We start from the raw sequence: 57,671 nt of genomic DNA on the forward strand, positions 1-57,671 counted from the left end.
CATAGGTTTATTAGTTTGCAGAACCAGGAGTGATTATGTGAAGATATTTGAGGATTATTTTTCAGAATTAGAAACTGATATGGTGGCTATTTGTTTAGAGTATGTAGATAATAAAGCGGAAGAAATCTTTATTTATTGTTCATATGAACCCAATATGTATGTTTTTGATTTTTTCTATAGAATTAATGGAGAGATTGTCCATAAACATCAACTAAATGAGGCTTCGATAGAATTGAAAAGTCAACATAATCCAATTTACGATGTTTCGAGAGAAAGACAGAAGGCTGCACTAAGAATTGGTAATCAAAATTTAAAGCTTATTCATGAAAAATGTAAAGAGTTTAATAAAGAAATGCCTACAGAAATGAAATTACATTATAATGTAAAACAAAACAGTTTAAAAGGGAAATATAGATATGATTTAGTTTATTCGAATAATGATGAACTGTTACCTGATGATATTTTTGATCTTTGGTTTGAAGAAATGAAAAAATCTAATTCTTAAATATATACCTTGATTGGCTAAATGCCTTTCAAGGATTTTTAGTAATTTACATTGTTTTACTATAAAAGATAAAAGTTGGCTACTTCGATAATTGAACCAAACCCGCGACAATTATATAATGAAAGGGGATACAAAGGAGGGGTGTACATGAGTTTGGAGATTCGGCAAACGTGGGAGAAGTACATACATGAAAATAAACTGGATCCGACTAATATTGATAAGATCATTCTTGATTCTTGGAAGCTAAGTAAAAAGTTTAATGTAAACCCGAATAAAGGAATTGGCAACCGAATTCTTACGGCAAGTGATTTTAAAACGAGATTAAGAGAAAATGAGACGTTGATTTCATTGGCTAAAAGAAGTTTGGACCGCTTTAGTATGCTGTTTAAAAATATAGAGTTTATCCTCGTCCTAACGGATGCTGACGGGTATATTTTATGGCAATCAGGCCATGAGGGATTGAAGGAAATTGCGAGAGATATTGGGTTTTGGCAAGGTTCCCAGTGGACGGAGTCTGTTGTTGGTACGAATGCAATTGGAGTGGCATTGCGAACAAAAGAGGCCAATATCATCCATGGGTACGAGCATTTTGCTAAAGCCTCTCAAAGGTGGAGCTGTGTGTCTTCACCGATATTTGGAGTTGATGAGCAAGTGAAAGGGGTAGTAGACTTATCGATGCCTGCCCATTATCCAAAGGAAATTGATTTTCTCGTAAGGGTTCAGCTGATTGCAGACTATATCTCTGAAGCATTACAAAGAAAGGCATATGAAGAGCAAAAGTATATGTTGCAATATTACTCTAGTAGAAAACAACCTGGTATTTTGTGCGACTCCTCAATGACGATTCTACATTTATCCTCTGAACTAATAGACGAGCCTGATTTATATATAGGAAAAAAACTCCATGATATAACAAAGAATGAGTGGGTTATAGGAAAGCAGGAACCAATTTTGAAAGAAGGTGCCTGTATCGGCTACTTTGTACATGGCTTGAAACAAAGAGTAGCAGATCAAACGTTTGAATTTCCATATGTAGCTGGGCGAAGTAAAACATTTCATGAATTATTAGAAGAAGTAAAAATCGTGGCTCCTACTTCAGCACCTATCCATTTGTTTGGTGAAACTGGGACAGGGAAAGAAGTGTTGGCAAAAACGATCCATGCTAACAGTCCGTTTTCGAAAGGGAAACTCGTTAGTGTTAATTGTGGTTCCATACCGGAGAATTTGATGGAAAGTGAATTGTTCGGTTACGAAAAGGGTGCTTTTACAGGTGCAAACGCTAATGGCTATCAAGGAAAAATTGAGCAAGCCAATCATGGAACCTTGTTTCTCGATGAAATTGAAGATATGCCGGTTTCAATGCAGTCTGACCTGTTGCGCGTTCTTCAAGAAAAGAAGCTGACTCGAATAGGTGGTACCCAAGAAATCCAACTGAATTTTAGACTCATCACAGCAAGCAATCAAGATTTAAAATCCCTGGTCATGAATGGGAAATTTCGAGAAGATTTGTTTTATCGTGTTTATGTTTGTCCACTTCATATTCCACCTTTAAGAGAGCGGAAAGAGGATATCCGGGAGTTCATAAAGTCATTTGAAGCCACGAACAATTGGTATCCTGTATGGGAAAAAGAGTTAATTGAAGTAGCAGAACAGAACCAATGGAATGGAAATATACGTGAATTGAATAACTTTTTGGAAAGGTGTCATGTGTACTACAGAGAAAGGACACCAACTAGGGAACAGTTAGTGCAGCTGATTCATAAAGGCGGGTTATTTACACCGCTTCAAGAGACTAGCAGCAAAAACATCAATTTTAAGGAACAGCTAGAAAAAGAAAATATTATGAATGCCTTAATTCAAAACAATGGCAATATCCCTTTAACCGCCAAACAACTCTCCATGTCAAAAAGCACTCTTTATCGTAAAATCAATAAATATAAGTTGAATTAAAATGATCCAAAATGCGACGATTTGAAACGATTGTCGCATTTTTTATTTTTCCTTTTATAAAATCCCCTTTAGAAGTGGGTGTTGAAATTGGCACGATAATTGCAAGTATAGTTAATGAGATCATCAATAAACAGTTATTGATGTCTTCAATCCAAAACATATTGTAAAAGTCGTATTTTAAGTGATAGGAGGGAAGGAATCTTGCAGCACTTTGATTTAATTGTCATTGGCGCCGGACCAGGCGGGTATGTCGCAGCAATCAGAGCAGCACAAAAAGGGAAGAAAGTTGCGATCATCGAAAAATCGTCTTTAGGTGGCACATGTTTAAATGTTGGCTGTATTCCATCTAAGACATTTTTGCAGCACAGTGAATGGATTGCCAACATAAAAAAAGCGAATCGTTATGGCATATCAGCTGAAGTACAACATATTGACTATGAAAGACTTGTTGGACGCAAAGATAAAGTAGTCGGGACATTGGTTCATGGCATCGAATATTTGTTGCAAAAAAACAATATCACCTTGATTAAAGGGGAAGCAACTGTATTAGAAAGCTTGGTTGTTGTGGTAAATAATCAACAGTTCAAGGGAAGAGATATCATCCTTGCTACTGGAAGCAGACCTTTTGTTCCACCGATCAAGGGGCTAGACCAAGTCTCGTACCATACGACAGATAGCTTTTTTAATCTGAAAGAACAACCTAAAGATCTAATCATTATTGGCGGCGGCGTAATTGGAATTGAATTAGCGTTTGCGATGGCTCCTCTTGGCACAAAGGTGACTGTAGTTGAAGTAGCAGATGACATACTTTTAACAGAAGATGCCGATGCTCGTGAACAAATAAAAAAGAAAATGGACCAACTTGAAATCGCTTACTATACAAAGGCTAACATTCTTGAAGTAACACCTGATGATGTAGATTTAGAAGATCAAAAGATTCCTTATACAACTCTGCTTGTGGCAGCAGGTAGAAGAGCCAATATCGAAATTGCTCATAACTTACATTTAGAATTAGATGATAACAAGAAATTTATAAAAGTAAATCGCAACTATTTAACGAGTAAAAATCATGTATATGCAATCGGTGATGTCATAGGAGGATATCAGCTTGCACATGCGGCAAGTCAAGAAGGATTAGCAGCTGTCTCAGCCATTCTCCATGAACAACATCCAACATTACATCAAGATGAAATTCCTAGATGTGTGTACACACACCCTGAAATTGCTTCCTTTGGCCTTAATGAGGAGCAGGCGAAGGCAAAAGGATATGATGTAATCACGAAGAAAATGTCTTTCCATTCAAATGGTAGAGCAATCGCAATGGATGAAACTGACGGCTTTGTCAAAATCATTTCCGAAAAGAATGATCATGAAATTTTGGGGGCCGTTGTGGTAGGGGCAAATGCAAGCGAGTTACTGAATCAAATACTAGCTGTGAAGCATTCAGAAGGCAGAATTGAGGAACTGAGCACCCTTATTTATGGACACCCAAACCTGTCTGAAACGATTGGAGAAACAACTGAAAGTATGTTGTTTAAAGCCATTCACGAATAAAAAAGAGGAGGAAATACGATGAAAAAGCAGGATGCAATATGGATCTACCAAAAAATGAATGAAATTCGTCAATTTGAAGACAAAGTCCACGATATATTTGCGAGAGGTGAAATACCTGGATTTGTGCACTTATATGCCGGTGAGGAAGCTGTTGCAACAGGTTTTTGTGCACATTTAAGTGACAGCGATTACATTACAAGTACACATCGAGGACATGGACATTGTATTGCCAAGGGCTGCGATCTAGATGGAATGATGGCAGAAATTTATGGGAAAGAAACCGGACTTTGTAAAGGGAAAGGCGGTTCCATGCATATTGCTGATATTGATAAAGGCATGCTCGGTGCAAATGGAATGGTTGGCGGAGGGATTCCGCTCGCTGTAGGAGCAGGACTTAGGAATAAGTATTTAAAAACTGATTCTGTCGTTGTTTGCTTCTTCGGAGATGGAGCGGCCAATGAGGGAACATTCCACGAAGGACTTAATTTAGCGTCCATTTGGAAACTGCCTGTTATCTTCGTTTGTGAAAATAATTTGTTTGCAGAAGCCACACCACAATCCTATGCTTCAGGTTCAAAAACAATTGCTGAACGAAGCGCAGCGTATAACATGCCTGGAGTTAGAGTGGATGGAAAAGACTTGTTTGAAGTTTATGAGGAAGCGGAAAAAGCGATAAAACGTGCCAGAAACGGGGAAGGACCTACGTTAATTGAATGTGTCACATATCGTAACTATGGTCATTTTGAGGGAGATGAACAAAAATATAAAGCTTTGGATGGAGCAGAAAAAGAGCTTGCTGAAAAAGATTGTATTACCCTTTTCCGCAAGCAGGCGATTGAACGAAATCTCATGACAGAGATCGAAGCAGATGAAATTGAAAAAGTATCGGAAGAAAAGATCATTGAAGCGATAAAATTTGCAGAGAAAAGTCCGGAGCCAAGACCAGAATCTTTATATGAAGATGTATTTGCTTAATAAATACAAAGGGAGTGTTGGGAAATGGAAAGAAAAATCACAATGATGCAAGCAATTAATGAGGCGTTAGATATCTCAATGGCTCAAGATGAACGAGTGATCCTGCTTGGAGAAGATATAGCAGGTGGTGCGACCGTTGAGCACTTAAATGAAACAGGAGCTTGGGGAGGTGTATTCGGCTTAACGAAAGGGCTCGTAGAAAAGTACGGAACAGAACGCGTAATCGATACACCAATTTCTGAAATGGGTTATATGGGCGCAGCAGTAGGGGCTGCAGCAACAGGCTTAAGACCTGTCCCGGAATTAATGTTTAATGACTTTCTGGGGTTCTGCTTTGACACTATCCTTGGACAAGGTTCGAAAATGCGTTATATGTTTGGGGGCAAAGCTACGATTCCAATGACAGTCCGAACAAATCATGGTGCTGGTGCTTCAGCTGCAGCACAGCATTCAGGGTGTTATTACGGGATTCTTGGTTCTATTCCAGGAGTCAAAGTTGTTGTTCCTTCCAATCCATACGATGCAAAAGGATTGCTTCTTGCTTCTATTGAGGATGATAACATCGTTGTATTCTCAGAAGATAAAACCATATATGGTCTCAAAGGTGAAGTGCCTGAAGGACATTATACGGTTGAAATTGGAAAAGCAAAAGTGAAAAGAGAAGGTACGGACTTAACGATCGTTTCAATCGGAAAAATGTTATATGTAGCAGAGGAGGTAGCAGATCGTTTAGCAGAGCAAGGTGTCTCAGTCGAAGTCATTGATTTGTTAACAGTGGCACCATGGGATCAAGAGACTGTAATCAATTCTGTTAAGAAGACCAACCGATTAATTGTCATTGATGAATCGAATCCACACAATAATACAGCTACTGATATTGCAAGTGTTGTTTCAGATAAAGCGTTTGATTATTTAGATGCCCCAGTTAAATGTGTATGTGCACCGAACACACCTGTGCCATTTGCAAAAAATCTTGAGGATCTGTACATTCCAAATGCAGATAAGGTGTTAAAAGTAGCGGATGAACTGATCTTTGATTTAAAAAAGACAATCTTAGTCTAAGGTGGTGATTAATTATGGCAACAGATGTTTTAATGCCTAAGTTAGGGTTAACGATGACGAGTGGAAATGTGGATGAATGGTACAAAAAAGAAGGCGAACCTGTTAAAAAGGGAGAGCCGATCTGCACGATTAGTTCTGAAAAATTAACGATGGATGTAGAAGCACCAGCAGATGGGGTGTTAGTAAAAGTCATTGCCCATCAGGGGGCTGAAGTACCAGTTAAAGAAGTAATTGGCATTGTGGCTCAAGAAGGTGAAACAACCCAATCTCAACCTGTCGAACAAGCCCCGGAAGCCAAATTACAAAGAAAAGAAAAGGAACAGAAGAATCTGATTCCGGCCGAAAAACCAATCGAATCGCACACTGGACGTATTTTTGCAAGTCCACTTGCTAGGAAATTAGCAATAGAGAAGAATATTAATCTTGCTTTGGTTAAAGGTACAGGTGGAAATAATCGGATTACTAGAAGAGATATAGAGGCTTACGAAATTTCTTCTTCTAAGGAAGTAGCCCCTGCGGTGGAAATCCATTCTTTCCCGGTCAACCCAGCTGACCGAAATCTTGGTACTGGACTCACGGGAATGCGTAAGGTTATTGCCAAAAGAATGAGAAATAGTTTAGCTCAATCGGCCCAATTAACGATCCATCGAAAAGCTGATTTAACTGCATTTATGATGTTTAAAGAGAATATAAAAAATCATCTTACCGAAACAGAAATCGCTGGTAGTCTTAGTTTAACTGTTTGTGTTGCCAAAGCAACGATTCTAGCATTAAGAGAATATCCTGATATGAATAGCTGGTATGAACCGGATACAAATGGCTTCCAAACCTTTGAAGAAGTTCATCTTGGAATGGCAACGGCCATATCTGATGGCCTGATGGTACCCGTTATTCGGAATGCTCACCAAATGAGCTTAAAGGAGTTAAGCGGAAACATCACAAAGACTACACAAGCTGCACGAGAAGGAAGCCTTGCAAACGATCTAGTAACCGGGTCAACATTTACCATTACGAATCTAGGCCATAGCGGTGTCGAATACTTTACTCCAATTTTAAATTCTCCTGAATCTGGTATTTTAGGAGTAGGAAGTCTTCAAGACAAACTTACCTTGGATAAAGAAGGCCAAGTGGTTCAGAGCAAAGAACTCCCATTAAGCTTAACATTTGACCATCAAATCATTGATGGAGCACCAGCCGCTGAATTTCTGGCAAGAGTTATCTATTATTTAGAAAACCCATATTCGCTTATTTTATAGGATAATGAGCTATCTTTTTCTAAAGGAAAGTGACTGGAAATAGGTAAGAAAAAAAGTACAAACAAAAAGCCGTTTTCTTAAAGGGAACGGCTTTTAGTAGTCAGGACACAGCTAAGTAAGAAGTGAGAAAAATCAGTAGAAAAGGATAATACAAGGTTTACTCCATCGCGCGAAATTTGACGGATTTTGTAAAATAGTCGATAAATGACAATAATCGAAGATAAATTTGCTCAAATCGAAGATAAAATGAAATTATCGTTGATAAATCCTTATAATCGAAGATAACGGAAAAATTCTTCGCCTAAAGTTGTAGAAAAATAGCCCTTTATACATCATAAAAAGACTAGAACAATCATGTTCTAGCCCTTTTTATGATCTTCCTAATGATCAATCATCGTTTCGTTACGAACTAAAGAAACATTAGCATCCCTTTTCCGATCTAAATTCCGATAAAGAAGGGCAAATAGCATGGATGGGATTGTACATAAAATCATCCCGATAAAAGCATATCTTGGCTCAATTTCGTATAAATAACCACCCAAAATCGTAAATACTGCCGTGCTCCAGCTGAGTGCCAGTGCAGAATATATGCCTTGCGCTTTAGGAATCTGTGATTGTGGAATATGTTTGATTAAGTATTTCATAAAGGCATAATGTCCCATTGCAAATGAGCAGGCATGTAATGTTTGGGCGATACTAAAGACAATGACATTTGGAAAAGCAAAAATGAGAATCCAACGTACCGTTGAACCTAGTGCAGCCAATGCTAATAAGGAACCAACAGAAAATTTCTGAAAGTGTTTGTCTGCAATTAAGAAGAATATGATTTCAGCGATCACGGCAATATTGATAATGACGCCGATTAAATATTTTGGTGCATGAATTTCTTGTAAATAAATGTAGCCATAGTTGTAATAAGAGGCGTGTGCTGCTTGCAGTAAAATGACAATGGTCAACACTAAACCAAAATGCTTGACTCGAAATAATTCCAGCATACCGCCTTTTTTTGTTCGATCTTTTTGCGGTTTTTCAGATAAAAGCACCGGTGCACGTAAACAAATTAGAAAAATGAACACCGATATACCTAGTAGCAGTGCCCATAAAATGGCTTGATCTCCAAATGCCCCCGTTAAGACCGTTAAGATCGTACCAGCCACTACGAATCCGATGGACCCCCATGAACGGCTTTTTCCGTAATGCTTTAATTGTTTCCTTTGAACTAGATATCCAGCCGCACTGTCTAAAGCAGGCATCAAGGTTGGATAAAATATATGGAGTAAAAGCGTTACAACAAGTAAGCTCGTAAAGGAATTAGCTGGAATATAGCATAGAATGGCTATAAGTGTACCGATCCCCATTCCATTTAATAGGGTCTTGCTGCTAAATTTTCCTGATAAATAAGGAAATGCAAATAATGTAGAAAGCCCTCTTACTACTAAACCCAGACTCATAATGAAGCTAGCTTGTGAGACTGTAATTCCCTTTTCAATAATCATCCATCCCGTCCAGTAAGGAAGAAAAATGCCCCAAGTCATATAAAAACTAAAAAAACGTTTACTCATCCAGCTGTGTGTATTCATTTTGTTTCCCTCCATCGTTTACATGATTGTATGATATCATGGAGATACGAACTATAATATGAGAAATCTCATATTTTGAGGTGAAGGATGAAAATTTATAAACAAGAGCAAAGACAACACTATTTGGAGAAATATTCTATTAGACATTTATTTTCTTTTCCTATAGAAGAGTTTGTACAAGTCCGTGAATATAAACGCGGTGAATGGATGATTCAAGAAGGAAAGAGACCTGATTTTTTATTTTATGTCATAGAAGGTAAAGCGAAAATTTATGTAACACATCAAAATGGGAAAGTTTCCTTACTTAATTTTATCAATGAGAATGATTACATCGGGGAAATGGAATTATTACACGAAGTCTACTATACAAAGGGGATTCAAACCTCAACGAAGACGATTTGCTTTGCGATTCCTTTTCACCACTGCCGTTCACAAATGCTGGAAGATGCAACATTCTTACGTGAATTAACCAAGTTCCTAAGTTCCAAAGCAACAAAAATGGCTGCAAAGTACTCACAAAGCCTTGCATTCCCGCTAGAAAACAGATTAGCAGATTTTATTTTGCAAACGGCCGATGAAGAGATTTATAAAGAAAAGCACGTTACGGTTTGTGATTTTTTAGGCGTATCCTATCGCCATCTATTGCATGTCCTTTCACAATTTTGCGAAAAAGGCTACTTACAAAAGGAAGGCCGGCACTATCGTATACAGCAGCGCAAGCAGCTAGAAGAGCTTGCTGAGAAGCTTAGAACTTTAGAATGAGATATAGATTGGCAATCTATTGAAATAAATCCGCTTTAGGATTAAAAATTCAGCGCTGACGGCCCTTAATGTAAATGCCGATTTAATCTCTATAATGAATACGTCAATAGCCTTAGGGTTTTTTATTCAAAAGAAAACCCCAGGCTAGAACAATGGTTCTAAAAAACCAAATCTAGTACTATTTTTGATTCATCTGATGAGAAAGTCTATATTGGTGTGGAGTAGTTCCCACCATCTTTTTAAATAATTGGATAAAATATGATACACTCCCGAAGCCCACGCTTTCTCCAATTAATTCTATCGGTTTATTGGTCATCTGTAGTAATTGGCAAGCTTCCTTGATTCTTCGAATCGTAAGATATTCTGTTAAGCTGCTCCCCGTTTCACGTTTGAATACTCTTGAGACATAAGCCTTTGATAAATGAAGCTCATCCGATAATTGTCCCAAGTCAAAGTGCTCCATATAATTCTCTTCGATCCATTGCATGATCCTTTCTGAATAGTAAAGCGAACGAAAGTTTTTATTAGCTGCTGTATCTAGCTCAACATTGTGAATATTTGAACGAATACAAGATAGCAATTGCATGAGAAAAAGCTGACTATCCTCTTCCCAGTGGCTTGTTTGTAACGATTTATTAAAGATCTCACATGTTTCGTATATGTATTGATAGGCATCTTCTAAATCAAATGCTTGAGGCTCATTTACACCATTTTGTAATTGCTTTAAAAGGGCACTAAGCCCAGGGAATAAGTGCGAAGTGTTCTTCCCAAGTGACAGTGGATCAAAGTGCAGGATACTGCGCTCATAAGGAGTTTGGGGGGATACCTCAACATTTACCTTATGCAATTGGAAGGGTTGAAAAAAGAAAAGCATCCCCTTTTTAATTTCATAAGTCTGCTGGTTCACAATGACTCGTCCTTGACCACGATAAACAAATAATAATTCACAGCCTTGATGCCAGTGATAAAAACCTTGAAAATTCCTTTCATGAACCCTTCGATAAATCCAATGAAACGGCTTTAGATCAATTTGTTCAAATAAATGATTCATGATCTCCCCTCCGAATAAATTGTCAAATTATATATAGTGAAAACTTCAATTATTTAATAGCCTAAAACTGCAAACATAGGTCACTTGAAATCTAAGGCTTGATGGGTTTACAAGACTTACATTAAATCCAGAAAGAAGGGACAAGTTGTTACCTCACTATATGACCAATTGCACTAATATATCAATTTTTTAGTGACCATTTATAAGGGAGCCCTAGAACAATAGAGCGATATTTTTGGTTATTATACAACAACTTTTAGGACATTACCCAAGTTATAATTTATTAACAAATAGGAATTAAGAAGGGAGTATGGTAAGGGGTTGATAAGAATAAAGCTAAATAGTTGATTATCAAATAAAATGAAACATAGAGAAGAGGTGAATGGATGTTCACTACTCATGATTGAAAAAATTATTGAATCGATCCTAAAGATTGCGAATCCTGTCCCACCTACAATAATACAAGATGAACCAACTAGAATCATTACTAGACTAAAATTGTAAGCGTTGTCAAACCTTGATGAGGTTAGTCTTTTCAAGAAAGGAGAAATATATGGCTAAACACCACTTGGAGATTCATGCAAATACAGATAATAGCACTGGGTTGAAGTTTGTTAAATCAAAGAAGAGAAGGCCACAATTGACTTGGTATATTTTCCTGATTCCAAGTTTTCTAGGAATATTACTTTTTATGGTATATCCTATCTTCGAATCTTTAAGGTTAAGTTTTTATCAATCAAATGGGACAATAGAACATTTTATTGGTCTTGACAACTTTAAGACGGTTTTGACATCAGGTCCGTTTTGGAATTCTGTTTGGAACACCTTCTATATTGGGATTTTTCAAATCATAATCACGATACCATTAGGGTTTATTTTTGCATCATTAATAAACTCAACACCGAGAGGGCAGAACTTTTTTAAGGTAATTTACTTTTTGCCAAACGTAACATCAATTGTTGCCGCAGCAATGATCTTTGCTTTTGTCCTGCATCCCGAAATGGGGATTGTAAACTATGCACTAGACACATTAGGCTTACCAACACCAAAGTGGTTAGCAGATCCGTCAACCTCTAAATGGGCAGTCATTTTGTTAGCTGTCTGGCATTGGATTGGTTTTGTTATTATTATTTGCCTGGCGAATTTGCAAGCAATATCAACTGAGATGTACGAAGCAGCGAAAATAGATGGAGCTAGTGGTTTTCAGCAATGGCTGTATATTACCGTTCCTAATATGGCAGGAACATTTGCTTTCTTATTGATCACCGGGTGGATTGGAGCACTGCAACGATTTAATGAGGTTTATGTTTTAGGCGGACCGAATGGAAGTCCTGCGAGATCGATTCAAACAATGGGAGCGTTTATATATGAACGAGGTTTCACCGGGTTTGAATTTGGGGTAGCTTCAGCTGCGACATACATCATGTTTATGATTATTCTTGCCTTTACGTTTCTTAATTTAAAAATTTCAAATATGAAGCTATAAAAAAGGGGGGAAATAGATGAATAGCACGATGTCTTATAAGAAGGCTGAAAAAATAAAGTTGTTCTGTAAATTTATCATTCTATTATTTTTTGGTTTACTCCTAATGGCTCCATTCGCCTGGATGGTGAGTGTGGGGTTCGATCGTACGGCAAATATAACGATGCCATTTCCGCCACGATTAATTCCTGAAGAACCAACAGGTTTCAACTTTGGTATTGTTTTTGAAAACGGAAAACTAATACAGTCCTATATGAATTCAGCAATTGTCACCATTACTTCAGTTGTCATCACTGTATCTTCTTCTCTTTTAGCAGGATACGCATTCTCAAAGGGGAAGTTCAAAGGGAAAAAACTCTTGTTTGTAATTGTCCTTTGTACATTAATGATCCCATTGGAACCGCGGTTAATTCCACTATATAAGCTTTTTAACAGTGTAGATTTACTAAATACGTTTTGGCCATTAATATTACCATCTATTATTAATGGAATGCTTATTTTTCTTTGTAAACAGTTTTTTGACCAATTACCAGACACATTAAGAGAAGCAGCTCAAATTGATGGGGCTGGGGAATTTAAGATTTTCTTTAGAGTTTACTTTCCTCTTTCCGGCCCAATTGCCGCTACGATGGTGATCTTAGCATTTATCTGGAGTTGGAATGACTTTCTTTGGCCATTGGTTGTTTTAACGAATCAAGATTTACACACTGTACCGCTTTATTTAGCTAGTTTTTCCTTAGAGAATGGAACGAATTTAGGTGGACTTACAATGGCATTAGCAACCGTAAGTGTTCTGCCAATTATTATTCTGTATCTGTTTTTACAAAGATACATTATACAAAGTATCGCCTTAAGTGGGGTGAAAGGGGAGTAAGCTTTAATTTTGGGGAGAGTTTTCTATATATTTTATATATAATCAGGAGGTAAGATCATGTTGAAAATGTTACTGAAAAAAGGTTCATCTTTAACACTTGCACTTATGCTTTTATTAATTACAGCTCTGGCTGGTTGTAGCTCAGATTCTAGCTCTAGTAATGCAGGAAAAGCAGATGGGGAATGGGCAGGTCAAAAAATAAAAGTTCAACTGATTGGCGACTTTTCCATGGAGGATTCAACAGATCCAATTACGGGTGTAAAAACAACTGGATTACAAGTCTTAAAAGAAGAGTTTGAAAAACAACACCCTGGTGCAACGGTTGAATTTATCCTTATGCCTTGGGAAGGGTATACAGAAAAAACACAGGCTATGTTAACTTCTGGTGAAGCAGATGTTTACCAAATGCCTGGTATCGCAGACTTTGCACCACAAGGTTTATTAGAACCATTGCAACCATTTATTGATAAGGATAGCGAGTTTAGTGCAGATATTTTTATTGATCAACAACTTGATGGGTGGAAAGCGTTAGGTCCTGATAGTGATAAATTGGAGATTTTTGGTTTACCATTTTTCGGAGATGCACGCTTTATTACGTATGATAAAAAGTTATTTGATGACTGGGGGGTAGAATATCTTTCTGAAAACCCAACGATGGAAGAAATTAGTGAAAAAGCTGCAAAGATGACAGGTAAAAACCCTGTAACAGGTGAACAAAACTATGGGATTTGGTTCCGAGGAGATTGGTCTTCCGCATTTACCCTGCTTAACGCGGCTGAAGGTCTAGGTGGGAAATGGGGATCAGGTTTTGCATGGGATGAAGTGAAGTTTGAGTTTAATTCACCCGAAATGCTTAAAGGTCTAGAGTGGTTGCTTGAGATGCAGAAATTAGCACCTGAGGGCATTGTAAGTAACCAAGGCAATGAGAAGTGGATGACAAAAGACAACAATATTGCCATTATGTTAAACACTGGTCCTGGAGAGTTAGTGAAGCAAATAGAGGCACAAGGGTTAGAGGACCGTATTGCCATTGCCCAAGAATTTAAGAATGAAGAAGGAAAAGGCGGAATGTTTGCCGGTAGTCCAATCACAATTGCCAAGTCCAGTGAAAACAAAGAATTGGCATGGGAATGGCTTAAGTTTGCAACAAGTGATTTTGCCCAGCAATATTTTTATGAAACAGGTGCAGCATTTCCATCTGTCAAATCGGCACTTGAATGGGAAAGTGTAAAAAATCATGAAGACATATTAGGACCGGTTTTTAAAGCAATGAGTACACCTTATACACCTAGATATCATTGGGCAGCGGCACAACCTCGTTTTATCTTAACTTCAGAGATTGAGGCTGCATTAACAGGAAAACGAAGTGCTAAAGAAGCGTTGGATAAAGCTCAAAAAGAAAGTACAGAATGGTTAAAAACCAGATAAACCTTTTTAGGTAGGCGAGAGAAGGATGACTTTCGTTCCTCCTTTTCTCTTTCATATTTTCATAGTTTATATAGTAAGAGGGTGGATAAATGGCCGTGGTTAATAATGAAGAACGAGAATTTTGGCTTCATTCTATGTTAAAAATAGCAAGCCCAGTTCTCCTGAATTTGAAAGAGAGAACATTAAAAAAAGAAATGCCAGTCGAGATGAAGGAAGGCGCCAATCGCGAACAATTCTCTCATCTGGAAGCTTTGTCACGTTTGCTGGTAGGTATCGCTCCTTGGCTTGAAACGAAATGTGAAAATGGGGAAGAAGAAAAACTGCGAATACAATTTTGTAAGCTAGCCCGGGTGGCCATTGATTCAGGTACAGATCCAGATTCTCCGGATTATATGAATTTTTCTGATGATTTTCAGCCCATCGTTGATACCGCATTTTTAGCACATGCTTTTCTGAGAGCTCCAACTGAACTATGGGAGAAACTCGACGATAGAGTGAAAAACAATGTGATTGCTGCAATGAAAGCTACACGGACAAGAAAGCCTATTTTTTCGAACTGGCTATTGTTTTCTGCCATTATTGAGGCATTTTTATTTAAAGCGGGAGAAAAGGACTGGGATCCGATGCGGATTGATTATGCTATAAGGCAATTCGACCAATGGTATTTGGGAGATGGAGTCTATAGTGATGGACCTGAGTTTCATTATGATTATTACAATAGCTTTGTGATCCATCCAATGCTTATGGATTTAGTAGAAACGGTTGGTGAACAGTACAAAGAGTGGGTGGATAAGAAAGAATCGATCATTGAAAGATCGAGAAGATATGCGGTTATTCAAGAGCGAATGATTTCACCAGAAGGGACATTTCCGCCAGTTGGAAGATCCATTGCTTATCGTTTCGGTGTATTTCAAACATTGGCTCACCATGCACTCCGCAAAGACTTACCTAGTGAACTAGCACCTGCACAAGTTAGAAGTGCTCTGACTCAGGTGATAAAACGGATGCTTGAAGCTCCTGGTACATTTACCGATTCAGGATGGCTAACCATTGGTTTTTGTGGACATCAACCTGGGATTGGTGAAGGGTATATTTCTACAGGCAGCGTGTACTTGTGTGCGGCCGTATTTCTTCCTTTAGGATTGAGGAAATCAGATCCATTTTGGTGTAATCCGCCAATGGAATGGACATCAAAGCGAGCTTGGTCCGGTAAAGAGTTTCCAATTGACAAATGTTTGTAGGAGAATGCTTTCTGGCCGAAAAAATGTCATTTATTCTGGAAAGGGGATAAAAATGAATACGATTAACGTAGGAATTAAACACGATAAATTTAAGGTGAAAAGTAACTTAGATAAAAACTGGATAGATCACGAAATTCGATTTGTTTTAAAGAAAATTGATGAAAATTTAAACACATTTAAAGAAAAAGTACCACCTGCAGCATCGAAAAATTTAATGTACATTCCAGAGGGAAACACGGATTGGACAGCCAGCTTTTGGATTGGAATGCTTTATCTCGCATACGAATATACAAATGATGAAAAGTATCTTGAAGTCATAAACGCCCAGTTGGAAAGCTTTAAGCATCGATTGAAAGAAAATATTAAATTAGAAACTCATGATATTGGATTTTTATACTCGTTATCATGTGTAGCGGGATATCAAGTATTGGATGATCATACAGCTAGGGAAACTGCGATTAAAGCAGCGGATAAGTTAATCATTCGTTATCATGAAAAAGCGAAGATTCTGCAGGCATGGGGGGATTTATCAGATCCGGAACAGCGCGGAAGAATGATTATTGATTGCAATATGAACCTGCCGTTATTGTATTTTGTATCAAAAGAAACAGGTGATCGAAAGTATTATGATATTGCCCTAAATCATGCCGAACAAGCAGCTAAATATATTGTCAGAGAGGATTCGTCAACGTTCCATACCTATTATATGGATACAGAGACCGGTGAACCATTATATGGAAAAACTGCACAAGGATACTCGGATCAATCATGCTGGGCTCGAGGCCAGGCATGGGGAGTTTATGGTTTTGTTTTAAGCTATGTCCATACCGGTGATAAAAAATTCCTTGATATTGCTGAAAAATTAGCAATTTATTTCTTAAATCGTCTACCAGAAGATGATATCTGTTATTGGGATTTAGATTTTACAGAAGGAAATGAAGAACGCGACAGCTCAGCAGCTTCCATCATGGCATGTGGTTTACTAGAATTAAGCAAGCACTTGCCTGTTTCAAATGAATATAGAGAACAATATGAAAATGCAGCAGTAAAAATGATTAAATCACTTGCAGAAAACTATACGACTAAAAATGTTAATTCCAATGGTATTCTGTTACATGCTGTCTACTCTAAGCCGGGCGGGAATGGTGTAGATGAATGCTGTATATGGGGAGATTATTATTATTTTGAAGCTTTAATCCGTACGGCAATGAGCTGGAGAATGTACTGGTAAGCTAACTAGAGGACTGTGGACTTCATTTGGTAACAGCCATCTTACCAATGGTTATTTAAAAGGAAATTAAAAAGGGCATTATCCGCCAATTGATTTTACACAATTATCATTCACTCTTTACTAAGATAAACCTATTCACTCTTTTTTAACAAGCTATATGCCAAGAACACCTTGCAAATCCTTAATTCATTTGAAGAGAATCCCTCAAAGATTAATCATTGAGAGGGATTCTCTTCTTTTTTTAACTATATTGAAAGCGATCAAATTCAATTTAACTTACTTGAAATAAATAAAAATTCAAAATACATATTGAAATATCTGACTATTCAGTTACAATAAGGATATAAGTTTTAAATATAAAACTCAGTTTATTATACAAAACCGAATCAAGCAACCATCCAACATCAGAGGTGATAGCAGTTATGAAAGAAAAATACTGGGTTCCAGCTATAGAACGTGCGGATATGGTATTAAAAGAAATTAGCAAAAAGCCGCATCAACTTCGATTAATTGATTTATCAAAAATATTGGAGGTTAACAAAAGCTCTCTATTCTCTTTGTTAAATACTTTGGAACATTTAGGGTGGATCGTAAAGGATGGGGGAGATAAATATTCCTTAGGTCCTTCAATAGGGGCGTTTAGTTCAGCTTACCTTAGCCAGTTTAATCTTTTACAATCCTTTCATAAAGAAGCGGAATTGTCTGTTGCGAAGGTGAACGAACATATTCAATTAGGTGTCCTTCAAAAAGAAAACGTCGTTTATTTAGGAAAAGTAGAAGGTGATTCCGGTGTAAGGCTCGTCACAGATCCAGGTATGCAATTCCCGGCCTATGCTTCTTCAATTGGGAAGATCCAATTAATTCAGCATACAAAACAGGAGTTAGAAAGAATTTTCCCGCCGGGAGAATGGGAGAAAAAGACACCATATACGACCTCTAACCTTGATGAGCTAAACGAAAAAGTTCAACAAGCAAAACAAAATGGATATGCGATTGAAAATCAAGAAGCAGCCTTAGGCTTCCACTGTGTAGCAGCACCTATTTATAATCATGAAAACAAAATTATTGCTGGTGTAAGTTTTTCAATGACGACAAGCAGCTGGGAAGTTAAAAAAGAAGCAGCAACAAAGGAAATTATCCAACTGGCTCATCGATTATCTCAACTTGCAGGGTATACAGGTGAAAGGAAACAGATAGTGGAATAATGCAGCTGTCTGCTGCTTCCATTTTCAATTAAATTAAAGCGTATTCATTCTATTAATCTATGGGAGGAGTTATGAACGATGCAAACATTATCGAAAGAAATCACGTATAAAAACTTTATTAATAACAATTGGGTAGATTCTTCTTCACAAGAAACAGTAAAAAGTATAAGCCCGATGAATAAAGACCAAGTCGTCGGGCTTATCCAAAACTCTACTAGGGAAGATTTAGAGGAAGCTGTAAAAGCTGCTGATCATGCGAAAAAGCTATGGAGAAAACTGGGGCAGGCTCAAAGGGGTCAATACTTATATAAAGTGGCTGATATTCTAGAAAAAAACCTCGATGACATTGCCGAGACAATGACAAAAGAAATGGGAAAAACATTGCCGGAAGCAAAGGGAGAAACAGCAAGAGGTGTAGCCATTCTTCGGTATTATGCGGGGGAAGGCATGAGAAAAAATGGAGATGTGATTCCATCTTCAGATAAGGATGCATTAATGTTTACGAAGCGAACGCCACTTGGTGTTGTAGGGGTGATCACTCCTTGGAACTTCCCTGTTGCGATTCCAATTTGGAAAATTGCTCCTGCGCTTGTTTATGGAAATACCGTTGTCTTTAAGCCGGCAACTGAAGCAGCTGTCACAGCAGCGAAAGTCATTGACTGCTTTGCTCAAGCCGATTTACCAGAAGGTGTGCTGAATTTTATCACCGGCTCTGGTTCAGTTATCGGTCAAGGTTTAATTGATCATCCATTATTAAATGCCATCACTTTTACAGGATCTGAAACAGTTGGTCAAATTGTAGCAAAATCTGCTTCCGCTCGCGGGATTAAATATCAATTGGAAATGGGCGGAAAAAATCCAATCATTATCACAAAGGATGCCGATTTAAATGCTGCAGTTGAAGCAGTGATCAGTGGCGGTTTTCGTTCAACAGGTCAAAAATGTACAGCTTCAAGCAGGGTAATTGTTGAACATGAAGTGTACGAAGCGTTTAAAGAAAAACTCGTTCAAGAAACTAAAAAAATTAAAGTTGGAAATGGATTAGAGGATGGCGTCTGGATGGGCCCATGTGCAAGTGAAAGCCAGTTTCATACAGTAAAAAACTATATTGAAATTGGAAAAAAAGAAGGAGCGCAACTTATTACTGGTGGAGAAGTTTTAACAGGCGCGGAATTTGAAAAAGGTTTTTATATGACACCTGCGATTTTTGAACATGTTACACCAGATATGACCATTGCTCAAGAAGAAATCTTTGGTCCGGTTATTGCTCTTATGAAAGCCGATAGCTTGGAAGAAGCGATTGAACTAGCAAACAATACAAAATACGGCCTAAGTGCATCGATTTTTACAACAAATATTGGTTCTTTACTAGAATTCATTGATGATATTGAAGCAGGTCTTGTTCGTATTAATGCTGAAAGTGCCGGCGTCGAACTGCAAGCACCATTTGGCGGAATGAAATGCTCCAGTACCGGATCCCGAGAACAAGGGGAAGCGGCACAGGAATTTTATACTTCCATTAAAACAGTTTTTATCAAAGGCTGATTGAAAGGGAGAGAAGTTGATGACATTTTACGGAATTATCCCGCCAGTTGTCACTCTATTTGATGAAGCAGGAAATCTGGATTTAGCGTTAAACCGGAAATATGTAAATAAACTGCTCAATCATCATGTCCATGGCATTTTATTATTGGGCAGTTCAGGTGAATTTTCCTCTTTAACAATCGAGGAACGAAAACTGTATGTAAGTGATATGATCAAGACGATAAACAAACGTGTTCCAGTTCTAGTCGGAATCGGTCATACGTCACTACAAGAGGTACTTGAATTATCCCGTCATGCCGAAGAGCAAGGGGCTGATGGTGTATTGGTTGTGAATCCCTATTACTGGAAGCTTTCTGAGGAACAACTCTATCACTTTTTCTCCCGTGTAGCAACGAATACAAAGCTGCCGGTAATGCTGTATAACATTCCATCGTTAACTGGACAGTCACTGTCAGTGGAGTTAGTCAAAAAACTGGCTGCAAATCACACCAATATTTGTGGAATAAAAGAAACAATCAGTGATTTTGGTCATATTCGAGAAATGATTACAGAACTTAGCAAAGTACGCGAAGACTTTAAGGTATTTTCAGCCTTTGACGAACACTTGCTGCCTGCCTTAATGATTGGTTCTGCAGGTAGTATTAATGGCAGTGCTGTTTTTGCTCCGGAAATGTCGGTTGCTTTGTATGAAAACTATAAACATAATCATCTGGCAGAAGCAGAAAAGAACCATCAAATTCTATCAAAGCTAATGGATGTTTATACGATATGTCCAACCTTTTTTACGACAATGAAAGAAGCCGTCCATCAAAGATGGTTAACCGAAAAGGCAGGACATCGAGCACCATATGATGTATACCCGCCAGATCTTTCAGAAAAAGTATCGTCGCTTTTAAAAATTTTAACAAAGGAAGAGGGAATAAAATCATGAAGGAATCACGTGAATTATTGGAAAAATTGGGCTACCCATCTGCAGACTTAACAGAACTGCCTACATCTACAAAAAGATTTCCAGATGGTGCTCAATATCGTATTGAATTGCCTAGTACAGAGGGGCCGGCTGCTTTAAGAGAAACCTTAAAAGAAATTGATCGCTATGGATTAACGATTCATCGTATATCTCAAGGAAGCGGTATTATGCTTCTTACGGATGATGAAATTAAAGAGATGTGTGAGCTTACGGCAGAACGCGGAATGGAACTTAGCTTATTTGTCGGGCCACGTGGAACATGGGATATTAGTGCAGGTCCTTTGACAAGCGGCGGTAAAACACAAGGGTTGCGACATGAGGGAGTCGATCAACTTGTCTATGCAATGGAAGATTTAAAAAGAGGAGCAAGACTTGGATTAAGAGGTGCATTGGTTGCTGATGAAGGATTGCTTATGTTAACAAAAGAAATGAAAAAGAATGGTCAGCTTCCGGAAGATTTTGTCGTGAAGGTTTCTGTCCAAATGGGTTCCGCTAACCCTGTATCGATCAAGTTAATGCAAGATTTAGGCGCAGACACTTACAATGTGCCAACAGCCTTAACATTGCCAAAGCTAGCAGCGATTCGTCAAGCAACAGATATACCAATTGATTTATATGTTGAAGTGCCAGATAACTTTGGAGGATTCCTGCGTTACTATGAAATACCTGAAATCATTCGTGTTTTAGCCCCAGTTTATATCAAATTTGGCCTGCGTAATCACCCTGATGTGTATCCTTCTGGGAAGCAGTGGGAAGCAACAAATATTTCACTCGTGCAAGAACGTGTACATAGAGCTTCACTAGGTGTACAAATGATCGAGCGGTATTATCCTGAAGCAAAAACATCTAAATTAGGTGCTGAAGGACTTGGTATACCTAAACTCAACAATATTGTTCCGAATTAATTCGTGAAAATACTAGATAACGAGAATCAAAGGCGACAAAAATTAAACATTGCTCCGTGAACTAGAGGGGAGGTTGTTAATCCTCCCTAAAGTAAGCGTTTACTTTGATGGGTGAAAAATCCTTAGAAATGTACTTTACTTCAAAGGGGTAGATGATATGGGTACAGCTAGTTTCGTATTGGTATTGTGTGTAAGTTTATTACTGTTAATTTTTATGATTTTAAAATTAAAAGTCCATCCAGTATTGGCCATGTTCGTGGTTGCGGCGGGAATGGGAGTAGGGTTTGGTAATACGTTATTAGAAACGATGGGGCTAATTAATGAAGGATTTGGTTCAACGTTAACCGGTATAGGGTTAACGATCATTCTTGGTTCTATATTGGCAATGGGGATTCAAGATATTAGGGCAACTGATTCAGTCGCTCATTTCTTTAACAGATTATTTCGAGGAAAGAATATGGAACTAGCCCCTGCATTAACTGGTTTTTTTGTTTCAATTCCAGTTTTTTCAGATGTCACAATGATTCTACTTGCACCAATAGCATCCAAGATTGCCCATTTGAAACGAATTTCGATGTCAACTATGACAGCGTTTACAGGATTAGGCTTAGTTCTTACCCACGGATTAGTACCACCAACTCCAGGTATTTTGGCTACAGCTATTACCCTGAAAGCTGATCTAGGATTTGTGATCTTTTGGGGGCTGGTTGTTTCCTTAGTTGCATTTTTTGGTACGTGGTTATTATTGCGGAAATGGACAGAAAAGGAATTTATTTTACCGCTCAGTAAATTTTTAGGAGGAGAGGAAACACATAGTCAAAATCCGGAGGTTGCTGCATCTGCAGAGCCTATTGCCGATTCACCGCTGAATAATGAAGCGGGTCAAGGTCTGCCTCCTTTTTATTTGGCTTTTCTTCCTATATTACTACCTGTCCTATTTATTGCGTCGTCTTCTTTTGCCAATATTATTCTTGAAGAAGATTCGTGGTTACAACCATTTTTTGCAACTTTAGGTGATAAAACCATTGCTTTATCTGCCGGGGTACTTGTCGTGTTGGTTTTAGCATTTATGTATAAACAGAATGTCTATGAATCTGCAATGAAAGAAAGTGGTAATGAAGTTAATCGAGATACACCTTTTATGTATATCTTAGTTGAAACATGGGTGACTCGCGCGCTACTCGTTGCCATTCTGCCGTTGTTAATTACTGCGATGAGCGGTGCGATGGGAAATATTATTAAAACGAATGAAACAGTAGAAGCACTAGCAATTAGTATTGCGAATACAAAAGTTTTGCCTATTTTACTTCCATATTTCATCGCTTTTGCCATTATGTCTGCAGCAGGGTCGATGACAATGGCTGCCCTTACTACAGCAGCTATTGTTGTACCAATGATGCCAATTTTGGGTTTATCTCCAGTAGCTGTTACTTTAGCAATTGGTGCAGGAACGCTTGCGTTGAGTCACTTAAATAATAGCGGTTTCTGGATCTTAATTAAATTTTTTAACTTAACGACAAAACAAGGCTTTAAGTATATTACAATCCCAACCTTAGTAGCATCAATCATTGCGATTATAACGATTATTATGATTAATAGTCTTGGTCTAATTTAAATAAAGGCTGTGCAAGGCTCGATGTTGATTATGATGCATTTGTTTAAAGCGGACCGCCAGTGGCGGAAATCACACCTAGTTGCTCACTAAAAATTTAAAGCTTATAGGAGGTTCTTCAAATGGCTATAAAATTCCCAAAAATAAAAAATTCAATCAATTCTTATAAAGATAATGTACAAGGAAAAGCAAATGAACCGATCACAGTTGCTGGGTTATTAGATCGATCAAAACAAATTTTAGGAATGGATTATATCGGTTCCACTCCTGACTGGACATTAGAGGAGATTTATAATCGATTAGAAGAAAATGCTCCACGGATTGCCATTATCGGCGGTTCTTCAGATCATCCGGCACATATCATGGATTTTAAAACGTCAGCTCATGCTGCAATCAGGATTTGGCAAAACGGAGGTGTACCATTCTATTTTTCTACACCTGTTTTATGCGATGGTACGGCCCAAAATAATATGGGAATGAGCTATTCCTTACAAAGCCGGAATGCAGTCGCCCAAATGATTGTCAATCAAATGGAAGCGCATAGCTACCATGGTGCCTTTATTATTCAGGGGTGTGATAAACAGCCTCTAGGGGTCGTTAGTGCAATGGTTCATTTAGACCGGCTTCGTCAGGACAGAGGGGAGGCACCGGTTTTTGCAACGTTTGCTCCTGCCCATGTCTTACAGGGAGGGACGATTCCTGAGGATCTGTTTACAGAGTTAAATCAGGTAGCAGCAAAAGCAGAAAATCAAGGGGCTTCCGATATTGCAGATGATTTAAGAGATGCCATGGATTATATATTACAATGCTCATCGAATACTGCGTTCCAGGGAGTATTAAAACGAGCTCAAGAACGTGGTCTCATTACAGAATCACAACATAAAGACTATGAAAGAAGATTGGCAGTTGCAACATGTGATGGCAGCGGAGGAGTATGTGCATTTAATGGGACAGGAAACAGCTCAAGACATCTTGTTGCAGGGCTGGGATTAGTTCATCCAACTCTAGAGCTTTTAACAAGTGCTCCTAACCAATTACAAATAAATGAGGCGATTGATAGTTTAGCTACTATGATAAATAATCCTGTTTTTAGTGCTTCTAATATTATGGCTACTAACATCCGTAATGCTATTCGTATTCATAGTGCATCTGGGGGATCTACTAATTTGATGATGCATATTGTCGCGGCCATGTTATACGGTGGTTATAAATTTAGTTTATGGGATTTAGATGAAATTCATCATTCTCACCCAATTCCAGACTTGTTTAACTATAGCTTAACAGAAGGTCGAGATATTTTCTCATTAGCTACGCAATGCTGCAGCGGGGATAGCAGGGGAATGGAAACGTTATTCTATGAATTAATTCAAAATGGCGTTCCAATGGATGTAGATGCTCCGACAGTAACGGGAACAAGCTGGAGTGAACGTTTAACAAAAACAGAAAATCTCCCAGCGTCAAATGTAAAAGAAAATCCAGTGATTCTATCTAAGCCAAGACGACCGTTTAGTGGTGTCGATGTTCTAACAGGCAATTTCTTCGAAAGTGCTATCGTAAAAATTAGCGGGATGGCAACACCACAATTGGATCAATTTGATAAAAAGGCAGCATTTGTCCTTTATTATGAAAATGAAGATGAGGCCAATCAAGGTTTATTAGACACTCAACTTTTACCTAAATTAAGGGAAAGTAGATCTTTTGGTCATGAAAATTTGTTAGGTCTCTTAAAAGTAAATGCCCCTGACCAATATGATCAATTAAAAGCATATGACTATGATTCTCTATTTGATAAGTTAGTAGAAAAAAGCATCTTAAAAATTGCGGTCATCGTTTCAGGCCAAGGACCAGAAGCCTTTGGAATGCCCGAAATGTTTACACCAATGCAACATATTAATGCGAATCGAAAGCTGCAACGAATTGCTGCATTAATTAGCGACGGCAGATATTCAGGTGTCTCATATGGAGCTGCAATTGGTCACATGACTCCTGAAGCGATAAATGGGGGCGGGATTGGATATCTTCAAACAGGAGATGTATTATATTTGGATCTAAGAGGAAGAGAAATTAACTTTCTCGATCAAAACTCTCTCCAAAATGGGGCGATCCGGTTTGAATTCAGTCATATTAAAGAAGAAAGAAAAGCATTAGCAAATGAAAGATTATCATTGCTGAAAAAACGTCAGCGAAAAGTAGCCGCAAGTAATCGTTTAGTTGATCACACGGATGCAGCATATGGAGTGGTTTCTACGATCATTGCTGAAGAAGCGGAACTTGATTATAAAACAGATATTGTAAAATATGAACAAAAACAGGTGAGTGAAAAGTAAGAGTTTATAAAAGCAAATGGAGGGTGTACGAAAAAAGTTCCCCTCCATCTAGAAAATTATAAAATAGGAGATGATTTCAATGAACCTTTCATCTTTTTTATATGAATCTAAAAAGTACATTGGTGTTTTACAAGGAGATCAAATGATCAATTTAACGTTACTAAACGATCTCTATAAAAAACAACATTTAGTAGATTCCACGATTCCTGCTAATTTAGAACAGTTTATTGAAAATCATGAAACACTCATTCCTTATGCAGAAAAACTTCTTGAGTATTTTGATGAAAATCGTTTAGAGATTCAAGGTGTCACATGTTCCTTATCAGAGGTAGATATTTTGGCACCTCTTACAAAACCTGAAAAAATTATTTGTGTAGGCTTAAATTATCTTGATCACTGTAAAGAAACAGGGATGGAACCCCCAGCAGCTCCAGTGATTTTTTCAAAATACGCGAATGCCATTATTGGCCACAAAGAAGATATTGAGTGCCCTGTCAATTCCAATCAAGTTGATTTTGAAGCAGAATTGGTAGTTGTCATTGGAAAAGAAGCAAAAAGGATTTCCGAGGAAGACGCTGAGGGTCATGTCTTTGGTTATACCATTATGAATGATGTTAGTGCTAGAGACATTCAATTTGCGGATGGTCAGTGGGTTCGGGGAAAATCACCTGACACGTTTGCTCCAATTGGACCAGTGATTGTCACAAAGGATCAAATAGAAGACCCGCATCAATTAGATATTTCTCTCACTCTAAACGGAGAAATCATGCAACAGTCCAATACCAAAAATTTAATTCACAGAATTCCAGCCATCATTTCGTATCTATCGCAATCAATGACATTAAAACCAGGCGATATCATTGCAACAGGTACACCTCCTGGAGTTGGAATGGGAAGAGATCCAAAAGTATGGTTGAACGAAGGGGATGAACTTTCGATCACGATTGAACACATTGGAACTCTTACAAACTTTGTTAAAAAAACGGCTGCTTCAGAAAAAAATTCCAGCAAGGAAAGTCTACTCTCAAATTAATTTCAATATGATTCTACTAAGATATAATAATTGTTTAAAGAGGCGAAGCAAATTTACTCAGATATTCTACTAAGCCTCTTTATTCTTATAAATAAAAGTTATGGCACCAAAAATTTCATTATAAAGGTTAAACGCTGGTGGCTATTTTTGTCCTTAACAATATACATGGTTTGTAAATTTGAAAGCGTTTACTAATGAATAGAGCAATCGGTTAGTTAATGAGCCGCCAGAACGAGAAATGATGAAAACAAAGGAAGATTCATCAATGATATTTCTTTCATTAAATGCACTTCAAAACATTCAAATTGGAGAGTGAAAGTATGAAGATAAAGAAATCAATCGATAAAGTTCCTGGTGGTCTCATGGTTGTACCTCTTCTCGCAGGTGCTCTATTAAATACGATAGATCAGCTTCATATCCCCTTTATTATGGATTTTTTAAAGATGCTCGGAGTTGCTCCCAATGAAGAAGGAAATTATGAATTTATGAAAATAGGAGGCTTTAGCCAGGCTTTATTTAAGGATGGAGCGTTAACATTATGTGCCTTATTCCTATTTTGTGCAGGAAGTCAAATGAATCTCCGTATCGGAGGAAAAGCGCTAAAAAAAGGAGTTATTTTAACCTCCTCAAAGTATTTAGCAGGAATAACAGTTGGCTTTATTTGGGGATTTCTATCAGATCCAGTGAATGGATTCCTGGGCTTATCAACAATGGCGATTATCGCAGCCATGACGAATGGGAACGGTGGAATGTACGCTGCTTTAACAGGACAATATGGAAATCGTTCAGATGTAGGGGCCACAGCCGTTCTTTCCATAAATGACGGACCATTTTTTACCTTGATGGCACTTGGAATGATGGGGGCAAACTTTCCACTAATTGCATTTATAGCCGTCCTTCTGCCAATTCTTATTGGGATGATACTAGGAAATCTTGATGGAGAAATACGCAACTTTTTATCTGCTGGTGAAACACTAGTTATTCCTTTTTTCGCCTTTGCGTTAGGGGCAGGAATGAACCTGTCAAATTTCTTTAATCCGAAAGTAGTCGGTGCCGGAATTGTTCTTGCGTTAATGACGGTTATTTTCTCAGGAGGATTAATGGCACTTGCCTTTAAACTATTTCGTGAGAAAAGCATTATTGCACCTTGGGCTGAAGCCTCAACTGCAGGAAATGCAGTGGCTACGCCAGCTGCTATTGCCTCAGCAGCAACTGTAGCAAGCGGAACAGGCTTAATGACGGCAGCAGATGCCCAAGTCTATCAAAATATTGCCAGCATAGCGACAGCTCAAATCTCAATTGCATCCATCTCTACTGCCTTACTGGTTCCAATTGCTGTGATATTAGCAGATAAATATCAAAAGAAGAAGGGGATTGATGGAAAGATTGAGTATTATAAACAAGAAAATATGATTTCTGAAAAACATATCAATCTCAAGTAACGAAACAATTTTCAAAAAATAATAGATTCAATTAATAATGAAAGGCAGGGTAAAATATGAATTATTCTTTTGAAGGATATCGAAGAAGTGATGGATCCGTTGGCATAAGAAATTATATTGGTGTTGTGTCTTCTGTTGTGTGCTCAAGTGTTGTGACAAAAGAAATTTCAGAAAAGGTGCCTGGCGCGATTCCCATCGTCCACACAAACGGCTGCGCTCAGCTTGGAGACGATTTTAAAGTAACAAAAAATATGCTAGTTGGTGTTTCATCAAATCCTAATCTTTATTCAGCACTGCTTGTAGGTTTAGGCTGTGAAACAAATCAAATTAGCGGGTTACTGGAAAGCATACCTGAGACAAAGCCAATTAAAGGAATTGGTATCCAACAATTATCTGGTGGAGATAACACGATAAAAAAAGGAGTCCAAATCGCTGAAGAATGGTCAAATGATATTGCTGAGATGAAAAGAGAGCGCTTTCCTATTTCGTCGCTAAACGTCGGGATTTTATCCATCGATATTGATGAAGAAACATTGCAAACAGTTGCACCAGTAATAGAAGGCGTTGTAGACCTTTTAATTGATCATGATGCAACTGTTATGATGGGCCTTTCTCAAACATTGGAGCCTGCAGGGGAGTTACTTTCAGAACGAGCACCTGGAGAAGAGGTAAAAACGAAATTAAAAAAGATTGGTAATGGCTTACACCGAAAACGCTGGAAAAAAGTAACGAAAGATCCTGTTCCTGTTCGTGATTTCTCAAGTGAAGAAAAAGCTTTAGCTATCCTTGAATCAAGACTTACAGGGACAAAACAAATCAAGAGTTTGCTTACTTATAATGAAATGCCTGAAGAAAAGGCCCTGCATTTGATAGCGGTTCCAAGTAATATTGTCGAAGCTTTATCTACGATGGCCTCCAGCGGTTGCAATATTGTGATGGTTGTTAGCAGCAGAGGTATTTTAACAGGATCTATTGCTTTACCAAGCATGACGATTACACCAAAAAATACATCTAACTTTTTTGATGAACTTACTGACTACACAGTTACAGAGGAATCTGCCTCCATTCAAGTGCAGAAAGTAGTAGAGTCACTTCTGGCTATTTGCTCTGGGAAGCAAACAAGTATAGAAAAAATGGAACTTGGTGAATTCTCGATCCCCCATGTAGGAACGACATTTTAATAGGGGGAAATGTTATAAATATTGTTTATTTTGAAGCACTTTGTTGATTGCAGGAGAAGACGAACACCTGCAGGGGAAATCAACAACTACGTAATTAGTGGAAGGGGAAGTGTAATGAAGCAATCATATAATGCGATTAAAATAGATAAAAAAGATAATGTGGCAGTGGCACTAAAGAAAATAGAAGCAGGTGAATGGCTTTCTATTCAGGGAGAAAATGAGGAAATCAAAGTAAAGAAGGAGATTCCGTTTGGTCATAAAATCGCGACTGCTTTTATCCCGAAAGACGGAAAAATTATCAAGTACGGCGAATGCATGGGAATGTCAACTGAAGACATTCAACCTGGTGATCATGTCCATGTTTTCAATGTCAGAGGTCTAAAAGAAGAAGAACGTTTAACCTCTCTTAAGGAACATCATCACAATTAATAGGCAGATATAAAAACAATTAGATAAAAGTTTAATAGTCAGAAGACCACATAACATTTGCAAAGGAAGGTAATAGGATGAAAACATTCCAAGGATATCGGAGAGCCAATGGAAGCATCGGTGTAAGAAACCATGTCATTGTCATCAATACGATTGGCGAACTAGCAGGTTTTACGAAAAAACTAGCACAGCTTGTCCCAGGTGTTGTTCCTGTCGTGCAACAAGGCGGGCGAGCACAGTATCCGGAGGATCTTACACAAACAGTTCGTACACTTAAAGGAACTGCTGGACATCCGAATGTAAGCGCGGCTTTATTAATAGGGATGGGGCAAGATGATCCGGCAGACGAAATTGTGCAAGTTCTAAAAAAAGAAGGTCACCATGTTCAAGCGATTCAATTCAATAAGGATCAGTCAGTAACAGAGGTTCTAAATGAAGGGAAACTGTGGTTGGAAGAAGCCGTTAAGCGAAGTAAAAATGAAAAGACGGAAATAACAGATGTATCTGAATTAATTATCGGTCTCGAGTGTGGCGGATCAGATGCCTGGTCGGGAGTTACCGCAAATCCAGCAATTGGGGTTTGTTCAGATGCGATTGTACATGATGGAGGGACTAGTATATTAGCAGAAACGACTGAAGCAATAGGGGCTGAACATATTTTAGCTAATCGTGCGGTTAGTCCTGAAGTTGGAGAGAACTTTCTTAAGATTGTAAAAGATTATGAAGAAAGAATAAAGGAGACTGGTGAGGATATAAGATCTGCTAATCCTACACCAGGAAATATGGCTGGCGGCTTAACAACATTAGAGGAAAAATCATTAGGGTGTATTAAAAAAGGCGGAAATTCAACTTTAATGGAAGTTGTCAACTATGCTTCAGCACCAACAAAAAAAGGGTTTATCTTTATGGACACACCTGGCTATGATGTTGAATCTGTAGCAGGGCTAGCCGCAGGTGGAGCACAGATTGTTTTATTCTCTACAGGAAAAGGTTCTCCAACAGGATCACCGATTGTTCCTGTCATAAAAATTGGAACAAACCCGAGAGTATATGAAATCATGTCAGAACATATTGATGTAAATGCCGGAAAAATCATCGAAGGAACAAATACGATTGAGGAGATAGGAAAAGAAATCTACGAAAAAATACTTAGTACAGCAAACGGCTCCTTAACAGCGGCCGAAAAACATAAAAATCAAGAGTTTGCCATTTGGAGATTAGCAGAGACCATTTAATAGGGGATTTGTCTATATTTAAGGCAAACTTATAAAAAGAAGGGATGGTATATTCCTTCTTTTTTTGTGTCTTTAGGCAATAAGTCCAGAACTGAGAATGCATAAAGAAAAAAATTAGCTGTTCTTAAATGGCATCCATTGTTATCCCTTGTATTGAATGGAAATTTATCTTAATTAGTACTAAGCTATACTTAACTTATCAAAAAAATTTGGAGTAAGAAAACTTGAAAAGAAAAGGTCCAAAAAAGGAAAAGAGATAAAAAATGAGGTGTTTTTAAAATGTAGTTTCGGTTCCGCATTGGAGAGGTAGCCAAACTATTTAACTATTTAGATCTCTACCTCGACACTTCGATACTATGATGAAATCGGGATTCTCCAACCTAAATATACAGATCATGACAGCCTATATCGTTACTATAGGTTTGACCAATTAGTTGTACTCGACACAACATCTACCTGAAGAAAAATGGATTTTCGATTAAAGACTTATTAATAAAGATTGGTCCTTTTATATCAACTGTGTCGTTTACCTAACAATAATGTAAGCATCCTCTTTCTAACTATAATGATAATTAATAGAAAAAGAACTACTTTTACTCGTAAATTAATCAACACAGATATATTTTCAGCAACAAAACCGCTCCAAATAGAAATGAAAATGGTAAAAGACTATACTTTTGTAGCCACTTCCATTCTATGCCATAATAAACCAAGAACCAAGGAGTGAATCACATGCAAAAAATTATGATTGTTGAAGATGATCCTAAAATTGCAGATCATTTAAAAAAACATATTGAAAAATACGGATATGAAGTAACGATTGTGACTGATTTTGATCATGTCATGGATGAATTTTATAAAAGTAAGCCCCAGCTTGTTCTTTTGGATATTAATTTGCCGAGTTTTGATGGGTATTATTGGTGCAGGCAAATTCGGAAGGAATCGGTGTGTCCGGTTATCTTTATTTCAGCGCGGATTGGTGAAATGGATCAGGTGATGGCCCTGGAAAATGGTGGGGATGATTATATCACAAAGCCGTTTAGCGCTGAAATTGTGATGGCCAAAATTCGCAGTCAACTCCGCCGTGCTTACGGGGAATATGCATCTAGGGTCGAAGAGAGGGTCTTAGAAAACAACGGACTAAAACTTTATCCGGAAAGGCTAGAGCTAACTTTTGAGACAAAAACTGTTTCTTTATCGAAAAAGGAATCCGATATTATCGAAAGCCTGATGGAACGATATCCACGTGTAGCCGGTCGTGAAGATTTACTTGAGAAACTCTGGGATGATCAAACCTATATAGATGAAAACACTCTTAATGTGAATATTACAAGAGTGAGGAAAAAGCTGCAGGAACTAGGTCTGGAAGGTGTGGTGGAAACCGTTAGAGGTGCAGGCTACCGTTTACATATTTCGTGGAAGGAGAGAGAGGGATGAAATTGTTTTTTAGGGAGCATTCCTTATTAATAGTTGTACAGACTATTCAACTGGTCGTCATCCTTTTGATCTTCTGGTTTGATGGGTATCGTGATATCAAGCTGTTTTTTTATGCTGCTTTTCTCAGCTTTTTCATACTTGCCGTTTATCTTATTTATCATTATATGAGTCATCGCAGGTTTTATCAGCGACTTGCAACCCCGCTTGAATCCATGGACGACTCTTTTCGGAAAACAGATCAAACCCCAATGTCGATTGCTTTTGATAATGTGTTACGTGAACAATACAAGCTTTACCAGAATCAACTAGAGTTTATTGAAAAGCAACAGGAAGAGCATCGAAAGTTTATGGATCAATGGGTCCATCAAATGAAAACTCCATTATCGGTTATTGAACTAACAGCTCAAAATTTGGATGAACCTGACTCATCCAATATTCGTGAAGAGACCGATCGTATGAAGACTGGATTAAATACTGTTCTCTACATGGCACGATTTAAGACGATCGAACAGGATTTTCATATTAAACCAGTTGGATTATCAAAAGTCATACAGGAAGTAAACGGTGAAAATAAACGATTTTATATACGAAACCAAGTCTACCCAAAGCAAGTAGCCAAAAGGGAAGGAATCACTGTTGAAACCGATGAAAAGTGGCTGTTTTTTATCCTATCTCAGCTTATCAACAATGCCGTTAAGTATTCTGCCGGGAAAAGTAACAATATTGTTCTTTCAATTTATGAAATAGGCAAGGAAGCTGTCCTTGAAGTAAAGGACTTTGGGATTGGGATTCCAGATCAAGATAAGCGACGCATCTTTCAGCCATTTTTCACTGGGGAAAATGGCCGGAAATATAGAGAGTCAACGGGAATGGGGTTGTACTTAGTTAAAGAGACATTAGATCATCTAGGTCATCGTTTGGAAATGGATTCAGAAGAGGGAGTTGGGACTACATTTCGAATTATTTTCTCAGAAACACAAAACCTTACAGCCTTGTAAGGAAAGTGAAAGAAGAATCGATAGTTAAGGAAGGAAACGGCACGATATACTAATCACAGATCAGATATCGTGAAAGGAGATCTTGTGATGTTAGAAGTAAAAAAGGTAAGTAAAATTTATGACGGAAAAATTGCATACAAAGCATTAAGCGATATTCATTTATCTATTGAAAAAGGTGAATTTGTTGGAATCATGGGTCCATCTGGCAGTGGAAAAACAACCCTGCTTAATATGATTGCAACAATTGATGAACCAACAACAGGTGAAATCTTAATTAATGGGAATAACCCACATCTACTGAAAAAAGAAGACCTAGCGAAATTCCGCAGACGTGAGCTTGGCTTTGTTTTCCAGGACTTTAATTTACTTCACACGTTAACCGTTGAAGAAAATATTGTTCTCCCTTTAACACTTGATGGGAAAAGTGTGAAAGAGATGAAACAAAAGGCTAATGAAATAGCTGAGAAATTAGGTATTTCACAAATTATGAAAAAGCGCACATATGAAATCTCTGGTGGACAGGCACAGAGAGCGGCGGTAGCAAGGGCGATGATCCATGTACCAAAGCTTTTACTTGCTGATGAACCAACGGGAAATCTAGATTCAAAATCATCGAAGGATGTAATGGAGATGCTAGAATCGATTAATCAGTCGGAGCGCACAACGATGCTGCTTGTTACACATGACCCACAGGCGGCAAGCTATTGCAATCGGGTGATTTTCATTCGTGACGGAAAATTTTATTCTGAAATTCATCGCGGTCAAAATCGTCAAACCTTTTTCCAAAAGATCATTGATACACTTTCGTTACTGGGAGGGGATGGAAATGACCTTTCGCAGATTCGCGTTTAATAATGTTTTCCGCAATAAACGATTATATGCTGCCTATTTTCTAAGTAGTATGTTTACCGTGATGGTCTTTTTTACGTTTGCTATTTTTGCTTTCCATCCAACATTGAGTGGAAATGATATGAATTCTTATGTGAAAATTGGAATGTACATCGCTGCAGGTATCATCTATGTCTTTTCTTTTTTCTTTATTTTGTATTCGATGAGTTCATTTTTAAATACGCGTAAAAAAGAGTTTGGTTTACTAATGATGCAAGGTATGTCGGTAAGACAAATCCGTCTTATGGTGTTTCTAGAGAATATGGTCATCGGTTTTTTTGCAACGATAAGCGGGATTTTATTTGGGTTAGTCTTTGCGAAATTCATATTACTGATTGCTGAAAATGTACTTGTCATTGAAGAAGGTCTGAACTTTTACTTTCCAATGATGGCCATTCTTTCAACGTTTGTATCTTTTATTATTTTATTTTTCTTTATATCCTTGTTTGTCTCATATATTCTGCGTAGCAGAAAATTGATTGATTTAATTAAAGGAAATAAGAAATCTAAAGGTGAACCGAAAGCTAATATCTTTCTAACGATTGTTGCTTGTTTTTTGTTAGGAGTTGGTTATGTTGTTGCTTTACTAGTCGAGGGGATGACTGTAGTAGCAGCTATGCTGCCTGTGATTATCGTGGTCATTATTGGGACTTATTTGCTATTTACCCAATTGAGTGTGTATATCATCCGTAAATTTAAAAACAAAGACACCGTCTTCTGGCAGAGAACGAACATGATTTTATTATCCGATCTTTCTTTTCGTATGAAAGATAATGCACGAACTTTTTTCCTGGTCGCAATTGTTTCAACAGTTGCCTTTAGTGCGATCGGTTCGCTTTATGGCTTTCAAAGCATTCTTACTTCCACATTGGAAAATACAAATCCTACGACTTTTTCCTATCGAGCAGTAGAAGATAATGAAGAACAAGATGTTTCTTTTATCAACAAAACCATCAATCAAGAACACATGAAGGCGGATCATGAGCAAACAATGCTTCGGTACTATGAAGTAGGAGAAGATACGAATCTCATTACGAGTGAATCCGAGTTTAACCGTTTTGCTGCCCTGATTGGGGAAGATACAATTAATGTGGAAAAAAGTGAGATAATGGTTGTGGAATTTACAGATTCAACATTTGGACAAACAGATGAGTTATTAAAGCAATCGATCAAACTGAATTCCGGTGAAATCTTAAAGCCGGAGGAAGTGATTTATTCACGAGCACTTCCTGATACAGACTCTTACTATGTTGTGTCAGACGAAGCCTATAAAGAATTGCCATCTCAAGTAAGGGAAGAGAGCTATCATGCCTGGCAGGTAACGAAAGGTGAAAATAACATATTAGAAGCTTCTAAAAAGTTAGTAGAAGCCCTGCAACCTTATGAATTCGCTGCTGTCGATTATGAAGTCTACCAAATTAATAAAAGTTTCGGACTTATTATGTTTGTTGGACTCTTTATCGGGATTGTCTTTTTCGTTTCAGCCGGAAGCTTTCTTTATTTCCGTCTTTACGCTGACTTAGACGAAGACAAACAAAAATTCAAAGCAATCTCAAAAATTGGCTTAACAGAAAAAGAATTAAAACATGTGCTGACTAAACAAACGGCGATCCTTTTCTTCGCACCAATTGTCGTAGCACTGATTCATGGAGCAGTAGCTCTTACAGCATTATCTCACATGTTTTATTTTAACCTAGTGAAACAGTCTGTAACGGTTCTATGTGTATTTTTAGCGATTCAGATTGTGTACTTTTTCATTGTTCGCTTTTTCTATATGAAGCAGGTTAGGAGTGTGCTTTGAGTAGGTTGAAAGAGGGAGAGGTACGTCAGACAATAATATCATTATCAATAAAATAAGAGTATTTCTTTAATCCTTAAAAACACTAACATCTATTATTGTTAGTGTTTTTATTTTATAGAAAATTTTTTATTAATTTTTTGACTAATTTCATGTATTAGTATTTTCTGATTTTTAAGTTGAATTGGGAACTATTTGAATGTCAGTTCTTCAATATATAACACAAGATGTTACATTTTATAAATATAAAAGAAAGAGAAACTTAAAATCTAACAAAGATAGAGCGTTTCCATAAATTTTCATGTTATATAATATAACAACTATTTTGATTATTCACATTATTCAAACGATAATTATTTTATAAAGAATTAAAGACATATTAAAGACACGATTTGAAAGAGGTGATCTTTATAAGGTTGAAAATAGCAGTGATTGGACCGGAACCATTAGTAACCGACATTTGTCAGATAGCATCTGAATTCAATGATGTTGAGATCAAAAAATTAATTTATAAAACAGTCGAACAATCTGCCTCATTAGTAGAAAATCACGAAGATACTATAGATGTTTTTATTTTTGCTGGACCCTCACCATTTATCCAAAGAAAATCTGCCTTTGGACAGTTTATCCTACTATATACCTTTTAAAGGCTCAGATATTTATAGGACACTAGGAAAGATTTATGAAATTTATCATGACTACCCTATTATTAGTTTCGATGTTGTTGATGCGCATTTTCTGGATGAAATCTATGAAGAAATTGGTATTTCGAATGTACCTTATTATTTGAAATCAAATAATACAGCTATTTTGGATAGTAATGCTTTAGTTGATTATCACCTGAATTTATTAAAAGAAGAGAAAGTACAGGTCATTGCAACAACCTTAAATTCGGTTTATCAGAGTTTAAGGGATTTGAATGCTTCAGCTTTTTTAATCAAACATACAAAATCGGTCATTCGAGACACTTTAGAAAAAGCGATCCTAAAAGGAAAGAAACAAAAAAGAGAGGAAGCTTTAATAACAGTATTGCAATTTCAAATGACCACCAACAAGCATGAAGAGTGCACTAAGCTCCAACATGAATGTGATCTGATTAAAGAAAGAATTTTAGAATATGGAAAACATTTATTTTCTAGTACGAATATAACTGATAACAATTTGATTACTCTTTATACAACTCGCGGATTATTTGACAAAATCACGAATGGAAGAAAAGATTTTAGTTTTTTGAAAGAGTTAAACGAACTTTTTTCGGTGCAGATAAATCTTGGGGTTGGAATTGGAAACACTGCAGATAGTGCATCTTATAATGCGAAAAAAGCTTTGGATTTTTCAATCCAAAATATGACAGGAAGTTGCTATTTAATAGATGAACAAAAAAGGATTTTTGGACCACTCGGAACAATCCAATCGATTAATTATAATCTTTTAAATAGTAATGAAGAAAATCAAAGTTCATTAACTTTTCGGAAATTTTATGCATGGTTGTCTATGATGAAAAAAAATGAAGTAACAACAAGAGAAATAAGCATTGGAATGAATACGAGTGAAAGACATGCATCACGAATCTTAAAAAGTTTATGTGAAAAAAACATAGCCAATATTATTGGAAAAGAATCGATTAACCAAAAAGGAAGACCGCGTCTTATCTATGAGATAAATTTAAAAGATTTTGCAAGATATGTGAACGAAAAAGAAAAGGATAAAACAAATTCTTCACTATATTAAAACAATGAATCGTGATAAATGCCAGATCTAAACTAGGGGGGATTCATATTAAGATTAATGCGGGACGTTTAAAACAACATTTCGAGGAAATGAGTGAAATAGGCAAAATAGGAGAAACAGGTATTTGCCGTCCGGCTCAATCAGACATTGAAAAACAAGCCTTTGAGTTAGCAAGCAAGTGGATGAAAGAGGCAGGAATGACAGTAAGACTCGATCATTTCGGCAATTTAATTGGGAGATTAGAAGGGAAAGACCCTGAAAAACCGGTATTAATGCTAGGTTCGCACTTAGATTCACAACCATATGGAGGAAGATTTGATGGAACTGCAGGTGTCATTGCGGCAATTGAAGTTGTAACGACATTGACAGAACATGGAATAACACCAGATCATCCGATTGAAGTGATCTCTTTTGCTGATGAAGAAGGTTGGAGATTTAATAAGGGACTTTTTGGTTCAAGAGGAATTCTTGGTCTATTAGAGGAAGGAGAGTTATTACGAAAGGATAAGGATGGAATCACAAGACAACAAGCTTTAATTGACTTTGGCTGCAATCCAAATGAATGGAAACAATCGGTATATCCACCAAACTCGATCGCAGCCTATCTTGAATTACATATTGAGCAAGGTCCTGTACTTGAGAAATTGGATCAGAAGGTTGGTATTGTTACGGCAATTTCTGGACCATTATGGTTAACAGTAAAAATAACCGGCTTTGCTGGTCATGCGGGATCTGTACCGATGAACAATCGCCAGGACGCATTAGTAGGAGCTGCAGAAATCATTGTTGCTTTAAATGAAATCGTGAAAAAAGATCCGACAGCACCAACCGTAGGTACAGTTGGAGCAATTAATGTTTTTCCTAATTCACCTAATATCATACCAGAAAAAGTAGAATTTACCGTTGATTTACGTGATATTGATATCAATCGCAGAGGTTTATATGAAAGTAAGTTAAGAGAATGTATTCATAAAATAGCGGAAAAACACCTGCTAACATTTGAAATTAGTGAAGATACAAACAGTGAACCACGAGATTGTGCGGATTGGATTAAAAATTTGATCCGGAAAGAATGTAACGAAAAAGGAATAGAAGCACCTGAGTTAATAAGTGGCCCATTCCACGATGCTTTAATCATGTCGTATGCCTGTGATTACGGAATGATCTTCGTTCGCTGTAAGGATGGAATTAGTCATAATCCAGCGGAATATGCCTCCTACGATGATCTAGCAATAGGGACTGATATTATGTATGGAACGGTCTTAAAAATGATTCATCATTTACAACCTAGTTTAACAAACTAATTGATAAATCAAATCGATGAAGGTTAAAGGGAGGAAGAAAACATGAAAAGGAAAAAATTATTTTTGGCCATTTTTCTAAGTCTAATGATGATTTTGTCAGCTTGTTCGACAAACACAACAAGTGAGGAAGTAAGTACTAGTGATTCTAAAGGCGGGGGTCAATTAATTATTGGGATGGAATCAGAAGCTGATGTTTTAGATCCGCACAGAGCAGGTGGATGGGTAACGATGAGAATTACAAATCAAATGTTTGAACCACTTATTGGTGAGGATTTAAGTAAATCATCTGATGAAGAAGCCGTACCAAAGTTGATTCCAGTTTTAGCGGAGAGTTGGGATGTTTCAGATGATGGAAAAACATACACGTTTCATTTAAGAGAAGGGGTTAAATTCCATGATGGATCTGATTTTAATGCAGAAGCAGTAGAGTTTAATATTAAAAGATTAACAGATAAAAATTTTGAATATTACGATAATCCAGGTGCGGGACGTACCTTCAGAACTTGGAAGTTTTATGAAAGTACAGAAATTATTGATGAATATACAATTAATATTCATCTAAAACAGCCTTTTTCGGAATTCCCTAGAATGTTAGCTCAAATCAACTCCCTTCAAATTGTTAGTCCTACTGCCATTATTGAAAATGGAAATGACAGTATGGGAGATAATCCGGTTGGTACGGGTCCATTTAAATTTAGTGAAAGAAAACGTGGGCAAAATATAACTCTTGTTAAAAATGAAGAGTATTGGGGAGAAAAGGCTTTATTAGATACAGTAGTCTTTAGACCTTTATCAGATCCTGCTGCAAGGGTATTGGCAATTCAAAATGATGAAGTGGATATTATTGCTGTACCGCCGCCAGACTCAATTGAAAATTTAAAAAACCAAGGTTATGAAATCATTTCTGGTACACCACCACATGTCTGGTACTTAACATTTAATTTTGATAATGAATACATGAAAGATCCAAAAGTAAGGCAAGCGATCAATTATGCGATTAATCGAGAAGGAATTGCCAATGAGTTACTAAATGGCACAGTCAACCCAGCTTATACGATGGTTTCACCAGGTTCAAGTATTTTTGATCCTGAAAATAAATGGTATGAATATGATCCTGAAAAAGCAAAAGAGCTACTGAAAGAAGCTGGTTTAGAAAATGGCTTTTCAACAACATTGCAAACATCTGTTGATGGTTCCGGCCAATTACTTCCAGTTGATATTGCGGAATGGATTCAAAGAGATTTAAAAGAGATTGGTATTGAGCTTAAGCTTGATACACAGGAATGGATTACCTATTATTCAGCTTATAGTGATGGCATGGATAGCAGTGTCGGAATGAATCAGATGTCATCCGGTCGTACATCACCATATTTTCTATCAATGGTGGCACACTCTGAATTTGTTGCACCAGGTGGATTTAACTCAGGAAAATATGTAAATAAGCAAGTGGATGAATTACTCGATCATGCTTCTACTGCAATAGATGAAACCGAAGCGAATAAAACGTGGAAAGAGGCAGAGGCACTAATTATGGAAGATGCAGCATTTGCCCCAATTGTCAATGATTCAGCACCATATGTTGTTCATTCACGTGTAAAGGGATTTGTTGTACCGTCTGAGGAATGGTACACATTAGCTCCAGTTTGGATTGAAGACTAATCTATTAAAATCAGTGGCTTTATAGCAGGTATCTAATCACCAATCGGTCCATTAGATACCTGAAAGATTCATTTAATAAATAATAGGCGGGGAGGAGAACGTATGTTTCGTTATGTGCTTTCAAGGGTATTATCTACGATTCCAGTCTTAATTGGTGTAACCATTGTAGTTTTTTTACTAATCCGACTTATACCTGGTGACCCTGCAAAATCAATTCTTGGAGGGGACGCAACAACAGAGGCGGTAGAAGCATTAAGAGTCGAAATGGGGCTAAATGAACCAATTTATACACAATATGGATCATGGATTATACAATTTCTCAAAGGAGACTTTGGATATTCGTATACTCTTCATACTCCCATTGTTCAAGAGCTAATGCCACGTTTTGTAAATAGCATGATTTTAACAATTGCTAGTTTACTAATATGTGTTACGTTAGGTGTTATTTTAGGTTTGATCAGTGCGTTGAAAAAAGGAAGTGTATTTGACAAAGTCAGCATGGGCATTGCTTTACTAGGAGCAAGTATGCCCGTATTTTGGATCTCCTTGATGCTCATGTGGCTATTTGCAATTAAAATGCAAATATTCCCTGTAAGTGGAATGTACAATATGAGAAATCCAGGAGGGTTTATAGATTTATTGCATCATATAGTTTTACCGGCATTCGCAACAGCAACGGTTTCTCTTGCCGTTATTGCTAGATTAACAAGGAGTACAGTGTTAGATATTTTAAAGAAGGATTATGTGAATTATTTTCATTCATTTGGTTTATCAAGATCAAAAATAAACCTTGTTCATGTCATGAGAAACTCCCTTCCTCCAGTCATTAATATTTCCGGTTTACAAGTGGGCTATATTATTGGCGGTGCATTATTTAGTGAAGTTGTCTTTAATTGGCCTGGCATCGGAAAAGCTCTATATGTTGCCGTGACTTCTAATGATTATCCGACCATACAAGCAGGAATTCTTTTAATCGCGATCACATTCGTTGTTGTTAATTTAGTCGTTGATCTTTTAAATGTTTGCTTAAGTCCAAAATTACAAGATTCAATAAAAGCTGAATAGGGGTGAAAGCATGGGTAGTAAATGGAAACTGTCATGTAAGGCTTTTATGAATGACAAAATGGCAATGTTCGGAGCAGTCATTATTTTATTTTCCTTCGCATTAGCCATTTTTGCTCCTTGGGTCTCTCCTTATGATCCCAATGTCGTAGCAGACGGTAGCACACGTTTAATGCCCCCGGGATCTGAGGGACATCTACTTGGAACAGATCATCAAGGGAGAGACATATTAAGTAGAATCATCTTCGGCACACAGACCTCATTAATTTCTGCCGTTGTTCCCGTCATTATTGCTGCTATCATAAGTGTTTGTCTTGGGGTTATGGCTGGCTATTATCAAGGAATAATTGGAAACGTGATTATGAGAGTGATGGATGTCTTTTTTGCCTTTCCAGCAGTACTACTTGCCATTGCAATTGCGGCAATCCTTGGACCAGGTCTCCTTAATGTCATTATTGCCATGATTATTGTACGAATTCCGTATATGACGCGCGTTGTTTATACGGACACTTTGCAAGAAAGTCAGAAAGAATATGTTGAAGCTGCAAAGGCATTTGGGTTAAGTAAAATGGAAATTATGTTTAAACAAATTCTTCCAAATGTCTTACCTTCATTAATCGCATACAGTACAACTCTTGCAGGAGTAACCATTGTAACGGTAGCTGGATTAAGTTTTATTGGACTTGGTGTTCAACCTCCAACTGCTGATTGGGGTAGAATGGCAAGCGATGGTAGCGAAGTATTAATGCAAGGGCATGCTTTTGTTACATTTATTCCAGGAATCGCCATTTTAATCTTATCTTTTGCCTTTAGTATGATTGGTGATGGACTGAGAAATGCATTAGATCCATATGAACGTTCAAAGGTAAAAGAAAAGAAAAAAATCGATAAGAAAACCATTCAAAATATCGCTTAATTGATAGATCCATTCCATAGAAAGGGTGGTTAGATGAATGTCACGTCAACATTAAACACAAGATTCTTGCTTAAGGTTGAAAATTTATCAACAAAAATTAAAACACCTGATGGAGTTATTACTGTCCTAGAGGATATCAATCTAAATATTAAAAAAGGCGAAATTGGAGCAATTGTAGGAGAATCCGGTTCAGGGAAGTCTATGACAATTCATTCAATCCTCCAATTGTTACCCAAAAACCTTTTAGAATCCTATTCTGGAAATATAGAAGTAGAAGGAGAGAATCTCATCGAAATTGATGAGAAAAAAATGCAGAAAATAAGAGGTGGGAAGATTTCTCTAGTTGCTCAAAATGCGATGACCTCCTTAGATCCTTCATATCGAGTAGGAAAACAAATTGTTGAGATTATGTTAGAAAAAACGAACGCAACAAAATCCGAAGCAAAGAAAAAAGCACTAGATTTATTAGAACAAATGGGGATAGATGAACCCGAACGGATTTATCAATCCTACCCACACCAATTAAGTGGGGGGCTAAGACAACGGGTTGTAATTGCGATGTCCCTTGCCTGTGATCCGGACTTAATTATTGCAGATGAGCCAACCTCTGCGTTAGATCCAACCGTACAACTACAAGTATTAGATTTATTCCAGAAAATTAATCGCAAGTTCGGAACAGCTATTTTAATTATCACACATGATTTTGGTGTGGTTGCTCGTATTGCAGAGAAGGTAGCTGTGATGTATGCAGGGCAAATAGTTGAAAATGGTACGACTGAAGAGGTTATTTTTAACCCAAAACATCCATACACACAAAGCTTATTAAAATGCATCCCAAACCTTGACTGGATTTTCGAAGATGGTGTTGGAAAAAAACCCTTATTTCAAATAAAGGGGGAACCGCCAAACTTATTACATGTATCAGAGGGATGCCGATTTGTCAGCCGGTGTCATGTTGAAAGTGAAAAGTGTCATAAAACGAAGCCATTGTTGAAAAAAGCAAGCCCATTTCCAGTAGATCATTCTGTACGCTGTTTAATGAATGAAGGGGGGAAATAGACATGGGGAATGAACCTCTTGTTGAAGTGAAGGAATTACAGAAAATTTATGGTGGGAAGAAAAGTATATTTCTTCCAAGTAAAAAAGTAACGGCAGTAAACGATGTAAGCTTTTCAATTGGCAAAGGAGAAACATTTGGTTTAATAGGGGAATCAGGGTCAGGAAAAACAACAGTTGGACGAATGATCCTTAGGTTAATTGAGCCTACCAATGGATCAATCATTTATAATGGTCATTCATTAAGAGATTTACCCAAAAATAAAATGACCGCATTACGCAAAGATATTCAGATCGTGTTCCAGGATTCAGGTTCAGCCTTTAATCCCAGAAAAACAATCGGTGAGCAAATTGCGCATGGACTTATAAGATATAGCGAAAATAAAGATCCTAACTATATCTATAAAGAAGTGGTAGAAATGTTAGAAGTTGTAGGCTTACGAGCGGACTTTTACCATCGATATCCTCATGAATTATCAGGTGGGCAAAGACAAAGAGCGGGAATTGCTCGAGCGTTAATTCTAAAACCAAAATTTCTCGTCTTGGATGAGCCAGTATCAGCTTTAGATGTTTCTGTAAAAGCACAAATTATTAATCTCTTAATCTCTTTGCAAAAGGAATTTCATTTAACCTATTTATTTATCGCCCATAATTTAGATTTAGTAGCTTATTTTTGTGATCGAGTTGCTGTTTTATCAAAAGGAAAGGTCATTGAAACTGCATCGACAAAAGAATTGTTTAGAAATCCAAAACATGAAATAACAAACAAGTTGTTGAGTTCGATTCTTACCCTTGATGGAGATTTGGGAGAAGTTTATAAAAAAAGAACGGTAATTTAATGATAAGGAGAGATAGGGATGAATGAATTATTTTTTAAAGATATACACACTGTATCTGGATTACTAAAAAATCACGAAATATCTCCGGTTGAATTAACTAAACAACTATTAGAAAGAATAAATGATCTTGAACCAGACCTAAATGCCTATATTGCTGTTCTTGGAGAGGATGCTATTAAACAAGCAAAAAACCTTGAAAAAGAAATAATTAATGGAAATATTCGAAGTCCACTTCATGGTGTTCCGATTGCCATAAAAGATATTTTTGAAACGAAGGGTAGGATCACAACCTCAGGATCTAAAATTTTTGAACACTCAATTTCAAATCGTGATGCAGATGTTGTTAAACTTCTGCAAGATGCTGGAGCTATTATTATTGGAAAAACAAATCTTCATGAATTTGCGATGGGGGCTACAACAGAAAATCCACATTATGGTCCCACCCGAAATCCATGGAATTTAGAGAAGATACCTGGTGGATCAAGTGGCGGCTCTGCTGTTGCTGTTGCTGCAGGAATGGCATTTGGAGCGGTTGGAACTGATACAGGAGGATCTATACGACTTCCAGCAGCTCTTTGTGGAATTGTTGGACTAAAGCCAGCGTATGATCTTGTCAGTACAAAAGGATGCACTCCTTTAAGCTGGACATTGGACCATATTGGACCAATGACACGAACAGTTGCTGATAGTAGAATCATGTTGAACATCATGGCTGACTCTCGAAAACTGAAGATGATGGATTTAGAGATGAATAGAAATGATTTAAAAGGAATACGAATTGGAGTATGTGAAGAGTACTTTTTTGATAGTATGGATCAAGAAATGAAAAATATAATGAAACAATCGCTAAAAAAATTGACAGAACTTGGGGCAGAAGTTGTTGACATGTCACTCTCTGGTATAGAAGACGCACTTGAGGCACATAAAATCATTTCAAAATCTGAAGCCTATACATTTCATGAAGGTTTCTTTAAAAAAAATCCAGAAATGTACGGAAAAGATATTCAGTTTCGATTAAATTCAGGAAGTGAAGTTACGGCAAGTCAATATATCAACGCTTATCGTTACCGGAACAAATTTATTCAAAGTCTATTAGATTCGATGGAAGAATATAAATGTGATGTTCTGTTTTCGCCAACGAATTCTATTCCTGCCTTTGATATTGGAAGTGTTTCTCCCGAAGACTCTATTCATAATATTTTTAAGCTAGGAAAAACACCAATCGGAAATTTATTAGGGTGGCCTGTTATATCAGTGCCTTGTGGCTTTACAGCTGAAAACTTGCCAGTAGGATTTCAATTAATTGGAAAAAATTATGATGAAGGATTACTTCTTTCTATTGGAGAACTATATGAACAGTCGGAAAATTGGATTTCTTATTTGGAAAAAAATGATACTTATTTACTCGGGAAAATGTTAAATAATTAAGTTATAACATGCCTACTAAACGATAAATCAAAAAGACTGATCCTAAAGAAAATATCTAGGGATCAGTCTTTTTCTTTGCTTCAGATTTCTGAAATCAATGGCAATCGCTTTTTCTTCGATACACCTATTTTTATATACAAGATGAATCAAATAGATAAATGCAAAAAAACTAGGACACACTAATGTTTAACAATTACTTATAAGGAGTGGGCGGTAAAATGGATTCTTCAACCTTCATATTATTCGGTGCAACGGGCGATTTAGCTAAGAGGAAAATTATCCCCGCCTTATTTCGTTTATTTCTTAACCAAAAATTGCCGATTTCTTTTTCTGTGATTGGTGCTAGTATTACGGAGCTTTCAGATGAGGAATTTCATGAACAAATTAAGCAATCCATTCAATCCTTTACTGAACACAAGGCAGATCATCCTAAAATGGAAGCTTTCCTAGAGCTAATCCGGTACACAAAGGTAGATGTGACAAAAGAAGATGAGTATGAAAGGTTATTAACTCTGATCAAAAGTCGTGAAAAGGAGTTACAAATTCCTGAAAATAGATTATTTTATTTGTCGGTAGCCCCTCAATTTTTTGATGTAATTGCGCTGAACTCAAAAAAATGTGGTCTAGCTGCTGCAACTGGGTGGAAACGCCTTATTATAGAAAAGCCTTTTGGACATGACCTGAAATCAGCTCGGGAGTTGAATGAAAAGCTAACCAATGCATTTGATGAAGAGGAGATTTATCGAATTGACCATTATCTAGGCAAGCCAATGGTTCAAAACCTTGAAGCTTTGGAATTTGCTAACCCGATTTTGCAAACCCTTTGGAACAATGAACATATTGCAAATGTTCAAATTACCGCAAGTGAAACGGTTGGGGTTGAAAAAAGGGTTGCTTACTATGATCAAGCAGGGGCTATTCGTGATATGTTTCAAAATCATATGCTACAGCTGTTGATGATGGTTGGGATGCATTTGCCTTCAGGACTTTCCACAAAGGATATCCGTCTTGAAAAAAGAAAAGTAATGGATGCAGTTCGTCCGATCAAAAAGGAAGAGGTTGGTTCAGAGGTTGTGAGAGGACAATATGGACAAGGCGAAGTAAATGGACAACAAGTTGTTGGCTATACGAGTGAGCCTGGCGTTGACCCTTCTTCAACTAATGACACGTTTGTCGCAGCACGCGTCTGGATTGATGATCCTGTTTGGCAAGGTGTTCCGTTTTACATACGGACTGGTAAGCGATTGAATAAGAAATCAACTCGAATCGTGATCGAATTTAAAAACCCGCAAAGCCTTCTATTTGAATCAGAAAATGAAGAAACTTCTCCAAACCTATTGGTTATTGGGATTAATCCAGAGGAAGAGGTTTCATTACAATTAAATAGTAAAAATCCGTTAAACGACGGAAAATTAGAACCTATTCATGTTGATTTTACCCCTGAGAATAAGAACGTACCTGATGCTTATGAGATTTTACTATTAGATGCCCTAGAGGGTGACTCGACGTTTTTTGCTCATTGGAAGGAAGTTGAATTATCTTGGAAATTCGTACAGCCGATTCTTGAGGCTTTTGAGGAAAATCTGATTCCACTACATTCATATCAAGCAGGTTCATTTGGTCCTGAAGCTTCGAACGAACTACTTGAAGAGGATGGCTTTGGGTGGTGGTCAGACAAACAAACATTAGAAAAAGATGATTCTACTGAAAATACTTTTGACTATCCACACCTACACGCGAATGAACAATCATTTACAGATGTAGGATTGGATCATTAGGAGGGAATAAACATTGGAGCTACCTTGAGGCTGGTAGCTCCAGTGGAATTAGTAAGGAATTGTTAGTGCGGAAATGTTGCTTAACTTGCTTTGCTTACTTCCTTTCGATTGGAGGCTTTTGCTCCAGGTAAACTTAAAATCACCATACCAATTAAAAATAAAACAGAACCGATTATGACATAAACCGTAATGGGTTCGTTGTAGAATAACCATGACCATAAAAGAGTAAATAAAACACTCGAATTAACAAGAATAGCTGCCACTAAAAACGATACTTTCTTCAATGCTTTGGCATAAATTAAAAAACTTATTCCTGTAATAAACCCTAGCATGAGCAAGGAAAAAGTTGTGATTCCACTTAATTCACCTGACCACTCAAACTGAGAGGGAAGAGGAAGGGTTGTTAAAAGACTACACCATAAGAAAATCGATAAATTCATATCAGTAGCTGCCATTTTGTCAATCAATATTTTTTGACTGACAAAGTGAAAGCTGGCCCCAAAGGCAGATAACGCAAAAATGAAGGTTAAAAACAGATCAAACTCCATTAATTGACTAATAGGAAGACCGTTCCAACTTATAAGAAACACACCAAAAAAACAAAGCCCAGCAGATATCATAGACAATATCGTCATCTTTTCCTTAAAATAAAAAATAGAAAACAGCAGCATGAAAATCGTTAAAAATGGAGAAATTAAAATTTGCTCATAAGCATAGCCAATGGAAACACCATAGTTTTCAAAAAGATAGTTCATCATTTTCCCTATGGCCCCATACCAAATCCATTTTGACTTCCAAGTAATCTTGACTTTCCTTCTTCCAAACAAAATAAACAAAACTAAAAAAACGACACCAAGAAAAAATCGTAAAAACGTAATCGTATAGCTATCAATCGAAAAAGATGCCGCTTTCACAAAAATGCTGACAAAGCTCCACATTAGTGTACTTAATAAAAGTAAGAGAATTCCCATATGTATGTTTTCATCCTTTTTGTTTGTTACCTTTATTGGGTTTTAAAATGTTTTATAGGGTCTTTTACCGCAATTTATTATATCATAAAAAATATTAAGATTCTGAATATTGTTACATATGTATCCTTTCATAATTGAAAACAAGAAGGAGGAGAAACCCGTGAATAAAATCCAAAAAATCACCACGAACCTATGGTTCAACACAGAAGCAGAGGAAGCAGCACAATTTTACGTTTCAATCTTTCAGCAGTCAAAGCTAGAGAGAATCACTTACTATCAAAATGCATACGACAATCAAGACCAAACTAAGCGAAAAGTCATGACAGTCGAATTCCAATTGGAAGGTCAGAAATTTGTAGCACTAAATGGAGGTCCACAATACAAATTCACAGAGGCCATATCATTTTTCGTGCACTGTGATTCACAAGAAGAATTGGATTATTACTGGGATAGACTTTCTGAAGACGGAGACAAAAAGGCACAAGTATGTGGTTGGCTTAAGGATAAATTCGGAGTTTCATGGCAAATAATACCTACGAACCTAACTGAAATGATCAGTGATGATGATCAAGAAAAGGCAGGAAGAGTCATGAATGCATTATTGCAAATGAAAGGGAAAATTGATATGAATGCACTGGAAAGAGCGTATGAGGAATAGGGTTTAATTAATGGACTTTTAAGTGAGGGCGTATCAGTAATGAATACGCGAGCAAAGTAAGGTCGTAAGTGTCAATTTCACTTACGCCTTACTTTACTCAGACCTAAAGATAAAACCCCTATTTAATAATCGAATCATAAACATCATCAACAACTTTTTCATCTTGAATATCAAATTCTATTCTTAATTGATATCTAATAATTTCTTTATTAACCGAACCTTCTACGTTTTCAACTTTATTGGTTCTAAGCCAATGGGTAATCAGCTGAATCTGGTCATCATAATCTAAAATACTCATGCTAGATGCTCCTTTTATTTAAAATCCTTTATAAGTATAGATTCTTCTGAAAGTTGAGTTGTATACACTAATTTTTTCATTTTATAATTGATTATATTATTAAAAAAACAAGCAGTTTAAATAGTGATTGATGAAATATCTGGCAATTTTACAGATAATATTATGATATAGTTTACATATATTGACTTTTACTAGAAAGAGGTTCATATATAATGAGAATTCTATACATTGAAGATGAAGAAGAATTAGGAACATGGGTATGCCAGGACTTAACAAAGAGAGGATATCAAGTAACGTGGTTAAAAAATGGTGACGAGGCTTTGGAGTATGCTGACGACTATGATCTTGCCATTCTTGATGTGATGTTACCGGGATTAGATGGTTTTTCCATTGGCAAAAGGTTAAAAAAAGTTTCACCATCGCTGCCTATTATCATGCTATCGGCACGGTCACAAGTGGACGATAAGCTAGAAGGACTGGAATTTGCAGATGATTATATGACAAAACCATTCCACCCGGATGAGCTTGCAGCAAGAATTAGTGTGTTGTTGCGCCGATTTGATCGCATGATGCCATCTGAGGTAAAGATCCAGCATCTACGGTATTATCCAAAGCATTATCAGCTATTTCATAATGATAAAAATGAAGAAATCATTTTAACGTCTAAGCAACTCCAAATCTTTGATTATTTATTAAAACATGCCGGACAAATTATGACGAAGGAACAAATCTATGAATCTATTTGGGAGGAAGATTATTTTGAAGGTGACAAAACGTTAATGGTCCATATTCGTTACTTACGGGAAAAAATTGAGAAGGATCCAGCCAAGCCTGCCATTATTGAAACGATTCGTGGAATTGGGTATAGGTTAAAACAATGAAGCTTCGTAACACGCTTCAAACAAAATATTTGATTCTAATTATTTGTGCGATGATGATCCTTCCGATTGCTTTTCCTCTCGCATCATTTGTTGTTTACATACCGGCAATTATCGTTAATTACAATGACATAAATGTTTATAATAGTGAAGAAGTAGAGGCAGATTGGCATGAAAAAGCAAAACAATTACATGGGGTTTCAGAAGCAGAAATGATTGCTAGTTTAAAAGAAACGGCAAAAGGATATAAAACATCCACCGTATTTTGGGTTGATGAAAACGGCGAAACTCGATACGTTTCTGATCAATCAGCGCAAATTCCTGACAAGTGGACACCAACCTATACTGTTTCATTTATGAAAGAAAGCTATGGAGGCAATCCATTTACAGTTGTTTCATTTATAGGTGATGAGAAAACCAACGGATTTATTGTTTTGCAAATAGATAGAGAGTACATGGATTACCCGATTCGACAACTGGAAAATTATTTCGAAATCATTTATGTCGTGGTTGTCGGGCTTTTATTGCTGTTATTTATTGTTCTTTCATGGGTGTTTTTTCGATCAATTCGAAAACGTATTGTACGACTTCAAAAAACAATGGATATGAAAGATCAACGAATTCCAAATAAAGTAACGGTCGGTGAAATTGATGAATTAGGGGAATTAGAGGTATCATTTAATAAAATGATTGAACGCTTAGAGGCTAGCAGGTTGCGGGAAAAAGAGGAGGAAGAGCTGCGAAAAGAGCTGATTGCTAACTTATCACACGACCTTCGTACACCTTTAGCTACTATTCGGGCACATGCCTATTCATTGAAAAACGAGCATATATCATCAGATGGGCAGAAATCCATTGAGATAATTGATAGAAAAATTGATCATTTGCACACTCTAATTGAAAACCTCCTATCATACACGTTATTAACCTCAGGGAAATATACATACAAACCGCAAAACGTTGATGTAAATCGAGCCATTCGCCTGTCACTTTCAGCGTGGTATCCAATTTTTGAAAAAGAACAGTTTATGGTGGACATAGAATTGTTCGAGAAAACCGTTCATTGGCAGTTGGATCCAAATTGGTTTGAGCGGATTCTTGATAACCTGTTTCAAAACGTGGTGAGACATGCGAAATCTGGCCAATATATTCGTATTTTTTGCGAGGAAAACACCATTTATATCAAGGATAGAGGTCCTGGTATGAAAAACAAGTCAGAACAAACAGGTATAGGGATAGGACTTTCCATTATTGAACTGATGACAAACGAAATGGGCATTTCATGGAGTATCGAGTCATCTAGCAAAGGGACAACGGTTAGCTTAACAAAACAATAGGATATACAAAATGAGTACGCTTGGATGGATAAGCGTACTTTTTTGTTTTTAAACAAAATTTAAACTGAATCACCACTTCGATTTAAGTTTCATTATTTATTGTTTAGTTAGAGGTGATAAATATGAATGAATACGTCGTGGAAACTAGTAATTTAACAAAAACGTTTAATGGAAAAGCTGCAGTCAATCAAGTGAATTTATCGATTCCAAAGGGAGCGATCTATGGTTTTCTTGGTCCTAATGGGGCTGGAAAAACAACAGCAATCAAGCTCCTATTAGGATTGATGAAGGAAACAAATGGTTCGATCCGAATTTTTGGAAAAGAGTTAAAAAAGGAGAAACAAACGATCTTACGAAATATAGGGTCTTTAGTTGAATCCCCTTCTTATTATGGGAACTTATCAGCGAGAGAAAATCTCGAGTTACTACAAATCATTTTACAAGTTCCTAAAGAACGGATTGATGAAGTTCTTGCTATCGTCCGATTAGAAAAGGATGCCGACCGGCCTGTTAAAGGGTTTTCATTAGGGATGAAGCAGCGACTAGGAATTGCTTCTGCTCTGATTGGAAGTCCTAAACTCCTTATACTTGATGAACCGACAAATGGCTTAGATCCTTCAGGAATCATCGAAATGAGAGAATTAATTAAAAGCTTACCAGAAAAATATGGTGTTACTGTGCTCGTTTCAAGCCATCTTTTATCAGAAATAGATCAAATGGCCACTGAAGTTGGGATTATTTCAAAAGGAACGCTTATTTTCCAAGATTCTATTGACGTTTTACGCAAGAAATCTGTAAACAAGATTAGAATTCAAACGAACAACCGTGAGGCTGCTTGGAAAGTACTCCTTAATGAAGGATTGAAAGGGAAGGTAGAAGGAGATTATCTTTCATTTAACCAAAGCAGTAATCAAGAAGTTGCTGCCATGATTCGGGTTCTTGTACAAAATGGTCTCGATGTATTCCGAGTCGAGGAGGAAAAGCGCTCACTTGAAAATATCTTCCTTGAAATGACGAAGGAGGAGCAAAGTTTATGATCCTTCGGCTATTGCGTACTGATTTTAAAAAGATATCAATAGGGATGTGGATTCTCGTATTCTTAGGACCGTTCGGTATTTTTGCATTAACGACCGTTAATTATATGGTTCGCTATGACTGGCTGTTTCAGCAAACGGATGATTATTGGCTTCAATTGCTCCGGCAAATCAATCTGTTTCTTGCACCGGCCCTGCTACTAGGAACAACACTACTAGCTTCCTTATTTGCAAACACAGAACATAAGACGAATGCGTGGAAGCAATTGTTAGCCCTGCCAATAAGCAGAGTGAACGTATATGGCTCAAAGTTTATCACGATTAGCTTTCTGTTGTTGATTTCAACAGTGCTTATGTTTATTGGTACGTTGGTGTTTGGCAGCTTATTTGATTGGGAGCAAAGCATTCCGTATAAAGAAATCGCTATTAACAGCTTCTATCCTTATTTTGCCGCGATGCCGATTTTGGCTATTCAGCTATGGTATTCCGTCGCATCATCAAATCAAGGGACTCCATTAACGGTAGGAATAATCGGATCAGTAGTGTCAATGTATTCTTATGGAGGCCCTGAATGGCTGATTTGGAAATGGCCGGTACTTGAAAATAAATGGGATATTCCTGAAATCAGTGTAGGATTAGGAATCGTTGTTGGCGGGGCAATCTTGATCATAAGTCTCATCCATTTTGACCGAAAGGATGTGAAGTAAATGTTCCGTAAACTCATATATACAGAATGGTTAAAGCTTAAAAAATCGAAGGTATTACAAATTTTATATATAAGTCCTGTTGTTTCAACCATCGCTGCTTATTTTAACATATTAGATTCCCCTGAAAATGAATGGATGGGGCCGTTTTTTACCATGATAATGGTTCAAGCGAGTCTTTTCTTACCGCTACTTGCAGGCTTATTTGCTGCTGCAGTTTGCCGTTATGAGCATGCAGAAGGGGGATGGAAGCAATTATTAGCTTTACCAGTCAGTCGGCTTCAAGTATATAGTGCAAAACTGATCACCATTTGTCTATTTGTTGCCCTAACCCAAATTTTATTATTGGCAGGATTATTACTTGTAGGAATATTACACGGTTTTAGTGATCCGTTTCCTTGGCAACAAGTGCTCCTTCGTCTATTTATGGGATGGCTAGGGTGCTTGCCAATTATATCCCTTCAATTATGGGTATCTACTGCATGGTCAAGTTTCGCAGCTCCCGTTGCATTAAATGTGATCTTAACCTTACCAAATATACTGATTGCGAATTCAGAGAAGTTCGGTCCCTGGTACCCCTGGGCACAGCCATTTTTAGGGATGGTATTGGACAAACAATCAGGCTTTACCTTTTCAACCGAAACATTAGTGTTTGTGATTATCGGTGGATTTGTCATTTTTACGTTAGGTGGTATGGCTTATTTTCATCGGAAGGCGGTTTAGAAGTAGTATAACGAGTTTTGCTAATTTTAGTAGTGAGACTTATAGGCAATTATTTATAAAAAGTAGAAGAAGTGAAATTAAGACATCACTAAAATATAATAAATAATTTCGCATTTCCAGTCATCAGATAAAAGAAAGGACGATATGGTTAGGTAAAGGGAGTTGGTTATATGCTAACGGAAACTAAACGAATCGGATGGCTGGAAGGAATTATTGAAGCAGTTCATGACGGAATTCTTGTGATTGATCAGTATGGAATTGTTACGTTAATTAATGAAGAATACACAAATATTACCGGAGTAAAAAAACAGCAAATAATCGGCAAACCATTGGTGGATGTCAGACCCGGGGCATTGCTTCCGACCGTGTTAAAAACAGGAAAGCCTCGAGAAGGTGTTTTTCGTAAAGAAAAAGACAGGGAGTATGTCGTGGATATGGCTCCTATCTATGAAAAAAATGACATTATTGGAGCAGTTTCTGTATGTAAAAGTATTCCGGAAGTTTACGAATTAGCAAAGGAATTGAAAAAAAGCAAACAACGTGTCAGCCAATTAGAAAAAACTGTTGGAAGAATGTATCAAGCGAAATATACGTTTTCAGATATTATCGGAAACAATAGAGCTTTAAAGAAAGTCGTTCATCAAGCAAAAAAGGTTTCTGCTTCGGATTTAAATATTTTAATTACTGGTGAGTCTGGGACAGGCAAAGAGCTGTTTGCCCAAGCGATTCATCAGGAAAGTAACCGTAAATATTATCCGTTTATCCCCGTAAATTGTGCGGCAATTCCAAGTTCTCTGCTTGAGAGTGAGTTATTTGGTTATGAAGAAGGCGCCTTTACCAGCTCCAAGCGGGATGGAAAAATTGGGTTGTTCGAGCTCGCGAATAAAGGAACACTTTTTTTAGATGAAATTGGAGACATGCCATTAGATCTTCAGGCAAAGCTATTGCGGGTTTTACAGGAAGGAACCTTTCGGAAAATAGGCGGTTTAAAAGAACTGCAAACCGATGTGCGAATCATTGCTGCAACAAACAAAAATTTAAGAAATATGGTCCAAAAAGAACGATTTCGCGAAGATCTTTTTTACAGAATTAATACTGTTCAACTTCCAATTCCGCCACTTCGTGAAAGAAAAGACGACATTCCTGAGCTCATTTCCTCGATGTTAACCACTCAATCTAGTCATCTACTCGATGAGAGCGTAAAGAGGATTTTTCTAACATACGACTGGCCTGGGAATATACGGGAGTTAAAAAATACCATTCATTACGCGGTCAATATGGCGGAAGATGAAGTCATTATGATTGACCATCTTCCGGAAACAATGAAAATCCCTAACTTACAAAAACAAAAACATCTAGACAATTTGACCTTCCAATCTTTAGACGACCTATTAAAGGAAACCGAAAGAAAAGTAATTACAGAGACGCTGTATGATACCGGGATTACCGTAAAAGGGAAAAAGCTTGCAGCAAATCGACTTGGGATTTCGCTTGCTTCTTTATACAACAAGATTGCAAAATTAAAAATAGACCTCTAATTCTAAAAGTTTAGAAACAGGTAAAAATGATTCTAGATTTTTAGAAACAAGGTTGTGCCAATGAATAATTCACAAAATTGAATATGAGATTCTATCTTTTTAGAAAAATAGCTGTATAGACACTGTAGAAGTCCTATTTAATAGGGCTTTTTTTATTGGCATATTTATTGCATTTATATTTGTGAGCGTTTTAAAGCAAGGAGATGCTAAGGTCGATTATTGTCATTACTTATTTTATAGGGAGGAATGTAGGACATGAAGAAATATCTTTTGAAGAAACCAGTAAGAACAATATTGGTAGCGTTACTCTTGCTGCCTTTATTTAGCTCAAACTCGTTTGCTAAAGAAGCTGTGAATAATGGGAAGGTTGCTGCGCCCGTTTCCAATGTAGAACCTGGTTCATACTATAGACCGCAAACAATTGAATTAAGCTCTCCAACTCCAAACGTAAAAATTTTCTACACGACAGATGGAAGCGATCCAACAGACAAAAGTCAATTATATTCAGAACCCATTGTCGTTGATCAAACAATGACAATTAAAGCAATTGCAATTCGCGGCAATGTTAACCCAAAAGCGCTAGCTGTTAATAACGGAAATACACAAAGTGAGATCGCTGCATTTACTTTTATGTTTGAAACGAGAGCATCAATAGCTTCTAAGTTTTTAAGCTTCACTTATAAGGAAATGCCCTATCGTCTTTACGTACCAGAGGAATACGAACCAACAAAATCCTATCCGCTTGTGTTGTTTTTACACGGAGGAGGAGAGCGCGGTACCGATAATGAAAAACAACTCATGGCCAATGACGGTGCTGTTATTTGGGCTGCACCTGAAAACCAGGAAAAACATCAAGCGTTTGTTCTTGCTCCTCAAGCACGGAATGTCCCTGACGGGGGGTTCACTGTTACGAGGGATTCAAATAATATTGTGAATTTAAGTCGAGTATTTGAGTTTTCAGAGGATCTGGGTACCGCCTATAACATTCTTCAAAAAGTGCGAAGTGAATATAATATTGAACCTAATCGTCTATATGTAACAGGCTTATCACAAGGTGGATTTGGTACGTTTAATTTAAATATAAAATACCCTGATTTATTTGCAGCGATGGTTCCAATTGCAGGGGGAGCGGATCCGACCCAGGCTCATAAACTAGTTGATAAACCAATCTGGGCTTTTCATGCAGAAGATGATGGAGTCATCCCTGTGTCATTCACAAGAAATATCATATCGGCTATAGAAAATGCCGGCGGTACTCCAACATATACCGAATATCCAACAAAAATGGGCTATAACCATGCCTCATGGGTACCAGCCTATGAAAATCAAGAAATGATTGAATGGGTATTCAACCAAGTAAAATCAAATTAAGAAAGGTTATTTCTTTCACAATAAATGTAAGCGTTTAAAAACAGATGAGGGGGCTTAATATGTTAGCATTCCTAGGTTTTTTAACCATCGCCATCTTTTTGTATCTTATTCTATCAAAAAGGGTTTCTGTTATTGTCGCTTTGATTTTAGTGCCGTTAATCTTTGGAATTTTTACAAGCGACCTTGCCAGTCTTGGGGCGATGATTTTAGAAGGGGTCACTGGAGTAGCGCCAACTGGCATAATGCTGGCCTTTGCCATTTTGTATTTTGGGTTGATGAATAATGCCGGTCTATTTGATCCGATTATTTCCAGAGTTTTAAAACTTGTAAAAGGAGATCCATTAAAAATTGTGGTAGGAACAGCAGTGATTGGGATGGCCACCCATATGGACGGTTCTGGTGCTTCTACTTTTCTGATCACCATTCCTG

Annotated in this window: 49 protein-coding genes and 1 pseudogene (1 of these 50 running past the window's edge); 46 read left to right on the forward strand and 4 right to left on the reverse strand. The window is 37.2% G+C overall.

From position 1 onward, the window contains the following. The first annotated feature begins 37 nt into the window (after window positions 1–37). From AC4GZ8_RS22025 to AC4GZ8_RS22050, 6 genes are all read left to right on the forward strand, one after another. On the forward strand, window positions 38–505 hold the full coding sequence (locus tag AC4GZ8_RS22025; RefSeq protein ID WP_491084058.1) for a DUF600 domain-containing protein: 468 nt from the start codon (window positions 38–40) through the stop codon (window positions 503–505). A gap of 147 nt (window positions 506–652) precedes the next feature. Continuing rightward, the gene (locus AC4GZ8_RS22030) at window positions 653–2,455 is read left to right on the forward strand and encodes a sigma-54-dependent Fis family transcriptional regulator (RefSeq protein ID WP_491084059.1); all 1,803 of its coding nucleotides are present in this window, start codon (window positions 653–655) and stop codon (window positions 2,453–2,455) included. Between the two features lie 198 nt (window positions 2,456–2,653). Next, window positions 2,654–4,009, forward strand: coding sequence for a dihydrolipoyl dehydrogenase (gene lpdA, locus AC4GZ8_RS22035; protein WP_491084119.1), 1,356 nt, complete (start codon window positions 2,654–2,656; stop codon window positions 4,007–4,009). Between the two features lie 18 nt (window positions 4,010–4,027). Next, complete coding sequence (locus AC4GZ8_RS22040; protein WP_491084060.1) at window positions 4,028–4,984, forward strand: thiamine pyrophosphate-dependent dehydrogenase E1 component subunit alpha; 957 nt, start codon at window positions 4,028–4,030, stop codon at window positions 4,982–4,984. A 24-nt stretch (window positions 4,985–5,008) separates the two neighbouring features. After that, window positions 5,009–6,046, forward strand: a complete 1,038-nt coding sequence (locus AC4GZ8_RS22045) for an alpha-ketoacid dehydrogenase subunit beta (protein ID WP_175639249.1) — start codon at window positions 5,009–5,011, stop codon at window positions 6,044–6,046. Window positions 6,047–6,060: 14 nt separating this feature from the next. Next, window positions 6,061–7,302 carry a dihydrolipoamide acetyltransferase family protein gene (locus tag AC4GZ8_RS22050; RefSeq protein WP_491084061.1) on the forward strand — a complete coding sequence of 414 codons (1,242 nt, stop codon included), beginning with the start codon at window positions 6,061–6,063 and terminating at the stop codon, window positions 7,300–7,302. 380 nt (window positions 7,303–7,682) lie between these two features. On the opposite strand, the gene AC4GZ8_RS22055 is transcribed toward AC4GZ8_RS22050, so the two are convergent. Beyond that, window positions 7,683–8,882, reverse strand: a complete 1,200-nt coding sequence (locus AC4GZ8_RS22055; protein WP_491084062.1) for an MFS transporter — start codon at window positions 8,880–8,882, stop codon at window positions 7,683–7,685. 87 nt (window positions 8,883–8,969) lie between these two features. Here AC4GZ8_RS22055 and yeiL point away from each other — a divergent pair, with 87 nt between their 5' ends. Beyond that, window positions 8,970–9,644, forward strand: coding sequence for a transcriptional regulator YeiL (gene yeiL, locus AC4GZ8_RS22060; RefSeq protein ID WP_491084063.1), 675 nt, complete (start codon window positions 8,970–8,972; stop codon window positions 9,642–9,644). 178 nt (window positions 9,645–9,822) lie between these two features. Here the strand turns inward: yeiL and AC4GZ8_RS22065 are convergent, their stop codons facing one another. Next, on the reverse strand, window positions 9,823–10,695 hold the full coding sequence (locus AC4GZ8_RS22065; RefSeq protein ID WP_491084064.1) for an AraC family transcriptional regulator: 873 nt from the start codon (window positions 10,693–10,695) through the stop codon (window positions 9,823–9,825). A gap of 553 nt (window positions 10,696–11,248) precedes the next feature. On the opposite strand from AC4GZ8_RS22065, the gene AC4GZ8_RS22070 reads away from it, so the two are divergent. From AC4GZ8_RS22070 to zwf, 30 genes and pseudogenes are all read left to right on the forward strand, one after another. After that, a complete protein-coding gene (locus tag AC4GZ8_RS22070) occupies window positions 11,249–12,181 on the forward strand; it encodes a carbohydrate ABC transporter permease (RefSeq protein ID WP_491084065.1) in 933 nt (310 codons plus the stop codon). Between the two features lie 16 nt (window positions 12,182–12,197). Then, window positions 12,198–13,052 (forward strand): carbohydrate ABC transporter permease, encoded by an 855-nt coding sequence (locus AC4GZ8_RS22075; protein WP_491084066.1) that lies wholly within the window; start codon window positions 12,198–12,200, stop codon window positions 13,050–13,052. A 57-nt stretch (window positions 13,053–13,109) separates the two neighbouring features. Beyond that, window positions 13,110–14,480, forward strand: a complete 1,371-nt coding sequence (locus AC4GZ8_RS22080) for an extracellular solute-binding protein (RefSeq protein WP_491084067.1) — start codon at window positions 13,110–13,112, stop codon at window positions 14,478–14,480. Window positions 14,481–14,569: 89 nt separating this feature from the next. Further along, window positions 14,570–15,721, forward strand: coding sequence for a DUF2264 domain-containing protein (locus tag AC4GZ8_RS22085; RefSeq protein WP_491084068.1), 1,152 nt, complete (start codon window positions 14,570–14,572; stop codon window positions 15,719–15,721). A gap of 52 nt (window positions 15,722–15,773) precedes the next feature. Continuing rightward, window positions 15,774–16,952, forward strand: a complete 1,179-nt coding sequence (locus AC4GZ8_RS22090; RefSeq protein WP_491084069.1) for a glycoside hydrolase family 88 protein — start codon at window positions 15,774–15,776, stop codon at window positions 16,950–16,952. A gap of 422 nt (window positions 16,953–17,374) precedes the next feature. Then, entirely contained in the window at window positions 17,375–18,157 is a 783-nt protein-coding gene (locus tag AC4GZ8_RS22095) for an IclR family transcriptional regulator (RefSeq protein WP_491084070.1), read from the forward strand. 78 nt (window positions 18,158–18,235) lie between these two features. Then, on the forward strand, window positions 18,236–19,702 hold the full coding sequence (gene gucD, locus AC4GZ8_RS22100) for an alpha-ketoglutaric semialdehyde dehydrogenase GucD (RefSeq protein WP_491084071.1): 1,467 nt from the start codon (window positions 18,236–18,238) through the stop codon (window positions 19,700–19,702). A gap of 19 nt (window positions 19,703–19,721) precedes the next feature. Then, a complete protein-coding gene (locus AC4GZ8_RS22105; protein WP_491084072.1) occupies window positions 19,722–20,633 on the forward strand; it encodes a dihydrodipicolinate synthase family protein in 912 nt (303 codons plus the stop codon). After that, the gene (locus tag AC4GZ8_RS22110) at window positions 20,630–21,577 is read left to right on the forward strand and encodes a U32 family peptidase (RefSeq protein ID WP_491084073.1); all 948 of its coding nucleotides are present in this window, start codon (window positions 20,630–20,632) and stop codon (window positions 21,575–21,577) included. The genes AC4GZ8_RS22105 and AC4GZ8_RS22110 overlap by 4 nt, the downstream gene beginning before the upstream one ends. A gap of 157 nt (window positions 21,578–21,734) precedes the next feature. Next, window positions 21,735–23,192: a GntP family permease gene (locus AC4GZ8_RS22115; RefSeq protein WP_491084074.1), complete on the forward strand. Its 1,458-nt coding sequence runs from the start codon at window positions 21,735–21,737 to the stop codon at window positions 23,190–23,192. 119 nt (window positions 23,193–23,311) lie between these two features. Continuing rightward, window positions 23,312–25,516 (forward strand): dihydroxy-acid dehydratase domain-containing protein, encoded by a 2,205-nt coding sequence (locus tag AC4GZ8_RS22120; RefSeq protein ID WP_491084075.1) that lies wholly within the window; start codon window positions 23,312–23,314, stop codon window positions 25,514–25,516. Between the two features lie 79 nt (window positions 25,517–25,595). After that, window positions 25,596–26,549, forward strand: coding sequence for a fumarylacetoacetate hydrolase family protein (locus AC4GZ8_RS22125; protein ID WP_491084076.1), 954 nt, complete (start codon window positions 25,596–25,598; stop codon window positions 26,547–26,549). A 320-nt stretch (window positions 26,550–26,869) separates the two neighbouring features. After that, entirely contained in the window at window positions 26,870–27,991 is a 1,122-nt protein-coding gene (locus tag AC4GZ8_RS22130) for a 2-keto-3-deoxygluconate permease (RefSeq protein WP_491084077.1), read from the forward strand. A 56-nt stretch (window positions 27,992–28,047) separates the two neighbouring features. After that, a complete protein-coding gene (locus AC4GZ8_RS22135; RefSeq protein WP_491084078.1) occupies window positions 28,048–29,172 on the forward strand; it encodes a UxaA family hydrolase in 1,125 nt (374 codons plus the stop codon). Window positions 29,173–29,286: 114 nt separating this feature from the next. After that, window positions 29,287–29,601 carry a UxaA family hydrolase gene (locus tag AC4GZ8_RS22140; RefSeq protein WP_491084079.1) on the forward strand — a complete coding sequence of 105 codons (315 nt, stop codon included), beginning with the start codon at window positions 29,287–29,289 and terminating at the stop codon, window positions 29,599–29,601. Window positions 29,602–29,678: 77 nt separating this feature from the next. Next, on the forward strand, window positions 29,679–30,836 hold the full coding sequence (locus AC4GZ8_RS22145) for a UxaA family hydrolase (RefSeq protein ID WP_491084080.1): 1,158 nt from the start codon (window positions 29,679–29,681) through the stop codon (window positions 30,834–30,836). Between the two features lie 370 nt (window positions 30,837–31,206). Continuing rightward, complete coding sequence (locus AC4GZ8_RS22150) at window positions 31,207–31,296, forward strand: hypothetical protein (RefSeq protein ID WP_491084120.1); 90 nt, start codon at window positions 31,207–31,209, stop codon at window positions 31,294–31,296. 272 nt (window positions 31,297–31,568) lie between these two features. Then, window positions 31,569–32,273: a response regulator transcription factor gene (locus tag AC4GZ8_RS22155; RefSeq protein ID WP_491084081.1), complete on the forward strand. Its 705-nt coding sequence runs from the start codon at window positions 31,569–31,571 to the stop codon at window positions 32,271–32,273. Further along, window positions 32,270–33,271, forward strand: coding sequence for a sensor histidine kinase (locus tag AC4GZ8_RS22160; protein WP_491084082.1), 1,002 nt, complete (start codon window positions 32,270–32,272; stop codon window positions 33,269–33,271). The genes AC4GZ8_RS22155 and AC4GZ8_RS22160 overlap by 4 nt, the downstream gene beginning before the upstream one ends. Window positions 33,272–33,358: 87 nt before the next feature. Then, window positions 33,359–34,123, forward strand: coding sequence for an ABC transporter ATP-binding protein (locus AC4GZ8_RS22165; RefSeq protein ID WP_491084083.1), 765 nt, complete (start codon window positions 33,359–33,361; stop codon window positions 34,121–34,123). Further along, window positions 34,098–35,960: an ABC transporter permease gene (locus AC4GZ8_RS22170; RefSeq protein WP_491084084.1), complete on the forward strand. Its 1,863-nt coding sequence runs from the start codon at window positions 34,098–34,100 to the stop codon at window positions 35,958–35,960. Before AC4GZ8_RS22165 ends, AC4GZ8_RS22170 begins: the two co-directional genes overlap by 26 nt. Before the next feature lie 561 nt (window positions 35,961–36,521). After that, window positions 36,522–37,688, forward strand: coding sequence for a hypothetical protein (locus AC4GZ8_RS22175; protein ID WP_491084085.1), 1,167 nt, complete (start codon window positions 36,522–36,524; stop codon window positions 37,686–37,688). Between the two features lie 14 nt (window positions 37,689–37,702). After that, window positions 37,703–38,992: a M20 family metallo-hydrolase gene (locus tag AC4GZ8_RS22180; RefSeq protein ID WP_491084121.1), complete on the forward strand. Its 1,290-nt coding sequence runs from the start codon at window positions 37,703–37,705 to the stop codon at window positions 38,990–38,992. A 42-nt stretch (window positions 38,993–39,034) separates the two neighbouring features. After that, a complete protein-coding gene (locus AC4GZ8_RS22185) occupies window positions 39,035–40,651 on the forward strand; it encodes an ABC transporter substrate-binding protein (protein ID WP_491084086.1) in 1,617 nt (538 codons plus the stop codon). Window positions 40,652–40,753: 102 nt separating this feature from the next. Further along, complete coding sequence (locus AC4GZ8_RS22190) at window positions 40,754–41,716, forward strand: ABC transporter permease (protein ID WP_491084087.1); 963 nt, start codon at window positions 40,754–40,756, stop codon at window positions 41,714–41,716. Between the two features lie 10 nt (window positions 41,717–41,726). Then, on the forward strand, window positions 41,727–42,629 hold the full coding sequence (locus tag AC4GZ8_RS22195) for an ABC transporter permease (protein ID WP_491084088.1): 903 nt from the start codon (window positions 41,727–41,729) through the stop codon (window positions 42,627–42,629). A gap of 33 nt (window positions 42,630–42,662) precedes the next feature. After that, the gene (locus tag AC4GZ8_RS22200) at window positions 42,663–43,688 is read left to right on the forward strand and encodes an ABC transporter ATP-binding protein (RefSeq protein WP_491084089.1); all 1,026 of its coding nucleotides are present in this window, start codon (window positions 42,663–42,665) and stop codon (window positions 43,686–43,688) included. Window positions 43,689–43,690: 2 nt separating this feature from the next. Continuing rightward, the gene (locus AC4GZ8_RS22205; RefSeq protein WP_491084090.1) at window positions 43,691–44,524 is read left to right on the forward strand and encodes an ATP-binding cassette domain-containing protein; all 834 of its coding nucleotides are present in this window, start codon (window positions 43,691–43,693) and stop codon (window positions 44,522–44,524) included. An 18-nt stretch (window positions 44,525–44,542) separates the two neighbouring features. After that, window positions 44,543–45,952 carry an amidase gene (locus AC4GZ8_RS22210; protein WP_491084091.1) on the forward strand — a complete coding sequence of 470 codons (1,410 nt, stop codon included), beginning with the start codon at window positions 44,543–44,545 and terminating at the stop codon, window positions 45,950–45,952. Window positions 45,953–46,170: 218 nt separating this feature from the next. Beyond that, a pseudogene (zwf, locus tag AC4GZ8_RS22215) lies at window positions 46,171–47,637 on the forward strand (glucose-6-phosphate dehydrogenase); the annotation flags it as partial. Window positions 47,638–47,810: 173 nt separating this feature from the next. On the opposite strand, the gene AC4GZ8_RS22220 reads toward zwf, so the two are convergent. After that, window positions 47,811–48,701 (reverse strand): DMT family transporter, encoded by an 891-nt coding sequence (locus AC4GZ8_RS22220; protein ID WP_491084092.1) that lies wholly within the window; start codon window positions 48,699–48,701, stop codon window positions 47,811–47,813. Window positions 48,702–48,819: 118 nt separating this feature from the next. On the opposite strand from AC4GZ8_RS22220, the gene AC4GZ8_RS22225 reads away from it, so the two are divergent. Beyond that, window positions 48,820–49,359 carry a VOC family protein gene (locus tag AC4GZ8_RS22225; protein WP_491084093.1) on the forward strand — a complete coding sequence of 180 codons (540 nt, stop codon included), beginning with the start codon at window positions 48,820–48,822 and terminating at the stop codon, window positions 49,357–49,359. 118 nt (window positions 49,360–49,477) lie between these two features. Here AC4GZ8_RS22225 and AC4GZ8_RS22230 read toward each other — a convergent pair whose 3' ends face one another. Continuing rightward, window positions 49,478–49,657: a hypothetical protein gene (locus AC4GZ8_RS22230; protein ID WP_491084094.1), complete on the reverse strand. Its 180-nt coding sequence runs from the start codon at window positions 49,655–49,657 to the stop codon at window positions 49,478–49,480. A 209-nt stretch (window positions 49,658–49,866) separates the two neighbouring features. Between AC4GZ8_RS22230 and AC4GZ8_RS22235 the strand changes: the two genes are divergently transcribed. The 8 genes from AC4GZ8_RS22235 to AC4GZ8_RS22270 form a co-directional block, all read left to right on the forward strand. After that, complete coding sequence (locus AC4GZ8_RS22235; protein ID WP_491084122.1) at window positions 49,867–50,538, forward strand: response regulator transcription factor; 672 nt, start codon at window positions 49,867–49,869, stop codon at window positions 50,536–50,538. After that, window positions 50,535–51,872 carry a HAMP domain-containing sensor histidine kinase gene (locus AC4GZ8_RS22240; RefSeq protein WP_491084095.1) on the forward strand — a complete coding sequence of 446 codons (1,338 nt, stop codon included), beginning with the start codon at window positions 50,535–50,537 and terminating at the stop codon, window positions 51,870–51,872. Before AC4GZ8_RS22235 ends, AC4GZ8_RS22240 begins: the two co-directional genes overlap by 4 nt. Before the next feature lie 122 nt (window positions 51,873–51,994). Further along, a complete protein-coding gene (locus tag AC4GZ8_RS22245) occupies window positions 51,995–52,909 on the forward strand; it encodes an ABC transporter ATP-binding protein (RefSeq protein ID WP_491084096.1) in 915 nt (304 codons plus the stop codon). Next, window positions 52,906–53,613 (forward strand): ABC transporter permease, encoded by a 708-nt coding sequence (locus tag AC4GZ8_RS22250; RefSeq protein WP_491084097.1) that lies wholly within the window; start codon window positions 52,906–52,908, stop codon window positions 53,611–53,613. The genes AC4GZ8_RS22245 and AC4GZ8_RS22250 overlap by 4 nt, the downstream gene beginning before the upstream one ends. Next, window positions 53,614–54,333 carry an ABC transporter permease gene (locus AC4GZ8_RS22255; protein WP_491084098.1) on the forward strand — a complete coding sequence of 240 codons (720 nt, stop codon included), beginning with the start codon at window positions 53,614–53,616 and terminating at the stop codon, window positions 54,331–54,333. A gap of 170 nt (window positions 54,334–54,503) precedes the next feature. After that, on the forward strand, window positions 54,504–55,871 hold the full coding sequence (locus AC4GZ8_RS22260; RefSeq protein WP_491084099.1) for a sigma-54 interaction domain-containing protein: 1,368 nt from the start codon (window positions 54,504–54,506) through the stop codon (window positions 55,869–55,871). A 255-nt stretch (window positions 55,872–56,126) separates the two neighbouring features. After that, entirely contained in the window at window positions 56,127–57,242 is a 1,116-nt protein-coding gene (locus tag AC4GZ8_RS22265) for a chitobiase/beta-hexosaminidase C-terminal domain-containing protein (RefSeq protein ID WP_491084100.1), read from the forward strand. A gap of 59 nt (window positions 57,243–57,301) precedes the next feature. Beyond that, window positions 57,302–57,671, forward strand: partial view of a CitMHS family transporter gene (locus AC4GZ8_RS22270; protein ID WP_491084101.1) — the 5' end (the start) only. The gene runs 926 nt beyond the window's last position; the window shows 370 of its 1,296 coding nt (coding positions 1–370); its start codon is at window positions 57,302–57,304; its stop codon lies beyond the right edge, outside the window.

Source organism: Metabacillus sp. RB-C-LZQ-3-1 (genome assembly GCF_058315175.1).

Bases quoted from the DNA above. Each gene is read 5' to 3' on its own strand.
- AC4GZ8_RS22085 (WP_491084068.1), top strand. From the start codon at position 14,570: ATGGCCGTGGTTAATAATGAAGAACGAGAATTTTGGCTTCATTCTATG.
- AC4GZ8_RS22080 (WP_491084067.1), top strand. From the start codon at position 13,110: ATGTTGAAAATGTTACTGAAAAAAGGTTCATCTTTAACACTTGCACTT.
- AC4GZ8_RS22090 (WP_491084069.1), top strand. From the start codon at position 15,774: ATGAATACGATTAACGTAGGAATTAAACACGATAAATTTAAGGTGAAA.
- AC4GZ8_RS22175 (WP_491084085.1), top strand. From the start codon at position 36,522: ATGTTTTTATTTTTGCTGGACCCTCACCATTTATCCAAAGAAAATCTG.
- AC4GZ8_RS22185 (WP_491084086.1), top strand. From the start codon at position 39,035: ATGAAAAGGAAAAAATTATTTTTGGCCATTTTTCTAAGTCTAATGATG.
- AC4GZ8_RS22245 (WP_491084096.1), top strand. From the start codon at position 51,995: ATGAATGAATACGTCGTGGAAACTAGTAATTTAACAAAAACGTTTAAT.
- AC4GZ8_RS22260 (WP_491084099.1), top strand. From the start codon at position 54,504: ATGCTAACGGAAACTAAACGAATCGGATGGCTGGAAGGAATTATTGAA.
- AC4GZ8_RS22240 (WP_491084095.1), top strand. From the start codon at position 50,535: ATGAAGCTTCGTAACACGCTTCAAACAAAATATTTGATTCTAATTATT.
- AC4GZ8_RS22155 (WP_491084081.1), top strand. From the start codon at position 31,569: ATGCAAAAAATTATGATTGTTGAAGATGATCCTAAAATTGCAGATCAT.
- AC4GZ8_RS22250 (WP_491084097.1), top strand. From the start codon at position 52,906: ATGATCCTTCGGCTATTGCGTACTGATTTTAAAAAGATATCAATAGGG.
- AC4GZ8_RS22200 (WP_491084089.1), top strand. From the start codon at position 42,663: ATGAATGTCACGTCAACATTAAACACAAGATTCTTGCTTAAGGTTGAA.
- yeiL (WP_491084063.1), top strand. From the start codon at position 8,970: ATGAAAATTTATAAACAAGAGCAAAGACAACACTATTTGGAGAAATAT.
- AC4GZ8_RS22135 (WP_491084078.1), top strand. From the start codon at position 28,048: ATGAATTATTCTTTTGAAGGATATCGAAGAAGTGATGGATCCGTTGGC.
- AC4GZ8_RS22220 (WP_491084092.1), bottom strand. From the start codon at position 48,701: ATGGGAATTCTCTTACTTTTATTAAGTACACTAATGTGGAGCTTTGTC.
- AC4GZ8_RS22255 (WP_491084098.1), top strand. From the start codon at position 53,614: ATGTTCCGTAAACTCATATATACAGAATGGTTAAAGCTTAAAAAATCG.
- AC4GZ8_RS22265 (WP_491084100.1), top strand. From the start codon at position 56,127: ATGAAGAAATATCTTTTGAAGAAACCAGTAAGAACAATATTGGTAGCG.
- AC4GZ8_RS22030 (WP_491084059.1), top strand. From the start codon at position 653: ATGAGTTTGGAGATTCGGCAAACGTGGGAGAAGTACATACATGAAAAT.
- AC4GZ8_RS22130 (WP_491084077.1), top strand. From the start codon at position 26,870: ATGAAGATAAAGAAATCAATCGATAAAGTTCCTGGTGGTCTCATGGTT.
- AC4GZ8_RS22050 (WP_491084061.1), top strand. From the start codon at position 6,061: ATGGCAACAGATGTTTTAATGCCTAAGTTAGGGTTAACGATGACGAGT.
- AC4GZ8_RS22225 (WP_491084093.1), top strand. From the start codon at position 48,820: ATGTATCCTTTCATAATTGAAAACAAGAAGGAGGAGAAACCCGTGAAT.
- AC4GZ8_RS22110 (WP_491084073.1), top strand. From the start codon at position 20,630: ATGAAGGAATCACGTGAATTATTGGAAAAATTGGGCTACCCATCTGCA.
- AC4GZ8_RS22145 (WP_491084080.1), top strand. From the start codon at position 29,679: ATGAAAACATTCCAAGGATATCGGAGAGCCAATGGAAGCATCGGTGTA.
- AC4GZ8_RS22045 (WP_175639249.1), top strand. From the start codon at position 5,009: ATGGAAAGAAAAATCACAATGATGCAAGCAATTAATGAGGCGTTAGAT.
- AC4GZ8_RS22170 (WP_491084084.1), top strand. From the start codon at position 34,098: ATGACCTTTCGCAGATTCGCGTTTAATAATGTTTTCCGCAATAAACGA.
- AC4GZ8_RS22195 (WP_491084088.1), top strand. From the start codon at position 41,727: ATGGGTAGTAAATGGAAACTGTCATGTAAGGCTTTTATGAATGACAAA.
- gucD (WP_491084071.1), top strand. From the start codon at position 18,236: ATGCAAACATTATCGAAAGAAATCACGTATAAAAACTTTATTAATAAC.
- AC4GZ8_RS22190 (WP_491084087.1), top strand. From the start codon at position 40,754: ATGTTTCGTTATGTGCTTTCAAGGGTATTATCTACGATTCCAGTCTTA.
- AC4GZ8_RS22120 (WP_491084075.1), top strand. From the start codon at position 23,312: ATGGCTATAAAATTCCCAAAAATAAAAAATTCAATCAATTCTTATAAA.
- AC4GZ8_RS22125 (WP_491084076.1), top strand. From the start codon at position 25,596: ATGAACCTTTCATCTTTTTTATATGAATCTAAAAAGTACATTGGTGTT.
- AC4GZ8_RS22070 (WP_491084065.1), top strand. From the start codon at position 11,249: ATGGCTAAACACCACTTGGAGATTCATGCAAATACAGATAATAGCACT.
- AC4GZ8_RS22095 (WP_491084070.1), top strand. From the start codon at position 17,375: ATGAAAGAAAAATACTGGGTTCCAGCTATAGAACGTGCGGATATGGTA.
- AC4GZ8_RS22205 (WP_491084090.1), top strand. From the start codon at position 43,691: ATGGGGAATGAACCTCTTGTTGAAGTGAAGGAATTACAGAAAATTTAT.
- AC4GZ8_RS22105 (WP_491084072.1), top strand. From the start codon at position 19,722: ATGACATTTTACGGAATTATCCCGCCAGTTGTCACTCTATTTGATGAA.
- AC4GZ8_RS22040 (WP_491084060.1), top strand. From the start codon at position 4,028: ATGAAAAAGCAGGATGCAATATGGATCTACCAAAAAATGAATGAAATT.
- AC4GZ8_RS22065 (WP_491084064.1), bottom strand. From the start codon at position 10,695: ATGAATCATTTATTTGAACAAATTGATCTAAAGCCGTTTCATTGGATT.
- AC4GZ8_RS22160 (WP_491084082.1), top strand. From the start codon at position 32,270: ATGAAATTGTTTTTTAGGGAGCATTCCTTATTAATAGTTGTACAGACT.
- AC4GZ8_RS22075 (WP_491084066.1), top strand. From the start codon at position 12,198: ATGAATAGCACGATGTCTTATAAGAAGGCTGAAAAAATAAAGTTGTTC.
- AC4GZ8_RS22140 (WP_491084079.1), top strand. From the start codon at position 29,287: ATGAAGCAATCATATAATGCGATTAAAATAGATAAAAAAGATAATGTG.
- AC4GZ8_RS22055 (WP_491084062.1), bottom strand. From the start codon at position 8,882: ATGAATACACACAGCTGGATGAGTAAACGTTTTTTTAGTTTTTATATG.
- AC4GZ8_RS22115 (WP_491084074.1), top strand. From the start codon at position 21,735: ATGGGTACAGCTAGTTTCGTATTGGTATTGTGTGTAAGTTTATTACTG.
- AC4GZ8_RS22230 (WP_491084094.1), bottom strand. From the start codon at position 49,657: ATGAGTATTTTAGATTATGATGACCAGATTCAGCTGATTACCCATTGG.
- AC4GZ8_RS22165 (WP_491084083.1), top strand. From the start codon at position 33,359: ATGTTAGAAGTAAAAAAGGTAAGTAAAATTTATGACGGAAAAATTGCA.
- AC4GZ8_RS22210 (WP_491084091.1), top strand. From the start codon at position 44,543: ATGAATGAATTATTTTTTAAAGATATACACACTGTATCTGGATTACTA.